Annotated in this window: 51 protein-coding genes and 1 tRNA gene (2 of these 52 only partly in view); 17 read left to right on the forward strand and 35 right to left on the reverse strand. The window is 62.4% G+C overall.

Translation table 11 applies throughout. From position 1 onward, the window contains the following. From ATY77_RS05030 to cpdR1, 5 genes are all read right to left on the reverse strand, one after another. A protein-coding gene (locus ATY77_RS05030; protein ID WP_245310099.1) for a hypothetical protein crosses the window boundary here: on the reverse strand, positions 1-25 show its 5' portion. Its footprint begins 467 nt before the window's first position; 25 of the gene's 492 nt are visible here — the first part of the coding sequence; the start codon lies at positions 23-25; its stop codon lies beyond the left edge, outside the window. A gap of 391 nt (positions 26-416) precedes the next feature. Further along, positions 417-1,460 carry a porin gene (locus tag ATY77_RS05035; RefSeq protein ID WP_088686386.1) on the reverse strand — a complete coding sequence of 348 codons (1,044 nt, stop codon included), beginning with the start codon at positions 1,458-1,460 and terminating at the stop codon, positions 417-419. 705 nt (positions 1,461-2,165) lie between these two features. Continuing rightward, complete coding sequence (locus tag ATY77_RS05040) at positions 2,166-2,447, reverse strand: hypothetical protein (RefSeq protein WP_245293745.1); 282 nt, start codon at positions 2,445-2,447, stop codon at positions 2,166-2,168. Positions 2,448-2,547: 100 nt separating this feature from the next. Next, positions 2,548-2,622 (reverse strand) — tRNA-Val (locus ATY77_RS05045). An 84-nt stretch (positions 2,623-2,706) separates the two neighbouring features. Beyond that, positions 2,707-3,069 carry a response regulator CpdR1 gene (gene cpdR1 / locus ATY77_RS05050; protein ID WP_003542883.1) on the reverse strand — a complete coding sequence of 121 codons (363 nt, stop codon included), beginning with the start codon at positions 3,067-3,069 and terminating at the stop codon, positions 2,707-2,709. 188 nt (positions 3,070-3,257) lie between these two features. Here cpdR1 and ATY77_RS05055 point away from each other — a divergent pair, with 188 nt between their 5' ends. Further along, complete coding sequence (locus ATY77_RS05055) at positions 3,258-4,139, forward strand: N-formylglutamate amidohydrolase (protein ID WP_088686387.1); 882 nt, start codon at positions 3,258-3,260, stop codon at positions 4,137-4,139. A gap of 282 nt (positions 4,140-4,421) precedes the next feature. Further along, complete coding sequence (gene hisN, locus ATY77_RS05060) at positions 4,422-5,198, forward strand: histidinol-phosphatase (protein ID WP_088686388.1); 777 nt, start codon at positions 4,422-4,424, stop codon at positions 5,196-5,198. 27 nt (positions 5,199-5,225) lie between these two features. On the opposite strand, the gene ATY77_RS05065 is transcribed toward hisN, so the two are convergent. Then, positions 5,226-6,200 carry an alpha/beta hydrolase gene (locus tag ATY77_RS05065; protein ID WP_088686389.1) on the reverse strand — a complete coding sequence of 325 codons (975 nt, stop codon included), beginning with the start codon at positions 6,198-6,200 and terminating at the stop codon, positions 5,226-5,228. Positions 6,201-6,621: 421 nt separating this feature from the next. Here ATY77_RS05065 and ATY77_RS05070 point away from each other — a divergent pair, with 421 nt between their 5' ends. After that, positions 6,622-7,092, forward strand: a complete 471-nt coding sequence (locus ATY77_RS05070) for an Hsp20 family protein (protein ID WP_088677870.1) — start codon at positions 6,622-6,624, stop codon at positions 7,090-7,092. 59 nt (positions 7,093-7,151) lie between these two features. Here the strand turns inward: ATY77_RS05070 and ATY77_RS05075 are convergent, their stop codons facing one another. Then, positions 7,152-8,198, reverse strand: a complete 1,047-nt coding sequence (locus ATY77_RS05075) for a bile acid:sodium symporter family protein (RefSeq protein WP_088686390.1) — start codon at positions 8,196-8,198, stop codon at positions 7,152-7,154. Between the two features lie 48 nt (positions 8,199-8,246). On the opposite strand from ATY77_RS05075, the gene ATY77_RS05080 reads away from it, so the two are divergent. Next, a complete protein-coding gene (locus ATY77_RS05080) occupies positions 8,247-9,101 on the forward strand; it encodes a LysR family transcriptional regulator (protein ID WP_088686391.1) in 855 nt (284 codons plus the stop codon). 18 nt (positions 9,102-9,119) lie between these two features. Here the strand turns inward: ATY77_RS05080 and ATY77_RS05085 are convergent, their stop codons facing one another. Continuing rightward, the gene (locus ATY77_RS05085) at positions 9,120-10,172 is read right to left on the reverse strand and encodes a low specificity L-threonine aldolase (RefSeq protein ID WP_088686392.1); all 1,053 of its coding nucleotides are present in this window, start codon (positions 10,170-10,172) and stop codon (positions 9,120-9,122) included. A gap of 539 nt (positions 10,173-10,711) precedes the next feature. Here ATY77_RS05085 and gltB point away from each other — a divergent pair. The 3 genes from gltB (at position 10,712) to ATY77_RS05100 (ending at position 18,039) form a co-directional block, all read left to right on the forward strand. Continuing rightward, positions 10,712-15,436, forward strand: a complete 4,725-nt coding sequence (gene gltB, locus ATY77_RS05090; RefSeq protein WP_190237582.1) for a glutamate synthase large subunit — start codon at positions 10,712-10,714, stop codon at positions 15,434-15,436. Positions 15,437-15,658: 222 nt separating this feature from the next. Beyond that, complete coding sequence (locus tag ATY77_RS05095; protein WP_088686393.1) at positions 15,659-17,113, forward strand: glutamate synthase subunit beta; 1,455 nt, start codon at positions 15,659-15,661, stop codon at positions 17,111-17,113. A 293-nt stretch (positions 17,114-17,406) separates the two neighbouring features. Further along, the gene (locus ATY77_RS05100) at positions 17,407-18,039 is read left to right on the forward strand and encodes a hypothetical protein (protein ID WP_088686394.1); all 633 of its coding nucleotides are present in this window, start codon (positions 17,407-17,409) and stop codon (positions 18,037-18,039) included. An 80-nt stretch (positions 18,040-18,119) separates the two neighbouring features. Here the strand turns inward: ATY77_RS05100 and ATY77_RS05105 are convergent, their stop codons facing one another. Together ATY77_RS05105 and ATY77_RS05110 are read right to left on the reverse strand one after the other, a co-directional pair. Further along, on the reverse strand, positions 18,120-19,358 hold the full coding sequence (locus ATY77_RS05105) for a DUF459 domain-containing protein (protein WP_190237583.1): 1,239 nt from the start codon (positions 19,356-19,358) through the stop codon (positions 18,120-18,122). A gap of 63 nt (positions 19,359-19,421) precedes the next feature. Beyond that, positions 19,422-20,645: a lytic murein transglycosylase gene (locus ATY77_RS05110; RefSeq protein WP_088686395.1), complete on the reverse strand. Its 1,224-nt coding sequence runs from the start codon at positions 20,643-20,645 to the stop codon at positions 19,422-19,424. A gap of 203 nt (positions 20,646-20,848) precedes the next feature. Between ATY77_RS05110 and galU the strand changes: the two genes are divergently transcribed. After that, positions 20,849-21,736, forward strand: coding sequence for a UTP--glucose-1-phosphate uridylyltransferase GalU (gene galU, locus ATY77_RS05115; RefSeq protein ID WP_088686396.1), 888 nt, complete (start codon positions 20,849-20,851; stop codon positions 21,734-21,736). Between the two features lie 58 nt (positions 21,737-21,794). Here galU and ATY77_RS05120 read toward each other — a convergent pair whose 3' ends face one another. Continuing rightward, entirely contained in the window at positions 21,795-23,330 is a 1,536-nt protein-coding gene (locus ATY77_RS05120) for an outer membrane beta-barrel protein (protein ID WP_088686397.1), read from the reverse strand. A gap of 143 nt (positions 23,331-23,473) precedes the next feature. Here ATY77_RS05120 and ATY77_RS05125 point away from each other — a divergent pair, with 143 nt between their 5' ends. After that, the gene (locus ATY77_RS05125; RefSeq protein ID WP_088686398.1) at positions 23,474-24,469 is read left to right on the forward strand and encodes a KpsF/GutQ family sugar-phosphate isomerase; all 996 of its coding nucleotides are present in this window, start codon (positions 23,474-23,476) and stop codon (positions 24,467-24,469) included. 14 nt (positions 24,470-24,483) lie between these two features. On the opposite strand, the gene ATY77_RS05130 is transcribed toward ATY77_RS05125, so the two are convergent. The 11 genes from ATY77_RS05130 to ATY77_RS05185 all read right to left on the reverse strand — a co-directional run bounded on the left by ATY77_RS05130 (position 24,484) and on the right by ATY77_RS05185 (position 36,306). Further along, the gene (locus ATY77_RS05130; RefSeq protein ID WP_088686399.1) at positions 24,484-24,939 is read right to left on the reverse strand and encodes an NfeD family protein; all 456 of its coding nucleotides are present in this window, start codon (positions 24,937-24,939) and stop codon (positions 24,484-24,486) included. Positions 24,940-24,942: 3 nt separating this feature from the next. Continuing rightward, positions 24,943-25,977: an SPFH domain-containing protein gene (locus ATY77_RS05135; RefSeq protein ID WP_088686400.1), complete on the reverse strand. Its 1,035-nt coding sequence runs from the start codon at positions 25,975-25,977 to the stop codon at positions 24,943-24,945. A gap of 185 nt (positions 25,978-26,162) precedes the next feature. Beyond that, positions 26,163-27,197, reverse strand: a complete 1,035-nt coding sequence (hemH, locus tag ATY77_RS05140; RefSeq protein WP_088686401.1) for a ferrochelatase — start codon at positions 27,195-27,197, stop codon at positions 26,163-26,165. 128 nt (positions 27,198-27,325) lie between these two features. Further along, positions 27,326-29,272 carry a bifunctional metallophosphatase/5'-nucleotidase gene (locus ATY77_RS05145; RefSeq protein WP_088686402.1) on the reverse strand — a complete coding sequence of 649 codons (1,947 nt, stop codon included), beginning with the start codon at positions 29,270-29,272 and terminating at the stop codon, positions 27,326-27,328. Between the two features lie 198 nt (positions 29,273-29,470). Beyond that, complete coding sequence (locus ATY77_RS05150; RefSeq protein WP_088686403.1) at positions 29,471-29,791, reverse strand: hypothetical protein; 321 nt, start codon at positions 29,789-29,791, stop codon at positions 29,471-29,473. Between the two features lie 38 nt (positions 29,792-29,829). Next, positions 29,830-30,198 carry an outer membrane lipoprotein Omp10 gene (gene omp10 / locus ATY77_RS05155; protein WP_088686404.1) on the reverse strand — a complete coding sequence of 123 codons (369 nt, stop codon included), beginning with the start codon at positions 30,196-30,198 and terminating at the stop codon, positions 29,830-29,832. A gap of 170 nt (positions 30,199-30,368) precedes the next feature. Then, positions 30,369-31,820, reverse strand: a complete 1,452-nt coding sequence (locus tag ATY77_RS05160) for a homospermidine synthase (protein ID WP_088677886.1) — start codon at positions 31,818-31,820, stop codon at positions 30,369-30,371. Between the two features lie 188 nt (positions 31,821-32,008). Then, positions 32,009-32,293 carry a YciI family protein gene (locus ATY77_RS05165; protein ID WP_088686405.1) on the reverse strand — a complete coding sequence of 95 codons (285 nt, stop codon included), beginning with the start codon at positions 32,291-32,293 and terminating at the stop codon, positions 32,009-32,011. A gap of 2 nt (positions 32,294-32,295) precedes the next feature. Continuing rightward, positions 32,296-32,925: an aminotransferase class IV family protein gene (locus tag ATY77_RS05170; protein WP_088686406.1), complete on the reverse strand. Its 630-nt coding sequence runs from the start codon at positions 32,923-32,925 to the stop codon at positions 32,296-32,298. Then, a complete protein-coding gene (locus tag ATY77_RS05175) occupies positions 32,922-34,076 on the reverse strand; it encodes an aminodeoxychorismate synthase component I (protein ID WP_088686407.1) in 1,155 nt (384 codons plus the stop codon). The genes ATY77_RS05170 and ATY77_RS05175 overlap by 4 nt, the downstream gene beginning before the upstream one ends. A 376-nt stretch (positions 34,077-34,452) precedes the next feature. After that, positions 34,453-36,306, reverse strand: coding sequence for a M3 family oligoendopeptidase (locus tag ATY77_RS05185; RefSeq protein ID WP_088686409.1), 1,854 nt, complete (start codon positions 36,304-36,306; stop codon positions 34,453-34,455). 299 nt (positions 36,307-36,605) lie between these two features. Between ATY77_RS05185 and ATY77_RS05195 the strand changes: the two genes are divergently transcribed. Together ATY77_RS05195 and ATY77_RS05200 are read left to right on the forward strand one after the other, a co-directional pair. Next, positions 36,606-38,150: a sigma-54 dependent transcriptional regulator gene (locus ATY77_RS05195; RefSeq protein ID WP_088686410.1), complete on the forward strand. Its 1,545-nt coding sequence runs from the start codon at positions 36,606-36,608 to the stop codon at positions 38,148-38,150. Between the two features lie 178 nt (positions 38,151-38,328). Then, on the forward strand, positions 38,329-40,176 hold the full coding sequence (locus ATY77_RS05200; RefSeq protein WP_088686411.1) for a DUF882 domain-containing protein: 1,848 nt from the start codon (positions 38,329-38,331) through the stop codon (positions 40,174-40,176). Positions 40,177-40,335: 159 nt separating this feature from the next. Here ATY77_RS05200 and ATY77_RS05205 read toward each other — a convergent pair whose 3' ends face one another. The 3 genes from ATY77_RS05205 to ATY77_RS05215 all read right to left on the reverse strand — a co-directional run bounded on the left by ATY77_RS05205 (position 40,336) and on the right by ATY77_RS05215 (position 41,794). Further along, complete coding sequence (locus tag ATY77_RS05205; RefSeq protein ID WP_008533181.1) at positions 40,336-40,599, reverse strand: DUF2312 domain-containing protein; 264 nt, start codon at positions 40,597-40,599, stop codon at positions 40,336-40,338. An 88-nt stretch (positions 40,600-40,687) separates the two neighbouring features. Further along, positions 40,688-40,993, reverse strand: coding sequence for a DUF1244 domain-containing protein (locus ATY77_RS05210; protein WP_088686412.1), 306 nt, complete (start codon positions 40,991-40,993; stop codon positions 40,688-40,690). A 12-nt stretch (positions 40,994-41,005) separates the two neighbouring features. Further along, positions 41,006-41,794, reverse strand: a complete 789-nt coding sequence (locus ATY77_RS05215) for an N-formylglutamate amidohydrolase (protein ID WP_088686413.1) — start codon at positions 41,792-41,794, stop codon at positions 41,006-41,008. Between the two features lie 201 nt (positions 41,795-41,995). On the opposite strand from ATY77_RS05215, the gene ATY77_RS05220 reads away from it, so the two are divergent. The 3 genes from ATY77_RS05220 to ATY77_RS05230 all read left to right on the forward strand — a co-directional run bounded on the left by ATY77_RS05220 (position 41,996) and on the right by ATY77_RS05230 (position 44,676). Then, positions 41,996-42,481, forward strand: coding sequence for a DUF1036 domain-containing protein (locus ATY77_RS05220; RefSeq protein WP_088677896.1), 486 nt, complete (start codon positions 41,996-41,998; stop codon positions 42,479-42,481). Beyond that, positions 42,481-43,920, forward strand: a complete 1,440-nt coding sequence (gene pyk, locus ATY77_RS05225) for a pyruvate kinase (RefSeq protein ID WP_088686414.1) — start codon at positions 42,481-42,483, stop codon at positions 43,918-43,920. The genes ATY77_RS05220 and pyk overlap by 1 nt, the downstream gene beginning before the upstream one ends. 123 nt (positions 43,921-44,043) lie before the next feature. Then, positions 44,044-44,676: a LysE family transporter gene (locus tag ATY77_RS05230; protein ID WP_088686415.1), complete on the forward strand. Its 633-nt coding sequence runs from the start codon at positions 44,044-44,046 to the stop codon at positions 44,674-44,676. Between the two features lie 2 nt (positions 44,677-44,678). On the opposite strand, the gene ATY77_RS05235 is transcribed toward ATY77_RS05230, so the two are convergent. Continuing rightward, entirely contained in the window at positions 44,679-45,236 is a 558-nt protein-coding gene (locus tag ATY77_RS05235) for a DUF4865 family protein (protein WP_088686416.1), read from the reverse strand. Continuing rightward, on the reverse strand, positions 45,233-45,652 hold the full coding sequence (locus tag ATY77_RS05240; protein ID WP_088686417.1) for a tautomerase family protein: 420 nt from the start codon (positions 45,650-45,652) through the stop codon (positions 45,233-45,235). The genes ATY77_RS05235 and ATY77_RS05240 overlap by 4 nt, the downstream gene beginning before the upstream one ends. 117 nt (positions 45,653-45,769) lie before the next feature. Between ATY77_RS05240 and ATY77_RS05245 the strand changes: the two genes are divergently transcribed. Continuing rightward, positions 45,770-46,663: a LysR substrate-binding domain-containing protein gene (locus ATY77_RS05245; RefSeq protein ID WP_088686484.1), complete on the forward strand. Its 894-nt coding sequence runs from the start codon at positions 45,770-45,772 to the stop codon at positions 46,661-46,663. A 218-nt stretch (positions 46,664-46,881) separates the two neighbouring features. Then, positions 46,882-47,694, forward strand: coding sequence for a phytanoyl-CoA dioxygenase family protein (locus tag ATY77_RS05250; RefSeq protein ID WP_088686418.1), 813 nt, complete (start codon positions 46,882-46,884; stop codon positions 47,692-47,694). Between the two features lie 39 nt (positions 47,695-47,733). On the opposite strand, the gene ATY77_RS05255 is transcribed toward ATY77_RS05250, so the two are convergent. Next, positions 47,734-48,678 (reverse strand): GlxA family transcriptional regulator, encoded by a 945-nt coding sequence (locus ATY77_RS05255; protein ID WP_088686419.1) that lies wholly within the window; start codon positions 48,676-48,678, stop codon positions 47,734-47,736. Between the two features lie 115 nt (positions 48,679-48,793). On the opposite strand from ATY77_RS05255, the gene ATY77_RS05260 reads away from it, so the two are divergent. Beyond that, positions 48,794-49,591, forward strand: coding sequence for an SDR family oxidoreductase (locus ATY77_RS05260; RefSeq protein ID WP_088686420.1), 798 nt, complete (start codon positions 48,794-48,796; stop codon positions 49,589-49,591). A 9-nt stretch (positions 49,592-49,600) separates the two neighbouring features. Here the strand turns inward: ATY77_RS05260 and ATY77_RS05265 are convergent, their stop codons facing one another. The 7 genes from ATY77_RS05265 to purE form a co-directional block, all read right to left on the reverse strand. Continuing rightward, on the reverse strand, positions 49,601-50,575 hold the full coding sequence (locus ATY77_RS05265) for a threonine/serine dehydratase (RefSeq protein WP_088686485.1): 975 nt from the start codon (positions 50,573-50,575) through the stop codon (positions 49,601-49,603). A 110-nt stretch (positions 50,576-50,685) separates the two neighbouring features. Continuing rightward, the gene (gene ggt / locus ATY77_RS05270; protein WP_088686421.1) at positions 50,686-52,422 is read right to left on the reverse strand and encodes a gamma-glutamyltransferase; all 1,737 of its coding nucleotides are present in this window, start codon (positions 52,420-52,422) and stop codon (positions 50,686-50,688) included. Positions 52,423-52,545: 123 nt separating this feature from the next. Next, entirely contained in the window at positions 52,546-53,601 is a 1,056-nt protein-coding gene (locus ATY77_RS05275; RefSeq protein WP_088686422.1) for an alpha/beta hydrolase, read from the reverse strand. Between the two features lie 22 nt (positions 53,602-53,623). Next, complete coding sequence (locus ATY77_RS05280) at positions 53,624-54,238, reverse strand: tetratricopeptide repeat protein (protein ID WP_088686423.1); 615 nt, start codon at positions 54,236-54,238, stop codon at positions 53,624-53,626. 111 nt (positions 54,239-54,349) lie between these two features. Beyond that, on the reverse strand, positions 54,350-54,475 hold the full coding sequence (gene ykgO / locus ATY77_RS05285) for a type B 50S ribosomal protein L36 (protein ID WP_003582204.1): 126 nt from the start codon (positions 54,473-54,475) through the stop codon (positions 54,350-54,352). 141 nt (positions 54,476-54,616) lie between these two features. Beyond that, a complete protein-coding gene (locus ATY77_RS05290) occupies positions 54,617-55,693 on the reverse strand; it encodes a 5-(carboxyamino)imidazole ribonucleotide synthase (protein ID WP_088686424.1) in 1,077 nt (358 codons plus the stop codon). Beyond that, positions 55,690-55,993 carry the 3' portion of a 5-(carboxyamino)imidazole ribonucleotide mutase gene (purE, locus tag ATY77_RS05295; protein WP_088677908.1) on the reverse strand. It continues 191 nt past the right edge of the window, so 304 of the gene's 495 nt are visible here — the last part of the coding sequence; its start codon lies beyond the right edge, outside the window; its stop codon occupies positions 55,690-55,692. The genes ATY77_RS05290 and purE overlap by 4 nt, the downstream gene beginning before the upstream one ends.

Consider the following 55,993-nt stretch of genomic DNA (forward strand, 5'->3'; position numbering starts at 1 on the left):
CGGCGGCAAGCGCGGATAATTTCATTTCGGTCTCAAACCCCATGTCCTGGCGAGGCGAATCATTGCCTCATCCTTGATTCGCCATGGCATGGTTCTGTGTCCGAATTTGGCTCCGCCATTCCCGCGGCATAAGATTCTCACCGGCTGAGAGGCGTTCGGCGATCGACGGCAGATGGGTGAGAAGCCCGTTGAGCTTGCTGGCTGGAAGGTCCAGCGATGGCGTAGACCGTCAGGTGTCGACAACAGGCCGGCGTGACACGACGGTGGCAAGGCACTCGTCGAGCGCCTGCCGTCTTGAATGCACTGTCTGACCGGGGGAATGGGTCCAGGCAGGGAAGTCCAGACCCATTCTTTCCCGATCGGAGGTCAGTCGGATCAGGAATTTGCGACTGCCGGTCTAGCCGGCAGCCTTTTTATTAGAACGCGCGCTGCAGGCGGAAGTAGCCCGAAGTTACGTCTGAAGCGTTGTCCGGATCGAGGTACTGAACCGAAACCTTGGCCGAGAAGTTGTCGACGATCTGGTAGTCGATCGTGACGCCGGCCTTCCAGGCGTTGACGTCGTCGTTGAACTCGCCAGCGGTGATGCCGTAGTTGTCGTAGTACTGAACAGCCGGGGTGATCTTCAGCTTGTCAGTCGCCTTGATGGCGTATTCGGCAGCAACAGCCCATTCAGCCTTGTTGTAGTAGGCGTTCGGGTTGGATGCGTAGACGACTGCGAGGCCGAGCGTGCCCGGACCAACGGCAACCGTACCCATAGCGCGGACGGCGCCTTCTTCGTTGTCGGTGTCGTAGCCAGCCGTGATCTGATAGCTGAAGATGCCGGCCTTGCCGCCGAGGCCGACGGCAACGCCGACGTTGTTGGCGGTTTCGCCGTTGTAGAACGGGCTGTCTTCCAGCTCGTCAACGCTGATGCCGGCGTAGAAGGCGTCGGTTTCGTACTGATAACGGATGGAGTTATGCAGCGTGACCGGAGAACCGATATCGTCGGTTTCACCCGAGAGGCCATCGTCCCACCAGCTGTAGAAGAGGCCGGCGCGGAAGCCGGCGATGTCGATGTAAGCGGAATCGAGCTGGGCCTTCTGGGCCGAGGCGTTGTCAGCATTGAACTGCATGACGATGACGCCGGTCAGCGGACCGTACTCGGTGTCGCTCTTTGCGGTGAACTGAACCTGGCCGCGCGTACGGGCGTCCCAGTCGGAGTCGTTGGGAACAGAACCGCCGCCGCCGGCGCCGATCGAGCTGGCGTTCGGAGCAACGTCAACCTGGAAACGGATGTAACCGTTGATCTTGAGGCAGGTTTCGGTGCCCGGGATGTAGAAGTAGCCGGTGCCGTAAGCGTCGCAGACGCGGACATATTCAACCGGTTCCGGCTCGGCAGCGACGATAGCGTCAGCAGCCTGAGCGCCGGATACTGCTGCGAGAGCAGCAGCGGAGCCGAGAAGAAGGCTCTTGATGTTCATGGATAACCTCCAGTTCAAGTGCAAAAGGATGAAGACCGTTGCCATCGGCAGTCCCTACGGATCTTCATCCCGTGTGATCGAAGCGGCCCCTTTTTATCGGGTGCCTGCCTCGCCGCGGAAGTTACATAAGGGATGTTGCGTCGCAATAAGCATATCGATCATGACAGCAGGCCGGCATAGCTATGTTGCTGAAATAACACGCGTTTTGTCACAAACTCGTCATCTGTTCGTCACAAACCCGGCGCCTCCTGATGCGGGACCAACGCGGGGCTGAAGCTTGAAAACGCTAATGCAAGTGACGGGCGTGTGATCATGTCCGCATGTACTGCTACGCCGTCGCCGTGATCTGCGCGATCCAGGGATGGCTCATAGGTAACAGCGATGAGCATTGATCGAAGCGCCGCAAGCGGCACTGAGGACCGCGGCGCTTTCGTTATCTGCTTTTTATCGATTTGCCGTGGTGCGGAAGCTACCGGGAGAGAGGAGTGGCGACGACCAGCTCGGCGCACTTGCGGGAAGAGTAATGACCGGGCGCGCCGGGAAGTGTCTCGGACGTGGAGGCCGGCGCAGCAAAGCCGGCAAGACGAGGACGGCGGAAACAAGGGCCGCGGGTGCCGGGAGGAAAAATCTCCTACCCTCTGTCTGCGCGGCGAACCGGCCGTGTGCTGGAAGGTCAACGGCGACCGAACACCTGTGCCCGAGAATTCACTCCAGGGTGGCTTCCTTGCGGGCAACATTGCCGCTCACATCAATGTCACTGCCCAACATCGCGCTGCCGGTCAGATCGACACCGTAGTCCAGGAGATTCTGACGCGTCAAATGAAGCATAATCCGGCCGGCCTGCTCGACCGGCCTGCCACGCATATGGGAGACGACGTACTCGGCCGTGACGGGGTAGCGTCCCTCAGGAAGGCTGACACCCTTTGCGAGGGAAATCTTGTCGTTGGAAACCACAAGAGTTTTGCGTCGTTTGATGACCTGGGCCAAGTCTAACTCCCACTGGGGGCAGGTGTATCACACCCGCAAGCCGCGATGTAAAAAGGCCTCTCGATTTCTCGAAAGGCCATTGCTTTTCAGCGAATTAGGATGGTGGGCGTGACAGGGATTGAACCTGTGACCCCTACGATGTCAACGTAGTGCTCTCCCGCTGAGCTACACGCCCATCCGATGGCGGCGCATAGATCACAAAACCTTTGGAGCCGTCAATAGGCTTTTTTCAGTTTTGTGACGCGCCGGCCGGCAAGCCTTACGCGGCAAGCATTTTGTTGACCTCGTCGACGAGATCGCGCAGGTGGAAAGGCTTGGAAAGGACCTTGGCATCCTTCGGCGCCTTCGAATCAGGGTTCAGCGCCACGGCGGCAAAGCCAGTGATGAACATCACCTTGAGGTCGGGATCGAGCTCGGTGGCGCGGCGCGCCAGTTCGATGCCGTCCATTTCGGGCATGACGATATCGGTCAGCAGCAGGGAGAACGGTTCCTCGCGCAGCCGGTCATAGGCGCTCGCGCCATTGTCGTATGAAAGGACCTTGTAGCCGGCCTTTTCGAGCGCTTTCACCAGGAAACGGCGCATATCGTTGTCGTCTTCGGCGAGAAGTATCTTCTGAGTCATCAATCCAGACCGCTGATCAATAGGTTTTGGGTGGGCTGCCAGCCGTTTACACTAGTCTTTGCCCGGTAAACAACCGGTGAATTGCCTGTGCGTGATCGTCATCCCTGCTACATAGTATGGACTTGAGGGCGGGCAACTGGCAACATGGGCGAAGCAGTCAGTTCATGACATGGTAAAGAGGGCCAGAAGTGCCGGAAATACGCGAATACGAGCTTTTTGAGGTACATGAGCCCGTGTCGCAGACCATTCCTTTCGTCTACAATTCCCCTCATAGCGGCCGCATTTATCCACCGGAATTCATCGCTCAGTCCAGGCTCGAAGGCATTGCCATCCGCCGGTCCGAGGATCATTACGTCGACGAGCTCTTCGGTTCGGCCGTGACGCTCGGTGCGCCGCTGCTCGTGGCCAACTTTCCGCGCGCCTATCTCGACGTCAACCGCGAGCCTTATGAGCTCGATCCGCGCATGTTCGACGGGCTGCTGCCGCCCTATGCCAATGTCAACTCGCTGCGCGTCGCCGGCGGGCTCGGCACCATTCCGCGCATAGTCGCCGAGAATATGGAGATCTATGCGCGGCGCCTGCCGGTGCAGGAAGGTCTCGACCGGGTCGAAGCGGTCTATAAGCCCTATCATGCAGCGCTGCGCCGGCTGATCGCGCGAACGCATGTGCAATTCGGCTTCGGCGTGCTAATCGATTGCCACTCGATGCCCGGCAATGTGCGGGTGGCCGGCTGCACCGGGCGGCCCGATTTCATCATCGGCGATCGCTACGGCACCAGCGCCTCGGCCGAACTTTCACGTGCGGCCATCGCCATCCTCGAGGAAATGGGCTTTGCGGCGATCCGCAACAAACCCTATGCCGGGGGTTTCATCACCGAACATTACGGCCGGCCTTCGCGCGGGCTGCATGCGCTGCAGATCGAGGTGAACCGGGCGATCTATGTCGACGAGGTGACGCTGGAGAAACGCGACGATTTCGCCGCGGTGGCCGGAGCGGTGACGGCCTTCATGCAGCAGATGGCGGATTACGTCGAAAAGTTCGCCGGCGACCGGGCGCTGGCCGCCGAGTAAGCGTCTTTCTCGATTTTGGCGATATTTGTGTGGCCTTCGTCTTTGCGGCCAAAAAAGAACCGCGCTCGTGAGCGCGGCTAAGTCTAGGGAGGAAACACCCAAGGAGGGTATTTACAGTCAGAAGACTGTACTGAAAAAGCTACTATTGCATTGCACAAATGTCAAGCAATATATTGCGTTGCGATATCTTTGAGCAATTAGACTGAAATTGCCTCTCGCATTTGCATTCCCGTTGCTTTTCGCTATGAAAAGCGCCATTCCCGCCAGCCAAACGGTGTCCTCATGCTTCCTGACCGCTCGTTCTTCAATCGTCTGGCGGAGGCCGCCAAGGCCGAGACACTGCCGCGTTTCCGCTCCGGCCTCGATGTCACCAACAAGCTTTCCTCCGGTTTCGACCCGGTGACGGAAGGCGACCGGGCGGCCGAACTCGCCATCCGGGCGCTGATCGAGGAAAGTTTTCCCGACCACGGCATTCTCGGCGAGGAGCACGGCAATGTCGGGCTCGACCGCGACTATGTCTGGGTGATCGACCCGATCGACGGTACGCGCGCCTTCATCTCAGGCCTGCCTGTCTGGGGCACGCTGATCGGCCTTCAGAAGCAAGGCCGGGCGGTCATGGGCATGATCGAACAGCCCTTTACCGGCGAACGTTATTTCGCCGATCAGAACGGCTCGATCTATATTGGGCCGGAAGGCGAGCGGAGGCTCACGACGCGCCAGTGCGAGGCGCTGTCGAACGCTATTCTATTCACCACCTCGCCGCATCTCTTCGCCGGCGAGGAGATGGAGAAATACCGGGAGATCGAAGGCCAGGTGCGGCTCTTCCGCTACGGCTGCGACTGTTATGCCTATGCGCTGCTTGCCGCCGGCCATATCGATCTGGTCGTCGAAAACGGTCTCAAGCCCTATGACGTCGGCGGCATCATTCCCGTTATCGAAGGCGCGGGCGGCATCATCACTACCTGGGACGGCGGGCGGCCGGAAAACGGCGGCTCGATCATCGCCGCCGGCAGCCGCGCAGTCTACGATCAGGCGATCGCCATCCTGCAGCGCAGCTGATCCACAGTCTTTGAAGCCGCATCCATCTCACGTGCCGAGGGCAGCGACATCCTGGCTTTCTTCGGCATCGCTGCCGGGAATGAAGGCATGGAAGGCGGCGAGTGCGGCGGCGCGGTAGATATCCCGTTCCTGGAAGATCTCATGGCGGGCGCCGTTGATCGGCACCAGCTGGCCAGCGCGGAAGTAACGCGAGAGCCGTTCCTGTGCCGTATAGGGCACGACGCCATCGCGCGTCGGGGCGATGACGATGGTCGGGATGGTGATCGAGAAGAGATGACTGGGCGAGGTGACCCGATCCATGGTGCGGAAGGCTTCGATCAGCCAGCGGGCCGTCGGCGGGCCGAGCGTCAGTTCCGGATGCGCCTTCATCATTGCGACATTGCGCTCGAAACGGGTTTCGTCCGAGGTCAATGGATTGTCGCGGAAATCCGGCTCCTTCAGCTTCGAGGTCAGCGGCACGGAACCGAGGCCGACAGCCGTCAGCGTTCCGGCAAGCCTGCGGATGACGCGAGGCGAGGCTGACTGGCCGGTCAGGCCGATGAAGGGGGCGGACAGGACCATGCGATCGATGCGGGTGGCGAGATAGGGAGCCGCCGACAGTGCGATCAGCCCGCCTGTCGAGTGGCCGAGCAAATAGAAGGGCAGGCGGGTATCCGGCAGCACCACCTTTTCGAGGAAGGCATCGAGATCGCGCTCGTAATCGGCAAAGCGCCTTATATGGCCGTGATTGCGGCGCTTTAGCAGCCGCGACGAACCGCCCTGGCCGCGCAGGTCGAAGGTCGCGACCCAGAGACCTTTGGCCGTGAAGTCGCGGATCGTCTCGAAATATTTTTCGATATATTCGTTGCGGCCGTGGATGATGACGACCGTGCCCTTGGCGACCTGGGCGCCGGAGCGGAAAACGGCGTAACGCAGCCGGTGACCGTCATGGGTTTCGAAGAACCCTTCCGTGCGGTTTTCCGGGGCGGGATTGTCGGGCGTCGAATAGAGAACCTGATCCATGACTTGCCAATGCGCCGCTGCTGACTGCTTCGCACTCAGGGATAGCGCATGGCACCCGGCTTGGAAAGCGGCGGTGTCCGGAAGCGCGCTCCGTGAAAAAGGGCCGGCAGGAGCGTGAGGGCGCTCGCGGCCGGCCCAAGTCAAGGCTGAAGAAGAAGGGACGATGCACTTCAGCCGCCGGGGCCAGTGTCACCCGACATCATCATTTCTAGGCAGGCCTGCCTGAACGCGTTCCGAACCGGCCGTTCATGCGCGGTTCACGGCCGATCGCGGCGATTTCGGAAAGGTCTTGAACTCCTCAAATCCCATCACCATCTCCTTCCTGCGGGTGCCAAAAGGGCCTGCGCAACCGTCCCGGAGCCGCCAAAGATGGGGTTTCAGGGGCATTTATCGCAACACGTCGCTTCCACAGGAGGACATCATGCGTCACGTAGACTTCTCTCCCCTTTATCGTTCGACGGTCGGTTTCGACCGGCTCTTCACCATGCTCGACAGCCTTGCCCAGCCGGAGCAGGCGCAGACCTATCCGCCCTACAATATCGAGCGCACCGGTGAAAACACCTATCGCATCACCATGGCAGTCGCCGGTTTCGACGAGACCGAACTTTCGATCGAAGCCCATGCCAACGTGCTGTCCGTGAAGGGTGAAAAGAACGAGGACACCGCCGAAGGCGGCGAATTCCTCTATCGCGGCATCGCCAAGCGCACCTTCGAGCGCCGCTTCCAGCTTGCCGATCATGTCGAGGTGACCGCCGCTTCGCTGAAGAACGGCCTGCTGCACATCGACCTTCTGCGCAACATTCCCGAGGCTATGAAGCCCCGCAAGATCGCGATTGCCGCAGAACCGGTCGAGGCTCCGAAGGCCATCGAGGCGCAGGTCATCAACGGCTAATCTTTGTCCCTCATGGGAAATGGACGGCGCTCCGATCGGGGCGCCGTTTTTGTTTCGGCTTATGCCGGGCTGGCGGCATCCTCGATCTGCTGTTCCGTCGCGCGGCGGGCCGCTGCGGCGGCGTATTTCTGGGCGATGACGGCACAGGCCATGAGCTGGATCTGATGGAAGAGCATCAGCGGCAGAACGATCGCACCGATCGACTGGCCGGCGAAGATGACGTTCGCCATCGGCACGCCGCTCGCTAGGCTCTTCTTCGAGCCGCAGAAGGTGATGGTGATTTCGTCGGCCTTGTTGAAACCCAGCCTGCGGCTGCCGAACATCGTCAAAAGAACGACGAGCGCCAGGAGCAGGATGTCGGCGAGGATGACGACGGCAATGTCGGCGAGCGAGAAGGTGTGCCACAGCCCCTCGACCACGGCCGTCGAGAAGGCGAGATAGACGACCATCAGGATCGAGCCTCGGTCGACGGGCATCAGGATTTTCTTCTTGGCGCGGATCCAGTCGCCGATCCAGGGCTGCAGGATCTGGCCTACGATGAAAGGGGCGAGCAGCTGCAAGAGGATCTGCTGAAGCGCGTCGAAGGAGAAGCCTCCATGGCCGCCGACGGAAAAGAGCAGGCCGACGAGCAGCGGCGTCAGGAACATGCCGAAAATGTTGGAGGCCGAGGCCGAGCAGATGGCAGCAGGCACATTGCCGCCCGCCATCGAGGTGAAGGCGATCGACGACTGTACCGTCGAGGGCAGCACGCAGAGAAAGAGAATGCCGAGATAAAGCGGCTGCGGCAGGATGCTGTCGGGAATGAAGCCGAGCCCGAGGCCGAGCAGCGGGAAAATGCCGAAGGTCGTCAGCAGGATGACGAGATGCAGGCGCCAGTGCAGCAGGCCAGCAATGACGACGTCGCGCGAGAGGCGGGCGCCATGCAGGAAGAACAGCGCCGCGATGGCAAGGTCGGTGGCGACGCCGAAATACGCCGCAAAGCTGCCGCTCGCCGGAAACAGCGAGGCGAGGATGACGGTGCAGATGAGCAGGATCGTGAACGTATCGGGCAGAAAACGGCGCATGGCGGTCTCGCGGCAATAGATAGCCATTGTTCTATCGCCCATTATGATCCAGGATGCAAGGAATAACAGTTATCGCGAAACTGGATTCCAATGCTCGACCTCTCGCAATTGCGCAGCTTCGTCGCCGTCGAACAGATGGGCAGTTTCACGCTTGCCGCGGAAAGGCTGGGCCTCGGGCAATCGACGGTCAGCCAGCATATCCAGCGGCTGGAAGCGACACTCGGGCGCAAGCTGCTCGCGCGCGATACGCATAGGGTGATGCTGACCGGTGACGGCGAGGCTCTGCTGTCGCATGCGCGCTCCATGCTCTCGATCGAGGGGCAGGTGCAGTCCCTGTTCAAGAGCAACAGCCTGCGCGGCAGCCTGCGGCTCGGCGTGTCGGAAGATTTCGTCACCAGCCAGTTGCCGGCGGTGCTGGAGGATTTCGTTCGTTCGCATCCCTCGGTCGACCTGGAACTGACGGTGGCGCTCTCGGGTGTCCTCTATGAGATGCAGGACAATGGCGAGATCGACCTGGTGCTCGCCAAGCGCCGGCTCGGCGATGCGCGCGGAAAGCTCGTTTACCGCGAGCCGCTCGTCTGGCTGGCGCGCGATCCCGAACATGTTCTCGCGTCCGGCCTCCTGCCGTTGATCGCCTTTCCGCCGCCGAGCGTGACGCGGGCGATCGCGCTGGAGGCGCTCGGGCGAAACGGCGTGGCGTGGCGGATCGTCTGCACCTGCGGCAGTCTCAGCGGATTGACGGCGGCGGCGCGGGCCGGGATGGGTGTGCTGGTGCAGCCGCGCAGCATGGCGCCGTCCGGGCTGAAGGAGATCGCGGCGGGAAGATTGCCGGTGCTGGAGGACGTCGAATTCGTTCTGGTGCCGCGCAAGGGGGCGGACCAGGCGCTGGTCGCCGCACTGTCGGAAGATATTCTGCAAAAAGTGAGACGGCCGAAGTCGGCGTGACGCCTTTCCGGAGAACGATCAGGCAGAGAGGCACTTGAGGAAACCATCCACATCCGCGTCCGTCGTCGCGAAGCTGGTGACGAGCCGGATCAGGGTTTCGCTGCCGGAAACGAGTTCGGGCGTTGCCGCAGGCACCGGCCATTCATAGAATTTCGCGCCTTTTTCCTCGGCTGTTTTCACGGCATTTTTGCTGATGACGGCAAAGACTTCGTTGGAGGCGGTCGGCCAGGCGAGGCGGGCGGCATTGCTGGCGCCGATGCCGGCGCGCAGGCGGTCGGCCATGGCGTTCGAATGGCGGGCGAGATCGAGCCAGAGGCCGTTTTCGAAATAAGCGTCTAACTGGGCGGCGATGAAACGCGACTTCGAAAAGAGCTGGGCCGCACGCTTGCGGATGAAGGGCATTTCCCTTGCCTGATCCGGGTTGAAGAAGACGATCGCTTCCGCGCACCAGCAGCCGTTCTTGGTGCCGCCGAAGGAGAGCATGTCGACGCCGCGTTTCCAGGTCATTTCGGCCGGAGTGGCGCCGAGCGCAATCAGCGCATTGGCGAAGCGGGCGCCGTCCATGTGGAGCGGCAGGTCGCGCTTTCTCGATATGGCGGCGATCTCGCCGATCTCGGGCAGGGAATAGACCGTGCCGATCTCGGTTGCCTGGGTGATGGTCACCGCGCTGGCGCGTCCGTGACGGAGGGCGTCCTCGGGAAAGTTTGCGATCCTCGCGGAAAGCTTGGCCGGATCGATCTTGCCGGCTTCGCCGTCGACGGCGACGAGGCGGGAAGAGCCGGAGAAGAATTCCGGCGCGCCGCATTCATCTTCGATCACATGCGCTTCCGAATGGCAGAAGGTGATGCCGCCGGGGCGCTGGACGCTTGCCAGCGACAGGGAGTTGGCGGCCGTGCCGGTGGCGACGAAGAAAACGGAAACCTCACGTTCGAAAATCTCGCAGAAGCGGGCCTCGATCTTTCGGTCGAGATCGCCGGCGCCATAGGCCGGGGCGAAGCCGGCCGATTCCGCCAGCAGGCGTTCGGCAATGGATCTATGGGCGCCGGCCCAATTATCGGAAGCAAAGAACATGGCAGAGACCGTGGGGAGTGGAATGGATTGGAGGTTTGCGGCGGAGATTACGCCAAAGCTTCAAGGGATCAAGGCTATTGCCCATAATCCATCACCGAAATTGAACTGCGCAATCAATAAATAAAATGAATGAGGTTTTCGTAATTTTATTTCGCCATTGCGACTGATTTGGTAATCTTCCTTCGCAAAATGACGATTTTTGTCGCGGCGCTCTTGCGGAGCCAAATGCTTTCTGGCATAGAACGGATGAATTAGGACAGTGTTGCTGTCCTATTTTGGCCTTTGCGGCCGAAGAGGCGCCGAAAGCCCTGGAACAAGCGGGCTTTCACGTTATAGTTCTTCCGAGCGCCAAGCCCCACGATGGGCGGCGCGCGGAGGCGAATGGCAGGCGCGGAACGCGACGGTTTGCTTTCCTTTGAAGCAGATGTCTGCGGCGATCTTCACAATGCAACAGCGCTGTCATGCGCCGAACCTATTTTCAGGTTGCGGCGCGGGACGAAAAGCCGCCCGCGGCACCGTGGGCTTCGACAGGAGGAAAGATGATGACGAAGACGCCATCCATGGAATTTGACCGGTTTGCTGCTGCCGAGGCGCGCGCGACGGCCAATATGTCCAAATCCGCCTCCGGCCTGCCGAAGAAACAGGGGCTTTACGATCCTTCCAACGAACATGATGCCTGCGGCGTCGGCTTCGTCGCGCATATGAAGGGTGAGAAGTCGCACCAGATCGTCAAGGACGGCCTCTTCATTCTCGAGAACCTGACGCATCGCGGCGCCGTCGGCGCCGATCCGCTGATGGGCGACGGCGCAGGCATCCTGGTGCAGATCCCGGACCAGTTCTTCCGCGAGGAAATGGCCGCGCAGGGCATCACCCTGCCGCCGGCCGGCGAATATGGCGTCGGCCATATCTTCATGCCGCGCGACGAAAAGCAGATCGAGCACTTCAAGAAGGTGATCAAGGACGTCATCGTCGAGGAGGGCCAGGTCTTCATCGGCTTCCGCGACGTGCCTGTCGACAATTCCTCGCTCTCCAAGGCGCCTGACATCGCCGCGACCGAGCCGCATCACGTGCAGGTCTTCATCGGCGCCGGTGAGGATGCCGAAAACAACGAGGAGTTCGAGCGCCGGCTGTTCACGCTGCGCAAGGTCATCTCCAACCGCATCTATGATGAGTTCGACGGCGAGGAGAGCAATTTCTATCCGGTCTCGCTGTCGTCGGCGACCGTGGTCTACAAGGGCATGTTCCTGGCCTATCAGGTCGGCGCCTATTATAAGGACTTGTCCGACCCGCGTTTCGAAAGCGCGGTGGCACTCGTGCACCAGCGCTTTTCGACCAACACCTTCCCGTCGTGGAAGCTCGCGCACCCCTATCGCATGGTCGCCCATAACGGCGAGATCAACACGCTGCGCGGCAACGTCAACTGGATGGCGGCGCGCCAGGCATCGGTTTCTTCGCCGCTGTTCGGAGAGGACATTTCCAAGCTCTGGCCGATTTCCTACGAGGGCCAGTCGGACACGGCCTGCTTCGACAATGCGCTGGAATTCCTGGTGCGCGGCGGCTATTCGCTGGCGCATGCGGTGATGATGCTGATCCCGGAAGCCTGGGCCGGCAACCAGTCGATGGCGGCCGAACGCAAGGCTTTCTACGAATATCACGCGGCATTGATGGAGCCGTGGGACGGACCGGCTGCCGTTGCCTTCACCGACGGCAAGCAGATCGGCGCGACGCTCGACCGCAACGGCCTGCGGCCGGCGCGTTACCTCGTGACCGATGACGACCGCGTCATCATGGCATCCGAGGCCGGCGTCCTGCCGGTTCCGGAAGAGAAGATCATCCAGAAGTGGCGCCTGCAGCCGGGCAAGATGCTGCTGATCGACATGGAAGAAGGCCGCATCATCTCCGATGACGAGGTCAAGTCGAAACTCGCGACGGCGCATCCCTACCGCAGCTGGCTCGACCGCACCCAGCTCATCCTCGAAGAGCTGAAGCCGGTGGAGCCCCGGGCGCTGCGTCGCGACGTGTCGCTGCTCGACCGTCAGCAGGCCTTCGGCTACACGACCGAGGATACCCGCATCCTGATGTCGCCGATGGCGACGACGGGGCAGGAAGCGATCGGCTCGATGGGCACGGATACGCCGATCTCGGCGATGTCGGAAAAGCCGAAGCTGCTCTATACCTATTTCAAGCAGAACTTCGCGCAGGTGACGAACCCGCCGATCGATCCGATCCGCGAAGAGCTCGTCATGAGCCTCGTCTCCTTCATCGGCCCGCGCCCGAACATTCTCGACCACGAGGGCATGGCAAACGCCAAGCGCCTCGAAGTGCGCCAGCCGATCCTGACCAATGGCGATCTCGAAAAGATCCGCTCGATCGGCCATACGGAAGACCGTTTCGACACCAAGACGCTCGATTTCACCTATGACATCGAGCGCGGTGCGGCCGGCATGCCCGAAATGCTGGACCGGCTCTGCGAACGCGCGGAGGCGGCCGTCAAGGGCGGCTACAACATCATCGTGCTCTCCGACCGCCAGATCGGCCCCGACAGAATCGCCATTCCGGCGCTGTTGGCGACGGCTGCCGTGCACCATCACCTGATCCGCAAGGGGCTTCGCACCTCCGTCGGTCTCGTCGTCGAGACCGGGGAGCCGCGCGAAGTGCATCATTTCTGCCTGCTCGCCGGCTACGGCGCCGAGGCGATCAACCCTTATCTCGCTTTCGACACGCTGCTCGACATGCATGCCAAGGGCGAATTCCCGAAGGAAGTCGATGCCTCGGAAATCGTCTACCGCTACATCAAGGCGGTCGGCAAAGGCATCCTCAAGGTGATGTCGAAGATGGGCATCTCGACCTACCAGTCCTATTGCGGCGCGCAGATCTTCGATGCGATCGGCCTGTCGTCTGAGCTGGTCGACAAGTATTTCTTCGGAACCGCGACGATGATCGAAGGCATCGGCCTCGAAGCGATCGCCGAGGAGACCGTTGCCCGCCACACCGCGGCCTTCGGCAAGGATCCGCTGCTGGCGACAACGCTCGATATCGGCGGCGAATATGCCTACCGCATGCGCGGCGAAAGCCATGCCTGGACCCCGGATGCGGTTGCCGCCCTTCAGCATGCCGTGCGCGGCAATGCCGAGGATCGCTACCGCGAATTCTCGGAAATGGTGAACAATTCGGCGCTGCGGATGAACACGATCCGCGGGCTCTTCAACATCAAGAGCGCCGAGGCGCTCGGACGCAAGCCGGTATCGATCGACGAGGTCGAGCCGGCCGCCGATATCGTCAAGCGTTTCTCGACCGGGGCGATGTCCTTCGGCTCGATCTCCAGGGAGGCGCATACGACGCTGGCGATCGCCATGAACCGGATCGGCGGCAAGTCGAACACAGGCGAAGGCGGCGAGGAATCCGACCGCTACATGCCGCTCTCGGATGGTTCGATGAACCCGGAACGTTCGGCGATCAAGCAGATCGCTTCGGGCCGCTTCGGCGTCACGACCGAATATCTGGTCAATGCCGACGTGCTGCAGATCAAGGTCGCGCAGGGCGCCAAGCCCGGCGAAGGCGGCCAGTTGCCGGGTCACAAGGTCGACGCCACCGTTGCCAAGACCCGCCACTCGACCCCGGGCGTCGGCCTGATCTCGCCGCCGCCGCACCACGACATCTATTCGATCGAGGATCTGGCGCAGCTGATCTACGATCTGAAGAACGTCAACCCGACTTCCGACGTTTCGGTCAAGCTCGTCTCCGAAGTCGGCGTCGGCACCGTCGCCGCCGGTGTCGCCAAGGCGCGCGCCGACCATATCACGGTCGCGGGCTTCGATGGCGGGACGGGCGCGTCTCCGCTGACCTCGCTCAAGCATGCCGGCAGCCCTTGGGAGATCGGCCTTGCCGAGACCCAGCAAACGCTGGTGCTGAACGGCTTGCGTTCGCGCATCGCGCTGCAGGTGGACGGCGGCCTGAAGACCGGCCGCGATGTCATCATCGGAGCGCTGCTCGGCGCAGACGAGTTCGGCTTCGCCACCGCGCCGCTGATTGCGGCTGGCTGCATCATGATGCGCAAGTGCCATCTCAACACCTGTCCGGTCGGCGTGGCGACGCAGGATCCGGTGCTGCGCAAGCGCTTCAAGGGCACGCCGGAGCACGTCATCAACTACTTCTTCTTCGTTGCCAACGAAGTGCGCGAAATCCTCGCCTCGCTCGGCTTCACCCGGCTCGATGACATCATCGGCGCTTCGGAGTTGCTGGAGAAGGACGAGATGCTGGCGCACTGGAAGGCGAAGGGTCTCGACTTCAGCCGTATCTTCCACAAGATCGACGCTCCCAAGGAGGAGACCTTCTGGACGAGCCGGCAACAGCATCCGATCGACGATATTCTCGACCGGGCGCTGATCGAACAGGCGCAGCCGGCGCTGACGGACAAGACGCCCGTCGCCTTCGAGGTCGGCATCAAGAACGTCGACCGGTCGGCGGGCGCGATGCTGTCCGGCGAAGTCGCCAAGCGCTTCCGCCATCGCGGGCTGAAGGAAGACACGATAAATGTGACGCTTCGCGGCACGGCGGGACAGAGCTTCGGCGCCTTCCTGGCGCGCGGCGTCACCTTCAACCTGATCGGCGACGGCAACGACTATGTCGGCAAGGGGCTTTCGGGCGGCAAGATCATCATCCGGCCGCCGGAGAATTCCCGGATCGTCGCCGAGAACTCGATCATCGTCGGCAACACCGTGCTTTACGGCGCGACCGAGGGCGAATGCTATTTCCGCGGTGTGGCGGGCGAACGTTTCGCCGTCCGCAACTCGGGTGCGATCGCTATTGTGGAAGGCGTCGGCGATCATGGCTGCGAATATATGACCGGCGGTGTCGTCGTCGTGCTCGGCGCCACGGGCCGCAACTTCGCGGCCGGCATGTCCGGCGGTGTCGCTTACGTGCTCGATGAAACCGGCGATTTCGCCAGCCGCTGCAACATGGCGATGGTCGAGCTGGAGCCGGTGCCGGAAGAGGACGACATGCTGGAGAAGCTGCACCATCATGGCGGCGATCTCATGCACAAGGGACGCGTCGACGTCTCGGGTGACATGACACGCCACGACGAGGAGCGCCTTTATCAGCTGATCTCCAACCATCTGCACTATACGGGCTCATCCCGCGCCCAGCAGATCCTCGACAACTGGGCCGACTACCGTCCGAAGTTCCGCAAGGTGATGCCGGTCGAATATCGTCGGGCGCTCGAGGAAATGGAACGCAGCCGGATGGGCATCGCCGCAGAGTGATTTGCGCCGGATATCGGCCGCCTGCCGAACGCAGATGGCCGATGTCGGAAACGTCTCGATGACCCGTGACGATCATGCCGGCGAAAGGCCGTCCAGATCGCGCGGATGTTTCAGGGGATATGTTCCAATGACGGTCAAGAGAAGCAACCCGCCCGGGATACCGGGACTGACGACAGACAACTGGCCCCGAGTGAGGCGGTCATGAGGGTAAGGGACGAAGAAATGGGTAAGGTAACAGGATTTCTGGAAATCGACCGGCAGGTGGCGAAGTACCAGCCGGCGTCGGATCGCATCCGTCATTTCCGCGAGTTCACGATCCCGATGTCGGACCCGGAAGTGCAGAAACAGGCGGCGCGCTGCATGGACTGTGGCATCCCCTATTGTCACGGCCCGACCGGCTGCCCGGTGCATAACCAGATTCCTGACTGGAACGACCTCGTTTACAACAACAATTGGGAAGCGGCGATCCAGAACCTGCATTCGACCAACAACTTCCCGGAGTTCACCGGCCGTGTCTGCCCCGCGCCTTGCGAGGAAGCCTGTACGCTGAATCTCGAGGATGCGCCGGTCGCGATCAAGACCGTCGAACAGGCGATTGCCGACAAGGCGTATGAGCTCGGTTTCATCCGGCCGCAGCCGGCCACCGTCCATACCGGCAAGAAGGTCGCGGTGATCGGCTCCGGCCCGGCCGGCATGGCGGCTGCCCAGCAGCTCGGCCGCGCCGGCCACGAGGTGCATGTCTACGAGCGCGAGACGAAGCCCGGCGGCCTGCTGCGTTACGGCATTCCCGATTTCAAGATGGAGAAGAACTTCATCGACCGCCGCGTCGAGCAGATGAAGGGCGAGGGCGTCACCTTCCATTGCGGCGTCAATGTCGGCGTCGACGTCAAGGTCGAGCAGTTGCTCGCCGACCATGACGCCGTTCTCTACTGCGGCGGCTCCGAGACGCCGCGCGAGGCGGGCATTCCGGGCATTGACCTTGCCGGCGTGCATGATGCGATGCCCTATCTCGTGCAGCAGAACCGCCGCGTCGGGCGTGAAAACATCGACAGCGTCGGCTGGCCGTCGGATCCGATCCTTGCCGGCGCCAAGCATGTCGTCGTCGTCGGTGGCGGCGACACGGCTTCGGACTGCGTCGGCACGGCGTTCCGCCAGGGCGCCGTCAAGGTCACCCAGCTCGACATTCGGCCGCAGCCGCCGGAGAAGGAAGACAAGCTTGCCGTCTGGCCCTTCTGGGCGACGAAGATGCGTACCTCCTCCTCGCAGGCCGAGGGCGCCGTGCGCGAATTCCAGGTGGCGACGCTTGAATTCGTCGGCGAAGACGGCGTGCTGACCGGCGTCAAATGCTGCGAGGTCGACGAGCGGCGCCGCCCGGTCGCGGGCACGGAATTCGTCATTCGTGCCGATCTCGCTTTCATCGCCATCGGTTTCCGCGGCCCGTTTACGACAAGCGTGCTGAAGGAGCTCGAAGGCAAGCTGACGCTCAACACCGACAGGCGCGGCTCGACCAACGTCGTCGCCAACGATCGCGACTACAAGACCTCGGTCGACAAGTTCTGGACGGCGGGCGACGTGCGCCGCGGCCAGTCGCTGGTGGTCTGGGCGATCCGCGAAGGCCGTCAGGCCGCTCGCGCCATCGACGAGGCCTTGATGGGCTCGACCGTGCTGCCGCACTGACAGCCGGCTCACACGGGCTTAGGACGACACGACTCCGCCTTCACCGGCGGAGTTTTTTTATGGAGTGTTGCATCCGACCCAGGTCTTTATTGCCGGTGCGACCGCTTGACGCGCCGGTCTTCCGCGCAAGCCTCGAGCAATGCCGGGGCGTGAAGTTTGCGCCGGACGCGGGCTCCGGAAGAGCCAGCGGCGACCGGAGCGGAGGTGCCCCGCCGTTTCGGCCAAGGCATTTCACCATCGGCCGCGGCTCTGGGGATATTGACCGCCGTGAACGATCGACAAGGATTTTTCAAATGGTTTCCGCAGTTGACAGCACACGGCTGGTTTCGGCCCAATATGCCCTGAAGAACCTCCGCAATTCCGACGACGGCGAGCAGGATGCGCAAAGTTCGTCGGCGGCCAGTATCCTGAGCAGCTACGGGCTCGATTCGAGCTCCGCATCGCTTCTTTCCAACCAGGCCCTGTCAGGGCTGCTCGACACGCTTTCATCCCAGAGCGACACGACCGAAGAGACCGGTGCGACGGGTGAGAGCGCCGATATCACCAGCGCCTCCTTCATGTCGATGCTGAAGCAGCAGCTGCAGGATGCGGCTGCGGCCGAAGGCGAGAGCGGCAAGGCTCACGATATGCTGGCGGCGCTGGAGGCCGGCACGCTCGCCATCTCCGATCCGACGCAGGGCGTGTCGGTCGCCGCCTGGGACGTCGACGATCCCGAGGAGGCGGATACCGAAAGCAAGGCCGGCGAGGCGATCGACGTCAGTGGCTGGAGCGACTTCCTCAATGCACATCTGGAGCGTGGCTCAGACGGCGCCTTCGTTAAGGAAAACGGCAGCTATGTCGACCAGACGAATGGCGGCAATGCCTTCTTCGGCCTGATCGGTTCGAACTACTATTATCTGAACTGGCCGCAGGCGGCTGCGAAGTGAAGGGAATGAAGGCTATCATCAGAGCATGATGTCGTCCGAAAACCGCAGACGCTTTTCGGCATCATGCTCGCACCGCTTTCTCATTTTACCGAGACTTCGGCCGGCGTCTTGGCCGCCGGCATCCGGTAATCATCGACACGTCCGACGGGCGCCGGCGTCATCTCGCCCTGCTCGACGAGAAGATCGCGCGGCGATTTCGTCAGCGTCACGGGCGGCGGCCTTGCCCCGAGAAGCTCGGTGCCGCCGTCGAGATTGGGGTCGGAGAGGCTGATCGGCACGGTGTGCTCGACCGGATTGGTGGGAAGGCCGAGACCCGGCATGGCGCTTTCGTCCAGCCGCACCAGATCCGGGCTTGCCTGGGTGCCGAGAATGCGGCGGGCAGGCTTTTCCACATAGAAAGCAATCTTGCGGCGGCCGGCCTGCGTGAGGTTGATGCCGTCGGAGGTGCGCAGGCGCACCTGCTGGCCGTTCACATCCGAACCGGTGACGATGAAGTTGCCGTTTTCGTCGACGAAGCCATCCCAGATATCGACGAATTCGCCGCCGATGCTCTCCACCTGGTTGCGGTAGAGCTGGTTCATCTGGACGGCATCGGCCGTCATCTGATCGGATTCGAAGGCGGGAAGCCCGACCCAAAGCAAGGGGATCTTGCGTTCGGTGACTTCCTTGCCGAAGGAAAGGACGCGGCGGCGATATTCGGTGAACCAGCCGTCGGTGCGGAATTTTTCCTTGGCGGTGTCGGTCACCATCTGCTGACGATCGTTGGCGCCGATCATGACGACGACCATTGCCGGCTTCAGCTCGTCGATCATCTTCGGCAGCTGTTCCGGCCAGTCGTAATAATCGTCGCGGACGAGACCGGAGGAGACGTTGCCGCGGGCTTCGACGATGACGCCGGGCGAGGTCTCGAAGGCAGCGGTGAGACCGTCACCAAGGCCGCTGGCAAGGAAATCGCCGACGATCAAGATCTTCTTGGCGTCGCCGAGCTTCTGAACGACAGGTTCCTCCTGCACTGGCGGCCGCACAGGCGGCGCGGTGCGGGTATTAACCACGGCTTTCTGCGCCGGCGGGCGCTTGCGCTGCTGGCGTTTCGGCTGCGGGACATCGGGAGCCTGCGGACCTTCGTCGAGATAGCGTCGGCCGAGGAAGAAATCAAGGATCGACCGGCGCTGGTAGCGCTGCTCCTGAGCTTCTGCGACATGCACCGGCGCAAACGCACCGAGGCAGAGCGACGCCGCCGTCAGGGCGAGCGTGAGCCAGCGGATTTTACGGGTCCGGTCGGTTTTCTTCATCATGGGCAGTTCCGCATCTGCCGGCATCTTGCACGCAGGGCAGGCCAGCGTCCACTCCCGCTATTTATTTAGGTCACGGTTCCGCCGCTTCTAGCGGCGGAGTGCGTTCAGAAGAGGCAGCGAGGGCTCGCCGTCCGGCTGCATGCCGATCCGCTCCTGCACCGCTGATATCGCCGCTTTCGAACCAGAGCCGAAATTGCCGTCGACTTCGCCATTGTAATAGCCGAGCGTCTTCAGGCGGGTCTGCAGCTCGAATTTTTCGGTGATGTCGAGGGCGCCATCCGGGCGCGGCCAGCGCTGCTGCATGCCGCCGTATCCGGCGATCTGATCGGCCAGCAGGCCAACGGCGAGCGCGTAGCTGTCCGACGCATTGTAATTCTTGATGGTGAAGAAATTGGCCGTCATCAGGAAGCCCGGGCCACCCGGCCCGGCCGGCATCTTCAGCACGGCCTTGGTGCCGCCTTCGCGGAAGGCCTTGCCGTTCGGACGCTTCAGGCCGAGCTCCGCCCATTGGGCGAGCGTATGGGTTTTGCCGGACTGCTTGGCTGCGGCTGCGGGAACGACGACCTCGTAGCCCCAGGTCTTGCCGGTATCCCAGCCGTTCTTCATCAAGAGGTTGGCCGAGGTCGCCAGCGCGTCGGGCACCGAATTCCAGATGTCGCGATGACCGTTGCCGTCGGCATCGACGGCATAAAGCAGGTAGCTCGTCGGGATGAACTGGGTGTGGCCCATGGCGCCCGCCCAGGAGCCGGTCATCTCACGCGCCGGCACATCGCCGCTCTGCAGGATCTTCAGCGCGGCGACCAGCTGCTTCTTGGCGAATTTGGCGCGGCGCGGATCGGCATAGGCGAGCGTTGCCAGGGCGCGCGGCACGTAATGCAGCCGGTCGTCCTTGTCGAGGATCGCGCCGTAGTTCGATTCCATCGACCAGATGGCGAGCAGAATGCTCTTGTCGACGCCGAAGCGCTGCTGGATCGCATTGAGGGTGCGCGCATGCTTGGCGGCCATCTCGCGGCCGATCTTGACGGTATAGGGATTGACGCGGGAATCGACGTAGTCCCAGATCTTCGAAGTGAATTCCGGCTGATAGGCAGCCTTTTCGAGCACGGTGGGATCGGGCTCGGTGACCCCAGAAAAGGCCTTTTGATAGGTTGCCTTACTGATGCCACTCTGAGCGGCTGTTTGGTAAAAATCCGCGATCCATTTCTGGAACCGGGAATCAGCTTTCGCGTTGTCGGGGACCAGCCCAACCTGGGCGGCGACAATAAGAGCGAGAGCAAGACCACGAAGGGAGTTTTTGTGATTCTGGGTCATCGACAGTCGTATCCCACATCTTCAGTTTCAGGCGCAGCAGGGCGTCATGTCCGCCCAGACCCGAGACTACAGGAACGGAGTCAACAAAATCTTTACCATGACCGTCCGCTGAGGTCACCAGTTGCAAAACAGTTGCAATTCTATACTAGTCAGACGTGAACGGCTTTATTTACAAGGCGATTTAGTCAAAGCAGGAGGCCTGTGTGGCGCATCAGAATAAAGTTCGTAAAGCAGTTTTTCCGGTAGCAGGCTTGGGGACGCGGTTCCTGCCGGCAACGAAGGCTGTTCCGAAGGAAATGTTGACCGTCGTCGACAAGCCGATCATTCAATATGTCGTCGATGAGGCGATCGAGGCCGGCATCGAGCATCTGGTTTTCGTCACCGGGCGCAACAAGCACGTCATCGAAGATTATTTCGACATTCATTTCGAGCTCGAGCAGACGCTCAAGGAGCGCGCTAAGAAGGCGGAAATCACCCTCCTGCAGCAACAGCTTCCCAAGGCAGGCACGGTGAGCTTTACCCGTCAGCAGGAGCCGCTCGGCCTCGGCCACGCCGTATGGTGCGCGCGCGAAATCGTCGGCGACGAGCCCTTCGCGCTGCTGTTGCCCGATATGATCATGAAGGGCGAAAAGGGCTGCATGAAGGGCATGATCGACCTTTACGGCCAGAGCGGCGGCAATATCATCGCCGTCGAGGAATGCGCACCCGATCAGGCACATAAATACGGCATCGTCGGCGTCGGCGAAGCGATCGGCGACGGCTTCCGCATCACCGGCATGGTGGAGAAGCCTGCCAAGGGAACGGCGCCTTCCAACTTCTTTATCAACGGCCGCTACATCCTGCAGCCGGAGATCTTCAAGATCCTCGAAACCCAGGAGCGCGGCGCCGGCAACGAGATCCAGCTCACCGACGGCATGCTGAAGCTCTTGAAGGAACAGGACTTCGCCGGTTACCACTTCCGCGGCACGACCTATGACTGCGGCGCCAAGGATGGCTTCATCCTGGCAAACGTCGCCTACGCCCTCGAACGCGCCGATATCCGCCCGACCGTCGAAGGCGGCTTCAAGGCATTGCTGGCCGGCCTGAAGTAAGCTTTCCGCCAAATTATTCAGTGACAGAGCGCCGCGCATCCTACCAGATGTGCGGCGCTTAGCGTTTTAGCTTGAGGCCGACGCCGGCCCGCCATTGCTGGGAATCGTCGCCTTCCTTGCGGGTGGTCAGCTCGTAGCCCAGCGTGCTGGTGAGATCGAGGTAGCGGTTGATGTTCCAGGTCAGGCCGGTCGCCGCGGTGTAGACGAGTTCGTCGTTGATGCTGCTGTCGGTGGGATAGTCGCGCCATATGACGCCGCCGATCATCGTGCCGACCAGATTGTCGCGCAGCTGATGGGTGACAGTCGTCGTTAGCGCGTGCGAGACGTAGCCGCTCTCGCCCGGCGTGGTCGTCGGCTGGATGCTCGTCTGCAGGTCGAGATTGACATCGGTGCCGCGGATCGGCGACCAGAGCAGGCTCGCATCGAGCGTAGCGGTGTCGATCGAAGACAGCCGGCTGTCTTCGAAGTCCGCTCTCTCGTAGCCGATGCCGACCTCACCCTTCAGCTTTTCGCCGAGATCGACCTCGATGCCGGCCTTGGCGCCGTAGCTATGGCCCGAACGCTCGTAACCGGCGGAATCGCGCGTTTCGTCATAGAGAGTCCGGCCGATCGTGGCCTCGATGAAGGGAATGAGCGCAGGCGACAACTCATAACCGACGCGGCCGCGCAAGGTGCCCGTGGTCTGGTTGCGGTCGCTCAAGGTCACGGTCGTGCCGTTTGCCAGCGTGGCGTCGGAATAGATCGAGCGGGTGAGCGCCAGCGCCGTCGTGCCGCGCAGGATGCCGAAATCGCGCTGGACGGAGGCGCCGGCAGTGAACTCCTGCACGTCCGACTGCTGCGTGGCATCGGCGATGGCGTCGGGATCGTCGGTATCTTCCCGGTAGAAATTGTAACCCGCGGTGAGGTGCGCGACCGTATCGTCGGGAAGATCCAGCCGGAGGTCGCCGTTGACCTTGAAGGAGGGCTGTTCCTCGCCTTCGCCGCTGATATTCTGCTGCCAGGCGCCTTCCGAGGTGACGGTCAGCTGATGCCGGCCCCAGTCGGAGGTGAGCGTCGCGGCCGCATCGGTTTCGAGGAAAGCGCGCTGTTGGCGGGTGTTGCCGTCCTTGGTGGTCTCGGTGTTGATGCTCTGTGTCACGGTCGGGCGGAGCACGAAAGTGCCGATCGGGATGCCCGGCGTTTCCGCAGTCGAGGCGCTTTCGGCGGCCTTGCGGCGCGGCAGCGTTTCGTCGATCCCTGGTTCGCGGGTGTTCAGCCGGCGTATGTCATCATCGAGGATGGAGCCGGTGATATCGTCGCCGGATTGCGCATCCGATATGGCGGGCCTTTGCTGGGCTTCATCCGCATTTCCAGCCGCCCCGGCTGCCGCTGGAGCAGCGGAAACGTCGGTTTCGTCATCGAAACCGACGGCGGCATTCGTGGTGCTGCCCTGGGCGGCGGAGCGGCTGTCTGCGGTGTTTGCCTGAACTTGCGTAGCCGACTGCGCGAAGGCCGCCGTCTGGCCGAGAAGCAGGCTGCCGAACGCAGTCAAGCAGACGACACGGCTCATGGCGCGGAGCGGCGTCACACTGCTCGTCTGTTTTGGCTGGCCCATGCAATTCGCGCCTGACATGCTTTCGGTTCTTACCCAAAGGTAAAGCCTTGTGGTTAATCATTCGTTGCCGGGGCCAAGCGTTGTTCACAATTCGGAAATATCCCAGGGTGGACTCGGAAAGTGAAAAGGTCTAACGCATCTGCATGAACAGAAGAGCGGTCAAACTCGTCGAAAACAGCGTGCTCGAATCGGCAAAACGCACGATAGAGACCGAAAAACGCGGTCTTGAAGCACTCGAGCAGGCTTTCGACAACGGATTGGCCGGCCCCTTTACGCGGGCCATCGAAGTCATCGGGGACATCTCCGGACGCGTGATCGTCACCGGCGTCGGCAAAAGCGGGCATATCGGCGCGAAGATGGCGGCGACATTTGCTTCGACCGGGACACCCGCCTTCTTCGTGCATGCGGCCGAAGCCAATCACGGCGACCTCGGCATGATCGCGCGCGACGACGTCGTGCTGGCGATTTCCAAGGGCGGCGAGAGCGCCGAGCTCAAGAGCATCATCTCCTTCACGCGGCGCTTCTCCATTCCGCTGATCGCGCTCACCTGCGGCGAGCGCTCTTCGCTTGCGACGGCTGCCGACATCGTGCTTCTGGTGCCGAACGAACAGGAAGCCTGCCCGAACGGTCTGGCGCCGACGACTTCGACGCTGATGCAGCTCGCGCTCGGCGATGCGCTCGCGGTGGCGCTCCTGGAGGCACGCGGCTTTACCGCCACCGATTTCCACGTCTTCCATCCGGGCGGCAAACTCGGCGCGAGCCTCACCCATGTCGCCGATATCATGCATACCGGCGAGCGGCTGCCGCTTGTCGCCAAGGGCACGCCGATGCCGGAGGCGATCACGGTGCTGTCGCGCAAGCATTTCGGCTGCGTCGGCGTGCTCGACGAGGATGGCCGGCTCTGCGGCATCGTCACCGACGGCGACATGTCGCGCAATCTGACCCGCAATCTTGCCGAACTCGCCGTCGACGACGTCATGACGAAGACGCCGAAGACGGTGAAGCCGACGATGCTGGCGACCGCGGCGCTCGCGCTGCTCAACCAGCATCATATCGGCGCGCTGATCGTCATCGATGACGACGGCCGACCGATCGGGCTGGTGCATTTCCACGACCTGCTGCGGATCGGCGTCGCCTGATCAGAATTGTTGGGTCAGATCGGCTCGACCCTGAGGTCGCGGCCGTTGCTCGAGACCACCTTGACCTGCGTTCCCACGGGAAGGTCGGGTCCCATCACCTGCCATAGCGTATCGTCGAGACGGATGCGGCCGCGGCCCTCGCGGATCGGTTCCTGCAATGTCGCCGTCCGGCCGACGAGGCTCGCGCCGCGCTGATTGAGGAAGGGCTCGTCGGTGGCGGCATGGCGCAGCACCAGCCGCCGGCCGGCAAAGGTCGTGGCGACGGCCAGCAGCGCAAAAAGGATTGCCTGCAGCTCCCAGACCCAGAAGGCGCTGTCCCAGAAAAGCAGCGACAGCGCGCCGACGATCAGGGCGGCAAGGCCGATCCAGACCAGGAAGAAGCCGGGCACCATCATCTCGGCGGCAAGCAGCACGAGGCCTGCCACCCACCAGCTCCAGGGCCCGAGTTCGGCGACGATCTTCGCCAGCATGGCTTAGCGCTCCGGATCCGGGTTGAAGGGATTGGGGCTCGGCGGATTGATCGGCGGCGTCGAGCGGACCGGTGCGGGGCGCGGACGCGGCGGCAGCGGCGTTGCCGGGTTGTTGCCGGCATCACCAAAGACTTCACGGGCAATGGCGCCGATGCCGCCGAGCGAACTCAGGATGGAAGAGGCTTCCATCGGCATCAGCACGATCTTGGAATTGGGTGCCGAACCGATCGAGGTGAGCGCCTCGGTGTATTTCTGCGCGACGAAATAGTTGATCGCCTGGACGTCGCCGGCGGCAATCGCTTCGGAGACCATTCTCGTCGCCTTGGCTTCTGCCTCGGCCAGGCGCTCGCGGGCTTCGGCATTGCGGAAGGCGGCTTCGCGCTGGCCTTCGGCCTGCAGGATGGCGGATTGCTTGGCGCCCTCGGCCCTGAGGATCTGCGCATTGCGCGAACCTTCGGCTTCCAGCACCTGGGCGCGCTTCTCGCGCTCGGCCTTCATCTGCCGGGCCATGGCGTCGACGAGGTCGCGCGGCGGCTGAATGTCCTTGATTTCGACGCGGGTGACCTTGATGCCCCAGGGCTGCACCGCCTCGTCGACGACGCGCAACAAGCGGTCGTTGATCGCATCACGGTTTGAAAGCAGCTCGTCGAGATCCATGGAGCCCATAACCGAACGAATGTTGGTCATGGTGAGGTTGAGGATGGCGTTTTCGAGGTTGGAGACCTGATAGGCGGACTGGGCGGCGTTCAGCACCTGATAGAAGGCGACGGCATCGGCCGAAACCGAGGCATTGTCCTTGGTGATCACTTCCTGGGTGGGCACGTTCAGCACCTGCTCCATCACGTTCAACCGGGCGCCGACGCGCTCGATGAAGGGGGTGATGAGGTTGAGGCCAGGCTCCAGCGTGCGGGTATAACGCCCGAAGCGTTCGATCGTATAGCGATAGCCCTGCGGCACGGTCTTGATCCCGGCAAAGAGCACCAGGATGACGAAGATGACCAGAACGATCACGACGATGTCGAAGCCGCCGAACAGCATGAAAAATCCTCCCATCGGCGCATGCGCCCGCGCCCCACAACTAATGTGGTGAGTTAGCATGTTCTTTGCGAGGATGAAATCACGGCACGACGAGGCCGGCTTCCAACGGAAAAGGAGGTCTGTTCGGCAGGTCCTTCGGGCGATCGCCGGTTAGGTATCCGACGCTGTTTTTCGAAGAGGAATTCTCAGATCCAGCCCTGCAATTCGCGGCGCACGACCTTTTCCAGCACCTTCATGCCGTCATCGCCGTCGTTGAGGCAGGGGATATGCGTGAACTTGTCGCCGCCGTTCTCATGGAAGGAATGGGCGGCCTGTTCGGCGATCTCCTCAAGCGTTTCCAGACAGTCGGAGACGAAGCCGGGATTGATGACGGCGATGCGCTTGACGCCGTTTTGGGCGAGCTTCTCCACGGTCTTATCGGTGTAGGGCTGCAGCCATTCCTCCGGCCCGAAACGGGACTGGAAGGTGACCATGAAATTTCCCTTGGTCAGCCCGAGCCGCTCGCGCAGCAGCCGGCCGGTCTTCTGGCACTGACAGTAGTAAGGGTCGCCCTGCTTGAAATAGGACATCGGAATGCCGTGGAAGGAGGCGAGCAGCATCTCCGGCTTCCAGTCGAGCGTCGAAAGATGCCTTTCGACGGATTGGGCAAGCGCCTCGATATAGGTGTCGTCGTCGTGATAGTCGGGCACGGTGCGCAGCGCCGGCTGCCAGCGCATGGAAAGCAGCTTGTGGAAGGCCTTGTCGTTGACGGTTGCGGTCGTTGCCGCCGCATATTGCGGATAGAGCGGGAAGAGCACGATGCGGTCGCAGCCTTCTTGCTTCAGCGCCTCGATGCGCGAGGCGATCGACGGCGTGCCGTAGCGCATCGCCCAGTCGATCTTGACGTTAGCAAGATCCTTCAGCCGCCCGGCCATCAGTTCCGACTGATTGCGCGTATAGGTGCGCAGATAGCTTTCGTTCTTTTCCTTGTTCCAGATCAGCTCATAAGCCTTGCCGACCTTCTGCGGGCGGGTATTGAGCACGATGCCGAACAGGATCGGGTACCATTTCCAGCGAGACCATTCGATGACGCGGCGATCGGTCAGGAATTCCCTGAGATAGCGGCGCATCGAGCTATAATCGGTCCCGTCGGGCGTGCCGAGATTGACCAGCAGGACACCGACCTTGCCTGATTTGACGGCCGGATGGTCCGCCGGGCGGTGTGAAATATCTGCTGTCATTTTGGCCCCAACGCTCTCTTTTCTGTCTCGTCGGCTCATACGCAGCCGGGAGATCATGGTTCACCCTATAGAAAGAAAAACCGGCCCGGGAAACCCCGGACCGGCCGTTGCAATCGGGACAAATTGTCTTATTTCGCCGGAACTTCGATCTCCTTGCCGACCGTCAGGTGGCGCGGGTTCGGACTGCCGTTCGCCTCCGAGAGCTTCCGCCACAGCGTGCCGTCGCCATAGAAGGTGACGGCAAGATCCCAGAAGGTGTCGCCTGCGGCGATGACGTGGGTGGACGGCGTCGTTGCAGCGGGTGCAGAGGCTGCCGGCGCTGGTTCGGGGGCGGGCGCGGGTGCTGCCGGGGTGGCCGGGGCCGCAGGGGCAGGCTCGGTCGCCGGTGCGGGCGTCGCAGGGGCAGGAGCGGGCTCGGTTGCCGGGGCTGCCGGAGCAGCCGGTTCGGCGGCGGGCGCCTGGGCTACGGTCGCGCCGATTTCGGTGACGCGGCCGTCGGTATAGGGTTTGTAAGGTGAGTGCGCGGCCAGATATCCGGCGGTCACGTCGGCGAGATCCGGGCCGAAATCATAGGCGTTCTTGCCTTCCTTGAAGATCGAATAGCCATCGCCGCCGGCCCGCATGAAATTGTTGGTGGCGATTTTGTAGGTCTTGGCCTGGTCGATCGGAGCGAAGTTGTCGCCCTCCTTCACCTGGACATCGCTGACGCGGCTGCCGACAGGCTTAGACTGGTCGAAGGAGAATTTCAGACCGGCGACCTGCGGGAAGCGCCCGGCGCCCTGGTCGATCTGGCTGACACCATTTTCGAGCGCCTTGACGACATCGGCGCCGGTCGTCTCGAAGGTGGCGAGTGTGTTCTGGAACGGCAGGACGGTGATGACCTCGCCCTGGGTGACGTCGCCGCCGTCGATCGAAGCGCGCAGGCCGCCACCGTTCTGGAAGGCAATGGTGATGCCCTGGTTCCTGGTGCGGTCAAGCATGGCGTCGGCCACCAGATTGCCCATCGAGCATTCTTTGACTCTGCAGACCTTGCGGTCGCCCTCGATCGGGCCTTCGGAGGAGCCGATGATTTTCTTGCGCAGTTCCTCGATCGGCTTTGCCAGTTCGGCGACGCGGGTGACGACGGCCGGATCGGGCGTGAAGGAGGAATCGATCAGGATCGGGTCGCCCTTGGCATCCTTGACGACGCCGTTATCGTCGAAATTGACCACGAGATCGCCGAGATATTTGCTGTAGGAGGCGGCCTGGACGACCGGCACCTTGTAGCCGCCGGGATTGTCGACCATCGTCGGATAGGGGCCTTCGGCCTTCGCGTCGGTGTTCGAGAGCAGGCTGTGCGAATGGCCGCCGACGACGACATCGACGTCGGGAATCTTGGCGATCACGGCGAGATCGCGGGGGTAGCCGACATGGGTCAGCGCGATGATCTTGTTGACGCCCTGACCTTTCAGATCCTGGACGGCTGATGTGATAGTCTGAACGTCATCTTCGATGGTGACGTTCGGGCCGGGCGAGGACAGTTCCGGCGTATCGTTGGTGACGGCGCCGACGATGCCGATCTTTTGGCCGCCGACATCGAGCACCAGCGACGGCTTGATGCGGTCGCCGAGCTTGGAAGCGGCGGCCGCCTTGACGTTTGCCGTCACGACAGGGAATTGCACCTTGTCGAGAAAGGTCGCGAGCCCGTCCTCGCTGTCGTCGAATTCATGGTTGCCGACGGTCATCGCGTCGAACTTCATCATGTTCAGGAATTCGGCTTCGGCCGCGCCCTTATAGGTCGTGTAGAAGAGCGAACCCTGGAAGTTGTCGCCGGCATTCAGGAGAAGGACATTCTTGCCCGACAGTGCCTGACGGCGCTGGTCGATCGCGGTCTTCAGGCGGGCAGCGCCGCCGAAGCATTCCTTCTTGCCTTCCTCCTCGGCCGAGCAGGTGGAGTCGAACTTGTTGATCGATTCGATGCGTGAATGGAAATCGTTGATGTGAAGAATATTGAGTTCGTAATCCGCAAAGGCGGCACCCGCGCTCAGCGTCAGCATGGACGCGGTCAAAAGACCGAAGCTGAAAGACTTCGTCATCCCTGTTCTCCTGATTGAGGCGGGAGATCCCCCGATCCCCGCCGATCCCTTCCATGGTCCGCCGAGGCAATTCCCGGCACGCGGATGTTCTACCAGACGGTGCACGACCGCAAGGAAAAGCTGGGCCTGACGGGACGCTTTCCAAGGGGGAAGGAACAAAAAAGCCGGATTGGCTCATCCCGGGAAAGCCGGATCGGCTTATCCCAGGCATTCGCCGTCAGCGGCGTTCCGGTAGAGCTCGCGTGCCGCTTCGGCGATGTTGGGAAGAGTGGCGAGCGCAACGATCAGCCAGAACACGGCGACGACCCGGTGAAAGCGCCGGCCGGCCCGATAAGCAAGGAATGCGCCTGCGCCATAGATCAGAACGGCCGGCACGGCCAACATCAGAACCTGCAGCGGTCCGTCGCAATCGGGAGCCGCGATGCCTTGGGCACGATAGACGTTGGCCGGCAGAACAACCGCAATTGCCGCAAGCGGCATTGCAAGCAGCAGGATGAGGTAGCCGGCGAAGGCCCGCATGGTTCTATCCCCGCAAGCCCCGTCGCCATATGCCCTTATCAGCCGCGGCGGGAAAGCGTGAACTGGGCGCCGGAATCAGAGGTGCAATTGAGCTGGCTCGGATTGACGAGGGCGCAATTGACCTTGGACTGGGTGTTGCGCACCAGCGAGGTCATATTGATCTCGACCAGCGTCGGCGAGGTGTTGACATAGGTGCCGGAGGCGAGAAGCTGGTTGCTGTCGGTGGTGCGGGTGGTGAACGTGCCCCCCTGGAAAGTGGAGACGATGCCGTTCGGATCGCTCCAGCTGCCTTCGACGCCGGTGGGTGCGGGCGTGTTTGCAACCGGCAGGGGGCGCGGTCCCGATGAAACGCAGGCGGCAAGCGCGGCTGCTGCACCGACAAGAACGAGACCAGTTTTGATTTTCATAAGGCTTCTCCCGGCGATTCGGCGCGGGCGGAACCCGCTGCAGTTCGGGCAAAACATGGCGTGCACCGGTGAGGATGGCAAGTCTTGCAAGGTGGCGGGCAGCATTTATACAGCCGGCGTTACAAAAATGCCCGCCTTGCGGCGGGCATCTTCAAGTTGCACTGACGGTCTCAGCGAACGAGGATGTTCCTGAACTGCCAGGGATCCTTGGTGTCGATATCCTCGGGGAAGAGACCCGGACGGCCGTCGAGCGGGGTCCAGTCGGTATAGTGGCCTTCGACCGGGCCGAGATAGGGCATCTGCACTTCGAGGCAGCGCTTGTAGTCGATCTCATCGGCTTCGACGATGCCGGCCTTCGGGTTTTCCAGCGCCCAGACCATGCCGGCGAGAACCGCTGAGGTTACCTGCAGGCCGGTGGCGTTCTGGTAGGGGGCGATGCGGCGGGTTTCTTCCAGCGACAGGCGCGAGCCATACCAGTAGGCATTCTTCTCGTGGCCGTAGAGCAGGACGCCGAGTTCGTCGATGCCGTCCTCCAGCTCGTCCTCGTCGAGAACGTGATGGACCGGCTGCGGCGTGCCGCCATTGCCGAACATTTCATGCAGCGAGAGCACGGCGTCATTGGCCGGATGATAGGCATAGTGGCAGGTCGGGCGGAAGGTCACTTCACCGTCCTTGTCGCGGACCGTGAAATAATCGGCGATCGAGATCGACTCGTTATGGGTGACGAGGAAGCCGTATTGCGGGCCGGGGGTTGGGCACCAGGTGCGCACGCGGGTGTTGGCGCCCGGCTGCTCCAGGTAGATCGCCGCCTTGTTGCCCTTCTTGTGCTTCTTGGCGTTCTTCGGCATCCATTGTTCATGCGTGCCCCAGCCGAGTTCGGCCGGCTGCATGCCTTCGGAGATGAAGCCTTCGACCGACCATGTATTCCAGAAGACGTTCAGCGGCTTCGGATGCTTGGTGCGCTGGGTATCGCGCTCGGCGATGTGGACGCCCTTGACGCCGAGCTTCTTCATCAGCTTGGCCCAGCCTTCACGATCGTGCTGGTCCGGTTCGTCGAACTTCAGGCCCGTGTCGTTGGCGAGGTTGACGAGCGCCTGCTTGACGAACCAGGAGACCATGCCCGGATTGGCGCCGCAGGTGGAAACGGCCGTGGCGCCGCCCGGATTCTTCGCCTTTTCCTTGCGCACGGTTTCGCGCAGCGCATAGTTGGTGCGGTCGGCATTGCTCATGCCCTTGTCGAAATAGAAGCCGAGCCAGGGCTCGACGACCGTGTCGACGTAGAGCACGTCATGCTTGCGGCAGAGCTTGATAAGGTCGAGCGAGGAGGTGTCGACCGAGAGGTTGACGCAGAAACCCTGGCCTTCGCCTTCGGTCAGGAGCGGCTTCAGCAGCTCCTTGTAATTGTCCTTGGTGACATATTCCTTGATATGGCGGACGCCGTGCTTCTTCAGGATCTCCATGTCGGAGGGTTCTTCGCGCGGGTCGATGACGACCATCCGGCTCTTGTCGAATTTGAAGTGGCGCTCGATCAGCGGCAGCGTGCCGCGGCCGATGGAGCCAAAGCCGATCATCACGATCGGACCGGTAATTTCGGCATATACCGGATGGTTCTTGTCCGTCATTCTTTTCTCCTGTGGAAGGGGACGAAGGCGTTCAGCCTGAAGAATTCTTTTTGAAATAGCCGCAGAAATGCGAAGTGACCGGCTCTAACCATAAAACGGCGTCACAATAAAGAGCGTTGAGGGGGAAAGCTCAAATATCGGGCGGGCGAGCTGGCAAGGAGCGAGATCATCCGACCTCTCCCGCAAAATCAGCGTTTCAGGATTTCCAATCCTTCGGCCGTCGTCGTCACGGCAAGCTCGGTGATGTCGTATTCGGCGACGCCGTGGGTGGTGAAGGGGTCGGCGGCGACATAGGCCTCGATTTCGGCGCGGTCGCCGATCGCGAGGATCGCGCCGCCGGTGCGCGGCACCTTGCGGCCGGAGGCGAGGAACCAGCCCTTGGCATAGCCCTCCTTCACCCACGCCATATGCGGCTCCATGTGCCGGTCGGCTTCCTCGTTGGATTTGCGGTAGGTCAGGGAAAGAATGAACATAGTCAGCTCCTGATGAGGTTGGCGCGGATCAGGCCGCGCAGCGAGTTGCCGAGGTAAAGCGTGCCGGTATCGAGATCGGCAAGCGCAAGACGGCCGACACAGGCCTTGCGCTGGCAGATGAGCTCGGTGCGCAGCACGCCCGCCAGCAAGCCAGAGGAAATCGGCGGGGTCCGCAGGATGCCGCTTCCGTCGTCGAGAAAGATGGAGGTGATGGTGCCTTCGCAGACTTCGCCGCGTTCGTTCAACAGGATGACCTCATCGGCTTCATCAGGAGCATATTCAGCACGTGCGGCCTCGTAGACGGCGCGGCGTGTGGTCTTGACGCGCAGCAGCCTGTCGGCTGAGTGAAGGCGGGTCTTGGCGACGCGGACTGTCCAGACGGTCTGCGGCGCCTGCGGAACGAAGGGAGCGCTCGTCACCTCGATTCGGCCTTGTGCGTCGAAGGTCAGGCGGACGCGCAATGGGGCCGTCGCACCCGCAACCACTTCATCGAGCTTTGCCGCCGCGCCGGCCGGTTGCGGGAAGCCGAGGCGGCGGGCCGAGCGGGAAAGCCGGGCGAGATGCAGGCGCAGCCGGACGAAGCCTTCTCCGGGTTGCCAGCGCAGCGTCTCGATCAGCGAAAAATTGGTCATCGCGCGATCCGTTGGTCGCCGACGGCGAAGCGGGCCTTGAGCAGGCATTCTTCATATTCGGCCTCGGCTGTGGAGTCGAAAACGATGCCGCCGCCGACGTTGAAGACGGCTCTGCCGCCGTCAAAAAGCGTGATGGTGCGGATGGCGACGGAAAAACGCATGGCGCCTGACGGAGAGATCATGCCGATCGCGCCGCAATAGGCGTCGCGGGGTCCATCCTCGAGCGTGTGAAGGATCTCCATCGCCCGCATCTTCGGCGCGCCGGTAATCGACCCGCAGGGAAAAAGCGCGGCGAAGATGTCGCGGATGGAGAGGCCGGGAACGAGCCTTGCCTGCACATGGCTCACCATCTGGTGGACGGTCGGATAGGTCTCGACGTCGAAGAGCTTCGGCACATCGAGCGTGCCGACTTCGGTGATGCGGGAGATGTCGTTGCGCAGCAGGTCGACGATCATGCGGTTTTCCGCCTGCGTCTTGATATCGGCCCGCATGGCCGCGATGATTTCGGCATCCTCGGCGGGGCTGGCGCCGCGTTTCGCCGTGCCTTTCATCGGATGGGTCTCGATCCAGCCCTCTTCATCGGTGCGGAAGAAGAGCTCGGGCGAACGCGACAGGATGACCGGGCCGCCGAGATCGACCAGCGCACCGTATTTGACCGGTTGGCGTTCGATCAGCGACCAGAAGGCGGCACGGGGATCGCCGGTCCAGCGGGCTTCGACCGGCATGGTGAGGTTCGCCTGATAGGCGTCGCCGAGCCGCAGGTGCTCGTGAAGGCGGTCGAAACGCTCTTTATATATAGGGAAATCCCAGCCGGCTTTCGGATGAGTGAGAAATTCCTCATTTTCGAGGCGCTGTTTCGGTTGTGCAAGCGGATGCGTGTCCGGCTGCGGAGTGTCGAAGACGCCGAAACAGAGAAGCGGCGTCTCGCGGTTTTCGTCAGCGAAGGAGGCGAGTTTTTCCTCGAAGAGATATCCGGCCTCATAGGCCATGTAGCCCGCAAGCCATTTGCCTTCGGCCTTGGCCTCTTCCATCCTGACAAGGCCGGCGAAGAATTCGGCGCGCCTCCTCGCTATAATGATCTCGGCCGGCTCGGCGAAAAGCATCACCTGGCTGGTCGTGTCGTCGCGGAAGAGAATATAGGGATCAGACATGATTGCGCCGCATCTTGCTTGGCTATCCGATGCTTGCGATGTTTTTGCTCTCTGCTGCGCTGGGCGATGCGAAGCTCGTGGTTTCGCTGCGGTAGGTCGAGACCGGAGTAACCCCCACCTCCCTCATTCCTGTGTCCTCAGGGCTTTGGCCGAGGGATGTCACAGGAATCCAGCCACGGCGCGTCTGCGCCGTAAATGAGTCATTTCCTGCAGATAAAGAGTCTTCCGCGCCCAAGGACTTGGGCGCGCTGGATTCCTGTGACGAGCACAGGAATGAGGGAGATGGGGCTGCCGTCATGGTTCCTCGTGGACGTTGCAGAATGCGCTTGGCGGATCAATAGCCCACCATGGCCTCGCTCTAAAGTCTGGCCGCGCCTCACGCCCTATCCAAAGCTTCCAATTCGTCGATCAGCCCTTCGATCATCGACAGGCCCTGGCTCCAGAACGACGGATCGGTGGCGTCGAGGCCGAAAGGCTTCAGCAGCTCGGAGTGATGCTTGGTGCCGCCGGCCTTCAGCAGCTCGAAATACTTCTCCTGGAAGCCCTTCTCGGCCTTCTGGTAGACGGCATAGAGCGAATTCACCAGGCAGTCACCGAAGGCGTAGGCGTAGACATAGAAGGGCGAGTGGATGAAGTGGGGGATATAGGCCCAATAGGTCTCGTAGCCCTCGGAAATGTTGATCGCCGGCCCGAGGCTTTCCGACTGGACGGAGAGCCAGAGTTCGCCAATGTCGTCGGCCGTGAGTTCACCTGCTTTGCGGGCGGTGTGCAGCTTGCGCTCGAATTCGTAGAAGGCGATCTGGCGCACGACGGTATTGATCATGTCCTCGACCTTCTGGGCAAGCATCGCCTTGCGCTCGCGCTTGTCGGTGGTCTTTTCCAGAAGCGCGCGGAAGGTCAGCATCTCGCCGAAGACGGAGGCGGTTTCGGCAAGCGTCAGCGGCGTCTGGCACATCAGCGCGCCCTGCGCGCCGGCGAGAACCTGGTGCACGCCGTGGCCGAGTTCATGGGCAAGCGTCATCACGTCGCGCGGCTTGCCCATGTAATTGACGAGTACGTACGGGTGGGCCGATGGCACCGTCGGATGGGCGAAGGCGCCGGGCGCCTTGCCGGGGCGGACCGGAGCGTCGATCCACTGCTCGTCGAAGAAGCGCCTGGCGATATCGGCCATCTCAGGGGCGAAATTGCCATAGGCCGATAGCACCGTGTCCTTCGCGTCGGACCAGGAGATGACGGCGCCGGAGGTTTCCGGCAGGGGCGCGTTGCGGTCCCAGAAATTCATCTGCTCCATGCCGAGCCATTTCGCCTTCATTCTATAATAGCGGTGCGACAGGCGGGGATAGGCTTCCCGGACGGCGGCGGCGAGCGCATCGACGACCTCGCGCTCGACGCGGTTGGCGAGATGCCTGGAGTCGGCGATGTCCTCGAAGCCGCGCCAGCGGTCGGAGATATCCTTGTCCTTGGCAAGCGTATTGGTGATCAGCGTGAAGATGCGGATATTGGCCTTGAAGGTCTCGGCAAGCGCCATGGCGGCCTTGCGCCGCGCCTCGGGATCCTTTTCCTGCAGCATGTTCAGCGCCACTTCGAGCGGCACTTTTTCGCCGTCGATCTCATAGCGAAGTTCCGCCATGGTTTCGTCGAACAGGCGGTTGAAGGCGGCCGCCGACGTCATCGACTTTTCGAGAAAGAGCTGCTCCAGCCTATCGTCCAGCTGATAGGGCTTGTCTTTCCTGAGATCGACCAGCCAGGGGCGGTAGTGGCCGGCATCGGGGTCGTTCGCCATCGAGGCGTCGATCACGGCGTCGTCGATGCGGTTCAGTTCCAGCGCGAAGAACAGCAGATGGCCCGAGAATTCGGTGATCTTGGTCTGCACGTCGCCATAGAGCTTGCCGTTGGCGGGGTTGGTGGTGTCGGAGAAATAGGTGAGGCCGGCAAAGGAGCCGAGGCGGCCCATGAGATCGTCAAGCGCCTCATATTCCTTCAGCGCCGCGCCGATGCCCTCGTCGCCGGTATTCAACGCCGCGTCAGCGAGTTTGCCCTTCCACTTCTCTTCGAAGGCGATCGCGGCCTTGCCGGCTTTTTCCATGTCGGCGACGAAAGCGGTGGAGGTGGCGGAGGGATAGAGATCCTGCAGCTTCCAGACCGGCAGATCGCCGAGCGCGGGATCGGCGGGCCTAGCCGGCGCTGCTGGCGACAAGAGAAGGCCGGCGTGCGGGAGCTTGATTTTCATGGGCGCAATTCCTCTCCACTTTATAACAGTTTTGCTTGTCTAGCGCATCGGCCTGAAAATCGGAATCGATTTTCGGAAAGCGCGACGGGTAGGCTCAAAGTGTTACAGCGGCCGAAGGGCCTCGCGGCGCTGCAAGCGCGGCGAGGCCCGGTATCAACGGCTTTTCGGCGCGCAAAAGGCGTCGCTTCGGCACGAAAACCGGTCGCCGCAATCGTTAAAATGCAATTGTTTCTCAAAACTGGATGTTCAAGCCTTTCTGCCAGAGTGCGCTTCATGGTTTCGCATGAAGTGAGGCGACAATGACCGGTTACAATGAGCTCAAGGGAGCAGGGCAAATTCTCGTGGTCGAAGACGACCCGGTGCAGCGCCGCCTGCTCAAAAACGCAATCGAGCGTCACGGCCATGTCGTGCACCAGGCGGAAAACGGCCGGATCGGCCTTGAAATGGTCAAGCGCGACAGCGGCCTTTTCAATGTCATCGTGCTCGACCTGATGATGCCCGAAATGACCGGCCTCGAATTCCTCGACGCGCTTCATGAATTCGGCACGCAGATCCCCGTTATTGTTCAGACAGGGCAGGGCGGCATCGAAACCGTGGTGCAGGCGATGCGGGCCGGGGCCTTCGATTTCGTCGTCAAGCCGGTCTCGCCCGAACGCATCGCTACCTCGATCTCGAATGCGATGAAGCTCGACCAGCGCGAGGTGAAGGCGCGGGCCGGACGCCGGTCTCGCTCCGGCTCCGTCGGTTTCGACGACATCGTCTCGGCAAGCCCGGCGATGATCCGCGTCATCGATCTCGCCCAGCGGGCGGCGCAATCCAATATTCCCGTCGTGCTCGAAGGCGAATCAGGCGTCGGCAAGGAACTGGTGGCGCGCGCCATCCAGTCCGGCGGCGAGCGCTCGAACAAGCCGTTCGTCACCGTCAATTGCGGTGCGATCCCGCACAATCTCGTCGAGAGCATCCTCTTCGGCCATGAGAAGGGCGCCTTTACGGGTGCAACCGAACGTCACATCGGCAAATTCATGGAAGCCGACGGCGGCACCATCTTCCTCGACGAAATCGGCGACCTGCCGCTTGAAGTCCAAGTGAAGCTGCTGCGGGCCGTGCAGCAGGGCGAGATCGAGACCGTCGGCGCGCGCACCGCGCACAAGGTCAATGTCCGGCTGATTTCGGCGACCAACAAGGATCTGATCGAGGAGGTCAAGAACGGCCACTTCCGCGAGGACCTCTATTATCGCCTCAACGTCTTCCCGATCACCATTCCGGCACTGCGCAAGCGCAAGGAAGACATTCCGCACCTGGTACGCGTCTTTGCCGACCGCTTCTCCAGCGAGCAGAAGAACGGCCGCCGCATGACGGTGAACTCGGGCGCGCTGGCGCTTTTGACCGCCTATGACTGGCCGGGCAATATCCGTCAGCTCGAAAACGCGATCTTCCGTGCGGTCGTTCTGGCCGAGGGGCCGGAGCTGACAGAGTCGGACTTCCCGCAGATCGCCGCACAGCTTCCGGAATATGAAGTGGTGGATCACCTGGCGCTCGTGGCCGACAATACCGGCCTCGACCCTGATGAAGCCTACAGCGAGGATTACCGGACGCCGACGCCGGGAGAGCTGCATCACCGGCTGCCGGAGATCTCCGACAACGCAATCGCCAGCGTCAATCCGTCAGGCGATGTGCGCAAGCTCGCCGATGTCGAGGAGGAGCTCATCCGATTCGCGCTCAAATTCTATCGCGGGCAGATGAGTCAAGTGGCGCGCAAACTTGGCATCGGGCGGTCCACACTTTATCGCAAGCTCAAAGATTACGGCATAGATCCCGATAATCCCCAGAAAGATGCGGCTTAAGCCCTATTTATTAAGACTCAGGCAACCACGATTTGTTACTGATCATAAACCACTTGTTAGTGGCTCGTTCACTATGTAAAGAAAAGGTTGATCATGTGTGGCATTTTTGCCATCGTGTGACCGCATTTGACAGTCATCTGAGACAGTACGGGACATTGTCTGTCTGACGGGGATCGAGTTGCCGAATCTGAATGGGAATTCCAAGCCTTCGCGCTTGAGCTGGCGTTCTTTGTGCGCCGACATCTGCGGAAAGGCAGTGAGGACGGCAGCGGCCGCCCTTCTTGCGCTTGCGGTTTCCTCACCGGTATTCGTCAGTACGCCGTCTCAGGCCGCGGGCGATACCCGCAGTCTTAAGCTCTATTTCATCCATACTGGTGAAAAGGCCGTCATCACCTATAAGCGCAACGGCAAGTTCGACCCCAAGGGCCTGGAGCAGCTGAACCGCTTCCTGCGCGACTGGCGCAAGAACCAGCCGACGAAGATGGATCCGCGCCTGTTCGACCTGATCTGGGAAGTCTATCGCCAGAGCGGCTCGCGGGACTATATCAACGTCGTCTGTGGATTCCGCTCGCCGGCAACCAATGAAATGCTGCGCGGCCGCTCGCGCAAATCCGGCGTCGCCGAAAAGAGCCAGCATATGCTCGGAAAGGCGATGGATTTCTTCATTCCCGACGTCAAGCTCGCGACGCTTCGCGGCATCGGCATGAAGATGCAGGTCGGCGGTGTCGGCTTCTACCCGAAATCGGGTTCGCCCTTCGTGCACATGGATGTCGGCGGTGTTCGCGCCTGGCCGCGCATGAGCCGCGACGAGCTCGTCCGGCTTTTCCCCAATGGCAATACCATCCATATTCCGGCCGATGGCAAGCCGCTGCCGGGCTACCAGCAGGCGATGGCCGACTACAAGCGCCGCGCCAGCGGCACGCAGATCGAAATCGCCAGCGCTTCGGAATCGGCGCCGAAGCACAAGACGCTGTTTGCCGCTCTCTTCGGCGGCGGAGCGGACGAGCAGGAAGACGATTCGGATGATTCCGCTCCTGTCGCGATCGCCAAGGCGACGCCGCCGAAGGCTGCACCGGCTCCTGCTCCTGCCGCTGTTGAGCCGCAGCAGACCGAAGTCGCCGACCTGAATGCCCCGGTGCCGCAGGTTCGCCCGGCATTCAGCAACCAGCCGGCCGAAATGGCGAGCGCGCTGGTGGCGCCGTCTTCGGGTAATGCCGCACAACAGGCCCTAGCCGCAGCGCTTCCGGCCGATCAGGCCCAGCCGCAGCAGTTTGCCGATCTCAGCGCCTACAGCATTCCGGTTCCCTCGCTTCTCGGCCAGCGCCGCGCGCCTGGCGACGCCGAGGTTGCCTCGGTCGATCCGAACATACAGAACGGCCTCCCGGTTCCGACTCCGGTCGAACGGCCTGCCGTTGCCGAGAACCTGCTTGCCGCAGCCACTGCCGATCCGGAAGCAGAGGCCGACGAGGCCGATCAGGGTACGCTCTCGCCTGACGTTGCAGCGGCACTCGAGCAGCAGAACGACAAGGCGGCCGAAAGCGACGTTGCCTCGCAGCAGCCTCAGATGAGCGTTGAGCAGGCGATCGCCGCCGCGATGCAGCAACAGGCGCCTGCCGAAAAACCGACGCTGCAGCTTGCTGCATTGGCGCCGGCAACAAAATCTGCAAGCTTTGGCGACGGTTTCGACGTGCCGGCCGCCGAAGATGCCGTAGCGCCCGGCCTTCCGACCAAGGGCGGCCGCCCGACGCAGAAGCAAGCTGCCGCAGCCGATGCCAGCCGTGCGACCGTCCGGACCGAGCCGAAGCTGACGCAGAAGATGATTTCGCAGTGGGCGCTGACCAACGCCCGGCTTGAAATGGCTTCCAAACAGGTCAAGGCGCCGCGCTTCGTCAGCCAGACGATGCGCGCTCAGCCGACGTCCGTCTATGCGGAGGGCTTCAACGTCAAGACCGCTTCGGTCGATCCGGCCCGCTTCAGCGGCACGGCCGTCAACTTCATGGAAGTGCGCAAGTTCAATACCAACTGAGCCTGCCGATCGTTTGAATATCAAAAAACCGCTGGAGCGATCCGGCGGTTTTTCTTTTGGCCGTTCCATCCCGGCCAGGCAATCCTTGACTTACAGCCCAACAAAAAGAAAAGCCGCCGGGAGGCCGGCGGCTTGTAGACATCAGCGATGCCGGGCGTATCAGCCTTCCGGCGGCGCCTCGATCATGCCGAGGGCGTGCAGGTAGGTGTCGAGGATTGCTTCCTCTTCCATGCGTTCCTGCTCGTCCTTCTTGCGCAGCGCCACGACCTTCTTCAGGATCTTGGTATCGAAGCCCATGCCCTTGGCTTCGCCATAGACGTCCTTGATGTCGTCGGCGATGGTCTTCTTTTCTTCTTCCAGCCGTTCAATGCGCTCGATGAAAGCGCGAAGCTGATCGCGGGCGACGCCATGAGCATCAGACATCGTGTTCTCCTGATTGGTGATCGATTTTGGATGCCAGTGACTGCCGCGAAAGCGGCGTCACGGTCAAGCCTGTTCGGGCTTGGGTGAGCTATTTGTGCGGGTTGTTCAGCTCAAAAGCGGCCTTTTGCACAGGCGAGGCCTCATTCTGATGGAGTTTCTTCCATTCCTCATAGGGCATGCCGTAGACCATCTCGCGTGATTCGTCCCTGGTGACGGCGACACCTTCGGCCTCGGCGGCTTCGCGGTACCAGTTCGACAGGCAGTTGCGGCAGAAGCCGGCCAGGTTCATCAGGTCGATGTTCTGGACATCGCTGCGCTCGCGCAGATGGGCGAGGAGGCGGCGGAAGGCGGCGGCTTCGAATTCGGTCTGCTGTTCTTTGCTGAGCGCGGTCATCTCGCTCTCCTTTCAATAGGGGCCCGTGCGCGAGACGTGGACGTCGTATTCGTGCAAGGCGGGATCGGCATTCATGGCGGCAAAGATCGGCGCGAGGCGCTCGGCCCATGCCGATATGCCGGCCTCGTCTGCGATCAAATCCTGGCGCACTTCGAGCAGCGCGTGCGGGATGCCCGTCACCATGCAGTGGCGGTACATGGTATCGCCCTTCAGGGCGCCGTCATAGGGTTCGTTGTCGCCGACGACGAGATCGGGATCGGCGCGCAGCAGATCGAGCAGCGGGCCGACGGCGCGCCGGTCGCTGTCCCAGAGGACGGCGGCGTGCCAGGGGCGGGGGACGCTCTTCCAGGCGGGCGTGTAGGAATGCAGCGACAGCACCAGCGGCGCCTTGGCGGTGGCGTTCGCCACCGCGTCGATCATCTCTGCCACGGCGCCGTGATAAGGACGATGGTAGGTTTCGATGCGGGCATTCCATTCCTGCGGCGTGATCGGATGATTGCCCGGTATGACGGCACCATCGGAAATCTTCATGATCAGCGTCGGATCGTCCTCGCCGCGGTTCGGGTCGATCAGCAGGCGCGAGAAGCCGCCGAGCACCGCCGGCACGCCGAGCTTTGCCGAAAGCTGCCGCGTCAGGCCTTCGATGCCGATGTCATAGGCGATATGGCGGGCAAAGGCAGACTCGGGCAGGCCGAGCTTCTGATACCGGGCGGGAAGACGGTTCATCGCGTGATCGGCGAGGATCACCATGCCTTTGTCATGTTTTCCGGGTAGGATTTCGAAGGATTGGAAGTCGTCCATGAAGGAATTGCCGTTCGTCATTGCGCAGTCGGGCTCAGTGATCGCACGTGCCTGCGGCAGGTTCAAGCGCGGCAGGCGGCGGGACGCCGATATGAACCGGAACGAACAGGTTATGAAAGGAAATATAATCGATTAGCATTGCGTTGACTTTCGCATGACGGCGGCGCAAGAAGACACGGATACGAATAACCGTGGAGCTATTTGGGAGCCGTGTTGATCCAAGCCGCGCCAAGTTTCCTCACGCGGTCCGGGCCGCTGGCCCGTCTCGCTCTGTTCGCTCTTGCAGCCGCCATGCCGTTCTTCATCGCAGATGCCGCGCGCGCGGATTTCCGCGTCTGCAACGGAACGCAGAATCTGGTCGGCGTCGCCATCGGATACCGGGCCAAGGACGGCTGGATCACCGAAGGCTGGTGGCAGGTGCCGGCAACGACCTGCGCCACGCTGATCGAGGGAGAATTGCAGTCGCGCTATTATTACCTCTACGCAGAAGACGCCGCCCGGGGAGGACGATGGACGGGCGACGTGCAGATGTGCGTGGCGGAAAACGAATTCAAGATCACGGGTGTGCAGGATTGTTATGCCCGGGGTTATCAGAAGATGGGATTCAAGGAATACGATACGGGCCGCCAGGGCAGCTGGATGGTTCAACTCTCCGACACCCCAGGGACGCAAGAAAGTCAGAATTGATGAAGCGTAATCGCAAAATTAAAATCCTCGCCACCCTCGGGCCTGCCTCCTCCGAGGAATCGATGATCGAGAAGCTGCACCAGGCCGGTGCCGACGTCTTCCGCATCAATATGAGCCATGCGAGCCACGACCTGATGCGCACGCTCATCCAGCGTATCCGCTCGGTCGAGGCGCGTTCCGGCCGGCCGATCGGCATTCTCGCCGATCTGCAGGGACCGAAACTGCGTGTCGGCAAATTCGTCGACAGCAAGATCGACCTGAAGCCCGGCCAGACCTTCACGCTCGACAACAACGAAGCGCTCGGTGATCAGAACCGCGTCTACCTGCCGCATCCCGAAATCCTGGAATCGGTGCAGCCCGGCCACCGGCTGCTGATCGACGACGGCAAGCTCGCACTCCGCGCCGAAAAATGCGACGGCAAGAGCATCGTCACGACGGTCATATCGGGCACGCGCATTTCCGACCGCAAGGGCGTGAGCCTTCCCGACACGCTGCTCGGCGTCGGCGCGCTGACGGATAAGGACCGTGCCGACCTCGAAGCCGTGCTCGCCACCGACGATGTCGACTGGGTGGCGCTTTCCTTCGTCCAGCGTCCCGACGACCTTGCCGAAGTGCGCAAGATTGCCCGCGGCCGCGTCGGCCTGATGTCGAAGATCGAAAAGCCGCAGGCGCTCGAGCGCATCGAAGAGATTATCGAGCTTTCCGACGCATTGATGGTCGCCCGCGGCGATCTCGGCGTCGAAATGCCGCTCGAATCAGTTCCGGGTATCCAGAAGCAGCTGATTCGTGCCTGCCGCCGCTCGGGCAAGCCTGTCGTCGTCGCCACGCAGATGCTGGAATCGATGATTTCGGCGCCGGTGCCGACGCGCGCCGAAGTCTCCGACGTCGCGACCGCCGTCTTCGAAGGTGCCGACGCCGTCATGCTCTCGGCCGAATCGGCCTCGGGCGACTATCCCGTCGAAGCCGTCTCGACCATGGCGTCGATTGCCAGCGCCATCGAGCGCGAGCCGCATTATCCCGGCATCATCTATGCCCAGCGGGCCCAGCCGGAAGCGACCGGCGCCGATGCGATTTCGCTCGCCGCCCGCCAGATCGCCGAGACGCTGAAGCTGTCGGCGATCGTGTGCTACACCTCGTCGGGCACGACAGGCCTTCGCGCTTCGCGCGAGCGTCCGCAGGTGCCGATCCTGGCGCTGTCGCCGATCATCAAGACGGCGCGCCGCCTTGCCATCGTCTGGGGCCTGCATTGCGTCGTCACCCATGACGCGACCGATCTCGACGACATGGTCAACCGCGCCTGCCGCATCGTCGCCGACGAAGGCTTCGGCAAGCCGGGCGACCGCATCATCATCTCGGCCGGTGTGCCGCTCGGCACGCCTGGCGCCACCAACATGATCCGCATCGCCTATATCGGCTCCGACGGCCAGAGCGGCGTCTGACCGATCCAAACCCTTGAGAAAACCCGCTGCCGGAAGAGGCGGCGGGCTTTTTCGTTCATGGTGCGGCATTGCCAAGGGCTGCGGCGCATGCAAGTTTCGATCCCTGGATTGGGAGGGATCGTCATGGATATCTTTACGCTTCTGGCTTTCGCTGCTGTTTCCTTCGTCGGCATCGCGACGCCGGGACCGACGGTGCTCCTGGCGCTGACCAATGGTTCGCGGCATGGCCTGCGCCGGGCGATGGCCGGCATGGTCGGCGCGGTGCTTTCCGATTTCGTGCTGATCGGCGCCGTGGCGATCGGGCTCGGCGCGCTGCTTGCGGCGTCGGAATTCTGGTTCTCCATGCTGAAATGGGTAGGTGCCGCCTATCTCGCCTTTCTCGGCATCATGCTTCTGCGCTCGAAGGGCGCGATCGATGCGGCATTGCAATCAGGTGCGCCCGCCGGGCAGTCAACTTTCGCGATCGGGCTGAAAAGCTTCATGGTCGCGGCGACGAACCCGAAGGGCTACCTGTTCTTCTCCGCTTTCCTGCCGCAGTTCATCGATCCCACCCAGCCGCAGGCGGCGCAGTATGCGCTGCTCGCCCTCATCTTTGCCGCGCTCGATTTCATCATCATGTTCGGCTACGCCTTCTTCGGCTCGCAGGCGGTCCGTTTCCTGAAAACGTCAGGCGCTCTGTGGCTGGAACGGGCCTGCGGCGGCGCGCTGCTGGCGCTCGCCGGTTCGCTTGCCTTCTATCGCCGCGCCACCGCCTGAACTCAGGATCGAGGCAAGGATAGATGGCCGACGCGATAGGCATGCGTGTGCTCGCCGATCCCAGGCATATCTCGCCACAGCCTGAAGCGGATGCGCGTCCATGTCGTCGGTTCGAAACCCGAGATGGAGGCGAGCGCGCCGCCCGCTGCCAGATCGGCTTCGGCCTCGGCGCTTTCGGCCTGGCGTATATCGGCTAGAGGGGCATAAGGCTGCGTCTGCAGGATGTCGCGGGTCGCAAATCTGGCAGCGGCGATATCGGGCGAGACTTTGGCCTGCCAGACGATCCATGTCTTCACTTGCGGCCAGCTGAAGGCGCCGGTGAGCGCTTGGAATGCCGGACTGCAAAGGAAGTCGCTCGCTCCGTCTGGCTTCTGCCAGAGATAGAAGGGTGCGTAGAGGTTTTCGCGGCTGGCGAATTCGCCTCTGCGGGCGCTGAGATAGGCCTTGAAGCCGAGATTGGGGAAGCCGTCAAGCAGCGGCCCCTTGTCTCGGATGCGGCGATCGATGACCGACATGTCGTAGTCGGCGGGCAGGGTGAAGCTGTATTGCATCGCGATCATGATTGCGGCTCCACTGCCCGCTGCCGCCAGTCCGGGTCTGTCATCTGGGCGATGCCGTTGCCGAAGGACCAGTCCTCTGGCGCGCTGGTGCTGATGACGACCATCACGTCTTCGGCCCTCAGTCCTGGCGATTGCGCCAGGAGATCGGCGAGCCGGCGGTAAAGCGCCGCCTTCATTTCCGCTGTTCGCGGCCGGCCGATCGTGATCGAGATATAGACGAAGTCCCCGGAGCGCGGCCCGGCGAGATAGGTGCGGTCGAAGATCAGCTCGTTTTCGTCGTGCTGGTGAATGGCCTGGAAGCGATCGTTTTCAGGCACGTCGAAAGTCTCGACCAACGCGCGCTGGATGCCGTCGGCGAGTGCCGTGAGATAGTCCGGCGACTTGCCTTTGCGGAGAGAGATGCGAACGAAGGGCATTGGGATCTCCATGGGTTTGGGCCGCTTGCGGCCTTGACAACAGCACTATCGCAGCACAGGATGATGCCGAAAATCAGAATTTTATGGATAAATAGTCCTAAAAATCGGGATTAAATGATGCGACGGACGATCTTCGATCTCGACGTGCTTCGAACCTTTTCAACCGGCATGGAGCTCGGCAATTTTGCCAAGGCGGCCGAAAAGCTCAGCCGTTCAACCTCGGCCGTCAGCGCGCAGCTGAAGAAACTGGAGGAGCAGGCGGGCACGCCCATCTTTCGCAAGGTAGGGCGCGGTCTGGCGCTGACCGATGCCGGCGAGACGATGCTCGGCTATGCCAGGCGGCTGCTGGAGCTAAACGACGAGGCGGCTGCGGCCGTGCACAGTGTCGAGCTGGAGGGCTGGGTGCGGCTCGGCCTGCAGGAGGATTTCGGCGAGAATCTGCTGCCTGACGTGCTTGGCCGCTTCGCACGCGCCCATCCGAAGGTGCGCATCGAGGCGAGGGTGGTGCGCAATAGCGAACTGCTCGATCGTATCACCTCCGGCAAGCTCGATCTGGCGCTCGCCTGGAGCGACGGCTCGCTGACGGCGCATTGCGAACGGATCGGCGAGGTGCCGATGCGCTGGATCGGTCCTGCGGAGGGGGCGCCCGGCTGGCACGCCTCAACCGGCGAGCCGATGCCGCTCGCCTCGCTGGAGGCGCCGTGCCTCATGCGCAGTGCCGCGACCCGGGCCTTGGACGAGGCCGGCATTTCCTGGCGGCTTGCTTTCGTCAGCCCCAGTCTCGGCGGTCTCTGGGCAGCGACGGCGGCGGGCCTCGGCCTCACCATCCGCACACCGGTCGGCCTGCCGGCGAAGGTCCGGGCACTTGCGCCCGGGGCGGTCGGCCTGCCCGAGCTGCCGAAGCTCGGTCTCGTCCTGCATCGGGCGGAGGCCGAACTGCAACCGGCTGCGGCGCGGCTGGGCGAACTGGTGGTGCAATCCGTGCATGGGGCGCTCATCTCTGCGCATTGACCCCTCCGACGCATGGCTGTAGCCTCGGCCATTATGAAGATGCTCACTGTCAATATCGCTTCGGTCTTCTTCCTGAGCCGCTGACGGCGCTGCCGCCAGGGCCGCCCTGGGCAATGGAAGACGCGACCGCAGACCGGCCTTCGGCCGGCGGCTGGTCGTGGAGCGAAACAACCCTTCATCCGGCAATTTCGGAAAGGGTTTCACGACAGAGAGATTTCATGACTGACGAACATTATCCGCCGGCGCTGACCGCAGCCGAGATCGAGGGGTTCATCCGCGACGGGTTCCTCCGGATCGATAGGGCTTTTCCACGCGAACTGGCTGAAGAAGCATGCGCCATCATGTGGCGCGACCTGCCATGTGATCCCGGCGACCCCACGACATGGACGCGGCCGGTGATCCGGCTTCCGGGCTATGGCGGAGGGCCGTTCGCGGCAGCCGCCAATACTCCGGTTCTGCATGCGGCCTTCGACCAGCTCGTCGGCGCCGGGCGTTGGGTGCCGCGTGACGGGCTCGGGAGCTTTCCGGTGCGGTTTCCGCATCCAGACGATCCTGGAGATGCCGGCTGGCATGTCGATCTGAGCTTTCCCGGCGATGATTGCGACCCGAACGAACAGCGGGATTTTTCGGCCTGGCGGGTGAACATCACGTCGCGCGGGCGGGCGCTGCTGATGCTGTTCCTGTTTTCCGATGTCGGCGAGGACGACGCGCCGACACGCATCCGGGTGGGTTCGCACATGGACATGGCGCGCTATCTCGCGCCGGCGGGCGAAGCCGGCCGGTCGCATATGCATCTCGAAACTATGGGCGCCGAGCGCCCTCTTGCCTTGGCGACAGGGGAGGCAGGCACCGTCTATCTCTGCCATCCCTTTCTCGTGCATGCGGCGCAGAGACATCTCGGAATGACGCCGCGTTTCATGGCGCAGCCGCCGCTCGGGCTTGCGCAGCCCTACAGGCTGGAAAGGGAAGACGGGAACTATTCGCCGGTCGAAACGGCGATCCGGCGCGCGCTTCATGATCCTTCCAGCTGAGGGTTGATCATGGCATCCGGCTTCAAACGGCCGGATGCCTCAAGTCTGATATTGCTGCTGGGCATTGCGGCGGATCGCCTGGGGCGGCTGGCCGAAGGCGCGCAGGAAGGCGCGCCGCATGCGCTCGCGATCGGCAAAGCCGGTCTCGTCGGCGACCACGTCGATCGGATGACGGCTTTGCTCCATCATCAGCCGCGCTGCTTCGAGCCTTAGATTTTCGACGGCTTTCGCCGGCGACTGACCGGTTTCGGCGCGAAAGGCGCGGCTGAACTGGCGGGGGCTGAGATGAGCGGCTTCCGCCAGCTCTTCGACTGACAGCTGGGATTTCAGATTGCTTCGCGCGAAATCCAATGCCCGCTGGATTCGGTCGGATTTCGGCTCCAGCTCAAGCAAAGCGGAGAACTGCGATTGGCCGCCGGCGCGGCGGTGATAGACGACGAGCATACGGGCGACTGCGCGGGCGACCTCGATACCGTGGTCCTTTTCGACCATGGCCAGCGCCAGATCGATGCCGGCGGTCATTCCGGCGGATGTCCAGACCGAGCCGTCGATGATGAAGATGCGGTCCTCTTCCAGCCTGATCTTGGGATAACGCGCCTTCATCTCGCGAGCGAGACACCAGTGCGTCGTCGCGCGGCGGCCGTCGAGAATGTCCGCTTCGGCCAGGAAGACGGCGCCGGTGCAGATCGAAGCGACGCGGCGGGAGGCGCCAAGGGCGGCGCGGATGAAGGCGCTTTCGCCCGGCTTCGGCAAGACGAATGACGGTGCGCCCGCGACGATCAGCGTATCGAACGTCGGATCGCCGAAAGGCTCGGTCTCGATCGTCATGCCGAGCGAGGTGGGAAGCGGGCCGCCGGCTTCGGAGATGTAGCTGATGTCATAGGCCTTCCGAGCGAGTTCGCGATTGGTGAACTCGAAGACCGAGACGGCGGCTAGGCTCATGATCTGGAAGCCGGGATAGAGCAGGAATGCGATGTGCTGCATGGCTCAACTCCAATGTCCTAAAAGGTGGTATATTTGACATTCAGGACGCATGCAATCCGGCGTATGTTTCTCTTCACGCGCAGGGCAGAGGCCGGCGCAACGAAGGAGACGGAGCATGGCACAGGAATATAAGGGCACGGCGCTGATCACCGGCGCATCGTCGGGCATCGGCGCAATTTACGCCCACAGGCTGGCGCAGCAGGGCTACGACCTGATCATCGTTGCCCGCAACGAGGAGCGGCTGAAGGCGCTGGCGAGCCGGCTGACGGCGGAGACCGGCAGGACGGTGGAGACTGTCGCAGCCGATCTCGGCAGCAAGGCGGGCCTTTCCCGGGTCGAGAGCGTGCTGAAGGAAGACCGGAGCATTACCCTTCTCGTCAACAATGCCGGCTTTGGTGGAACCGCCCCGTTGCTGGCCGCCGATGTCGACAAGATGCAGGAGATGATCGAACTCAACGTCACGGCGCTGATGCGGCTGACCTATGCCGCCGTTCCCGGTTTCGTCGGGCGGGGCGGCGGGACGATCATCAACATCGCCTCCATCGTCGCCATTGCGCCGGAGCTTTTGAACGGTGTCTATGGCGGCACGAAGGCCTTTGTGCTCGCCTTCAGCCAGTCGCTGAAACACGAGTTGGCGGAGAAAAACATCCGCATCCAGGCGGTCTTGCCAGGCGCCACGGCGACCGAATTTTGGGACATTGCCGGCACGCCTGTCGAGCATCTGCCGAATGAGATCGTGATGTCGGCGGAAGATATGGTCGATGCCTCGCTCGCAGGTCTCGACCAAGGTGAATTCGCGACGATCCCGGCGCTTGAAGATCAAGGCCTGTTCGCTGCCTACGAGCAGGCGCGCCAGGCACTGATGCCGAATCTCTCCCGCAGTGTGCCGGCGCCCCGTTACAAGGCGGCCTGACCGGCGATTTCAGCCGAAGCGTTCGAGCGCCATGGCGAAGATGTGGGCATCGACATTGCCGCCGGAGGTGACGGCGACGATGTTGTCGCCGTCGAGCGCATCGCCGTGGAAGAGTGCGGCGGCCAGCGCCACCGCGCCGCCCGGTTCGACGACGATCTTCAGCCTGACGAAAGCGAGCGCCATGGCGCGCAGAACCTCTTCCTCGGTGACGACGATGCCGGCACCGGCGAGGCGCTTCAGGATCGGGAAGGTGATGTTGCCGGGCTGCGGCGTGATGATCGCATCGCAGATCGAGCCCGCCATCGAGGCGTTGCGTTCGATCCGGCCGGAGGCAAGCGAGCGGGCGGTGTCGTCGAAATCCTGAGGCTCGCAGGGACGGACGCGAAAGCCGGGGGCGCTGGCTTCCAGGGCAAGCGCGATGCCCGAAGTCAGGCCGCCGCCGCCGCAGGGAACGAGGACTTCGGCCTCCCTTATGCCTTCCTCCTCGGCCTGTTCGGAGATTTCGAGGCCGGTCGTGCCCTGTCCGGCGATCACCAGCGGCTCGTCGAAAGGTTTGATCAGCGTCAGGCCGCGCTCGGCCGAGAGCCTGGCGCCGATCTCGTCGCGATCCTCATTGGCTCGGTCGTAAAGCACCACGTCTGCGCCGAAGGCGCGGGTATTGCCGATCTTCAGCTTCGGCGCATCGCTCGGCATGATGATGACGGAGGGCACACCATGCAGCTTGGCGGCCAGCGCCACGCCCTGGGCATGATTGCCCGAGGAGAAGGCGATAACGCCGCGCGCCCGCACGACGGGATCGAGGCCGGAGACGGCAGACCAGCCGCCGCGGAACTTGAACGAACCGGAATGCTGCAGACATTCCGCCTTCACAAGGAGACGCCGGCCGGCGATCTCGTTCAGGAAGGGAGACGAGAGGAGCGGCGTACGGCGTGCATGGCCGCGCAGGCGGGCGCGGGCGGCGACAATCATTTCAATGCTGGCCATTCGGGAATCGTCCTGCTTGCGGCGTTCGATCATGCATAGGGCGGGGCAAGCGGTTTGTGAACGGCGACTTTGTCACCGTGACACGAATGGGCACTGCGCTTTATCGATCTTCAATAGCCGTTCGCCGAACCTTCCACCGCGCGGGCGTCCATGGCGCCATTGTAGCGGGCGCCGCCACCCTTTTCGATGGCGGCGAGACTCTTGCCGCCGACGAGAATGCCGGCGGCCTGGCCCCAGACCGGGCCGTTATTGCCACCGTCGAAGCTGTAGCCCATGGCGGCGAGCGTCTTTTCCGTATCCGGCGACAGCGCATAGGGCTCGAGATAGATCTTGTCGGGCTGCCATTGGTGGTGGAACCGCGGGGCATTGACCGCCTGGCTGATATCCATGCCGAAATCGACGACATTGAGGATCGCTTCCAGCGTGATGGTGATGATCCGCGAGCCGCCGGGGCTGCCGATCACCATGAAGGGCTTGCCGTCGCGGGTGACGATCGTCGGGCTCATCGAGGAGAGCGGCGTCTTCTTCGGGGCGATGGCGTTCGCTTCGCCCTGCACCAGGCCGTAGAGATTGGGCACGCCGGGCTTGGAGGTGAAATCGTCCATCTCGTTGTTGAGCAGCACGCCGGTGCCGGGCGCCACGACGGCGGCGCCGAAGGAGCCGTTCAGCGTGTAGGTGACGGCGACCGCGTTGCCCTCGTGGTCGATGATCGAATAATGCGTTGTCTCGGTGCTTTCCTTGCCGCCGAGCGGTTTCAGGGTTGCCGAGGTGCCGGCCTTGTAGGGATCGATCTTCGCTGCGATTTCCTTGGCATAGCTCTTGTCGAGCAGTTTTTCGACCGGGTTTTCGACGAAATCGGGATCGCCGAGCGCGGCGTTGCGGTCGACATAGGCATAGCGCATCGCTTCGACCATGATGTGGACCGTTTCGGCCGAGTTATAGCCGAGATAGGAGAGCGGGTATCCCTCGAGAACGTTGAGGATCTCGCAAATTATAACGCCTCCGGAGGAGGGCGGGGGCGAGGAGATGATGTCGTAGCCGCGGTAATTGCACTCGATCGGCTTCAATTCTCGCACGGCATATTGCTCGAAATCCTGCTTGGCCAGGATGCCGCCCTTTTCCTGGCTCGCCTTGACGATCGCCTCGGCGGGTGCCGCCTTGTAGAAGGCATCGGGGCCTTTTTCGGAAATGGACGCGAGAACGGCGGCGAGATCCGGCTGCTGCAGTTTTTCGCCCGATGCATAGGGCTGGCCGTCCGGTTTCAGGAAAATCTTCGCCGCCGTTTCATCCTTGGCAAGGCGCTTGGCGCTCGCGGCGAGAATGGCGGCGTCGCCCTGTTCCAGCGTGAAGCCTTCCCTGGCGAAGCGGAGCGCCGGTGCGATCAGGTCCTGACGAGGCCGGGTGCCATATTTCTCGCGTGCGGTTTCCAGGCCCATGACGGAGCCGGGGACGCCGACGGCGAGATAACCGTCGAGGCTGGCGCGCGGCACGATATCGCCCTTCTCATCGAGATACATGGTCTTCGTCGCGGCAAGCGGCGCGCGTTCACGGAAATCCAGGAAGGTCTTCGTGCCGTCCTTCAGCCGGATGGTCATGAAGCCGCCGCCGCCGAGATTGCCGGCCGAGGGATAAACGACGGCCAGCGCATAACCGACGGCGACCGCCGCATCGACGGCGTTTCCGCCGCTTTTCAGCACCTCGACGCCGACATCCGTCGCCAGATGCTGGGCCGTGACCACCATGCCATGCTCGGCTTCCACAGGCGCCGGCGACGCGGCGAAAGCCGTGGTCAAGGTTAGCGACAATGCCGTGATGACGGAGATCGTCCCGATATGCAGGCGGCCCATGATTTCCCCTCCTATGGACAATGACGGAAAAACATATGGGGCTGCCGCGGCGCGCGGCAATGCAGGCGATAACCTTTATGCGAGCAGGTCGGCAAATTTACCTGGAATGGCGGAGGCGCGGCGTCAGGCGCCGCTCAATGCGCCCGGCATCAGCGACGGCACCGGTCCGGGCGTCTGTTCGCGTGACGCGGCGGCGAGCCTTTCCTCGGCCTTTCGGGCGGCCGCCTGCAGGTCGCGCGGCTCGCCGGCGATCTTTTCCATGGCGGCGATGGCGACATCGGTGGCGAGGTAATCCGGCTTGTGGCCGACGCCGCGGACGATGACGAGTTCGGAGCCCGCGATATCGCGGGCAAGGCCCCGCGAATGCAGATGCTCCCAGACGATTTCATCCTTGTCGCCCGTTATGATGACGGTCGGCGCGGCGATGCGTGAATAGAGCGGCGACTGCTCCTTGACGTAGGCGAGCAGCCTTTTGAAATCGGTGGCATTGTGGTGGAAAGTGCGCGGCCGCAGAACCAGCGAGGGGCCGGTTTTCTCAATGTAATCGGCCGGGCGCACATTGGGGCGGAAGACATTCAACGTGCCGCGCTCCAGCCGGCTCAGCCCAAGCGGCACGACGATCGCATGATTGAAGAGCCAACCGACGACCGGCGCCGCCGCAACGTGATAATACCAGTCGATACCGCCCGGCCAGGGGTGGGTGGCGGGCGCCAGAAAGAGCAGCCCGGCCGTCTTATCCGGATGGCGCACGCCGAAGGCGGCGGCAATCGCGCCGCCGAAGGAATGGCCGACGATGATCGCCTTCTCGATGCCGCGCTTCTCCATCAGCCGGGCGATCGCATCGGCCTGGCCGGAGGGGATGGCGTTGTCAGGACCGCCGCGTTCGGAATAACCGTGGCCGGGACGATCGACGAAAAGCATTTCCGCCCGGCCTTCGAGCGCTGCGCGAAAAGCGACCATCTGGTCGAGCAGATTGCCGCTTGCCCCGTGAACGAAGACGAGCGCGGGCAGATCCGCATGTTCGGGACGCGGGACGTGCACCGCATTCATGCGGTAGCCGCCGATATCCGTCAGTTCGCCGATATTGGGATAGGCCTGTTCGAATTGCCGCGCCTTATAGGAGGAATAACCGATGGCGGCGGCGAGAGGGGCAAGAAGAGCGGAAACTTCTGCAAACATGATTTTAACGGGTGATCTGGAATCAGGTGCGGTTGCCGGCAAGCTTTTCCGACAGCGTGTTGACCTGTTCCTGCGCCGTGCGATCGGCGGGATAGACATTGAGGAACTGCTGCCAGGCCTTCAGCGCCAGCTGGTCGTTGCCCGCATTGCTGAGGATCGCGGCGAGGCCGGAGAGGGCTCCGAAATGGCGAGGCTCCAGATCCAGCACCCGCTCGATGTCGGACATCGACTTGCGGTAATTACCCATCACGAAATTCAGCGTGGCGCGGCGATTCCAGCTCTCGGCATAATCGGGCTTCAGCGCAATCGCCTCGTCGAGAAAGTCGAGGGCAGCCGGATTTCGCTTTTCCTCGATCGCCTTGTCCGCCCACTGCATCAGCAGATTGATGGTGGCGCTGCCGGAATCATTCCATTCCAGACGGATTTCGTTGGCGATGCTGCTGGCCTTTTCAGGGTCGCGCTCGCGTTTGAGCTGGCTGAAGAGCTGGTCGAGGCGCTGTTTCGGCGTGCTGTTGACATTCGTCTGCTCGACGATGACCTCCTTTTCCGCGGCTGCGGCCGGAACGGCTGACGTAAGCAGAATGAAGGCGAGCGGCAGCGCCGCTGATGTCAAAGCAAAAAAGCGCATGGCGGACATATTAGCCCGCCAACGCCGAAGATCAAACAAATTTGACGTGATCACCGTAGCGATCCACCGGATGGAATTGCAAGCGCGATTTGCGCGGCAAGGCGATCCGGACGCGTGAAATCAGCCCTGGCGAGCCTTGTAACGCGGGTTCAGCTTGTTGATGATGTAGATGCGGCCCTTGCGGCGAACCAGACGGTTGTCACGGTGACGCGCCTTGAGCGACTTGAGCGAATTCTTGATCTTCATTTTTGTGATCCGCGATGTTGATCTTTAACAATGAAAAGCGCGCCGTCAGGGCGCGCTCTTTAGGTGGGGGAGCAGATACCCCGTCACCTCCACCATGTCAACCGCGTGACGGTGTTTTTCCCGGGCTTCGAGGGCGTTTTCTCAGCCGGAAACCGGCGATTTCCGCTGCAATGTCGTGACATGGCCCATCTTGCGGCCGGCGCGCCACTCCGTCTTGCCGTAGAGATGAACCAGCGTGTCGGGGCGCCGCAGCCAGTCGGGAACGGCAAGGATATCGTCGCCGATCAGGTTCTGCATGACGCAGTCGGAATGGCGGTCGGCATTGCCGAGCGGCAGGCCGGCGACGGCGCGGATATGCTGCTCGAACTGGCTCACGACGCAGGCGGCCTCCGTCCAGTGGCCGGAATTGTGGACGCGCGGGGCCATCTCGTTGGCGATCACGGTGCCGTCGGCGAGCACGAAGAATTCGATGCCGATGACGCCGATATAGCTCAATGCGGCCAGGATCTTTTCCGCCGCCTGGCGGGCTGCGTCCGCCGTCGATGGCAAGATCGCGGCCGGCACCGTCGACGTATGGAGGATGCCGTGGCGGTGCACGTTCTCGGCGGGATCGAAACAGACGACCGATCCATCCGCAGCGCGCGCGGCGATGATCGAGACCTCGCGCTCGAAGGCGACGAAGCTTTCGAGGATAAGGGGCACGGCGCCGAGTGCGGCATAGGCGCCGTCAGGATTGTCGGCCGCCGAACGGAAAACCTTCTGGCCCTTGCCGTCATAACCGAGGCGGCGGGTCTTCAGCACGCCCTGGCCACCGAAATCCTTCAGTGCGGCTTCGAGATCGGCCTGGCTCTCGACCGCATGGAAGCGGGCGGTCGATATGCCGCAGGCGTTGAGGAAGCGTTTTTCGACGAGGCGGTCCTGGGCTGCTTCCAGCGCCTTTGCGGGTGGATAGACGGGAATGTTCGCCGAGAGCGCCTCGGCAGCCGCGACGGGCACGTTCTCGAATTCGTAGGTGACGACATCGCAGGCGGCCGCGAGCTCGGCGAGGGCCGCCGGATCGTCATAGGCGGCGACGATCTGCCGGTTGGCGAGCTGGGCGGCGGGGCAGTCGGCCTGCGGCTCGAGGATGATCGTGCGGAAATTCAGCCTGGCGGCGGCGATAGCCAGCATGCGGCCGAGCTGGCCGCCGCCGATGATGCCGATAGTGCTTACAGTCATTGGTCGTCCATCGGGTATTCGGCGACCGCCGCGCTCTGGCGTTCGCGCCATTCGTCGAGCCGCTCGGCGATTTCCTCGTCGGAGAGAGCAAGCACGGCGGCGGCGAGAAGAGCGGCGTTGACCGCGCCCGCCCTGCCGATGGCGAGCGTTCCGACGGGAATGCCGGCCGGCATCTGCACGATGGAAAGAAGGCTGTCCTGCCCGGACATGGTTTTCGACTGGACCGGCACGCCGAAGACCGGCAGCGGCGTCATCGATGCGGCCATGCCCGGCAAATGGGCTGCGCCGCCGGCGCCGGCG

The sequence above is a fragment of the Rhizobium sp. R634 genome, assembly GCF_002211305.1.
Taxonomy (GTDB): domain Bacteria; phylum Pseudomonadota; class Alphaproteobacteria; order Rhizobiales; family Rhizobiaceae; genus Rhizobium.

Bases quoted from the DNA above. Each gene is read 5' to 3' on its own strand.
- ATY77_RS05230 (WP_088686415.1), top strand. From the start codon at position 44,044: ATGGATATCTTTACGCTTCTGGCTTTCGCTGCTGTTTCCTTCGTCGGC.
- ggt (WP_088686421.1), bottom strand. From the start codon at position 52,422: ATGGGCCGCCTGCATATCGGGACGATCTCCGTCATCACGGCATTGTCG.
- ATY77_RS05210 (WP_088686412.1), bottom strand. From the start codon at position 40,993: ATGACCGCGCTCAGCAAAGAACAGCAGACCGAATTCGAAGCCGCCGCC.
- ATY77_RS05145 (WP_088686402.1), bottom strand. From the start codon at position 29,272: ATGACGAAGTCTTTCAGCTTCGGTCTTTTGACCGCGTCCATGCTGACG.
- ATY77_RS05165 (WP_088686405.1), bottom strand. From the start codon at position 32,293: ATGTTCATTCTTTCCCTGACCTACCGCAAATCCAACGAGGAAGCCGAC.
- ATY77_RS05275 (WP_088686422.1), bottom strand. From the start codon at position 53,601: ATGTTTGCAGAAGTTTCCGCTCTTCTTGCCCCTCTCGCCGCCGCCATC.
- ATY77_RS05255 (WP_088686419.1), bottom strand. From the start codon at position 48,678: ATGCAGCACATCGCATTCCTGCTCTATCCCGGCTTCCAGATCATGAGC.
- ATY77_RS05120 (WP_088686397.1), bottom strand. From the start codon at position 23,330: ATGGGCCAGCCAAAACAGACGAGCAGTGTGACGCCGCTCCGCGCCATG.
- ATY77_RS05075 (WP_088686390.1), bottom strand. From the start codon at position 8,198: ATGGGCGATAGAACAATGGCTATCTATTGCCGCGAGACCGCCATGCGC.
- ATY77_RS05100 (WP_088686394.1), top strand. From the start codon at position 17,407: ATGGTTTCCGCAGTTGACAGCACACGGCTGGTTTCGGCCCAATATGCC.
- ATY77_RS05135 (WP_088686400.1), bottom strand. From the start codon at position 25,977: ATGCTGTTCGGCGGCTTCGACATCGTCGTGATCGTTCTGGTCATCTTC.
- ATY77_RS05280 (WP_088686423.1), bottom strand. From the start codon at position 54,238: ATGTCCGCCATGCGCTTTTTTGCTTTGACATCAGCGGCGCTGCCGCTC.
- pyk (WP_088686414.1), top strand. From the start codon at position 42,481: ATGAAGCGTAATCGCAAAATTAAAATCCTCGCCACCCTCGGGCCTGCC.
- ATY77_RS05245 (WP_088686484.1), top strand. From the start codon at position 45,770: ATGCGACGGACGATCTTCGATCTCGACGTGCTTCGAACCTTTTCAACC.
- ATY77_RS05080 (WP_088686391.1), top strand. From the start codon at position 8,247: ATGCTCGACCTCTCGCAATTGCGCAGCTTCGTCGCCGTCGAACAGATG.
- ATY77_RS05035 (WP_088686386.1), bottom strand. From the start codon at position 1,460: ATGAACATCAAGAGCCTTCTTCTCGGCTCCGCTGCTGCTCTCGCAGCA.
- ATY77_RS05085 (WP_088686392.1), bottom strand. From the start codon at position 10,172: ATGTTCTTTGCTTCCGATAATTGGGCCGGCGCCCATAGATCCATTGCC.
- ATY77_RS05160 (WP_088677886.1), bottom strand. From the start codon at position 31,820: ATGACGGACAAGAACCATCCGGTATATGCCGAAATTACCGGTCCGATC.
- ATY77_RS05175 (WP_088686407.1), bottom strand. From the start codon at position 34,076: ATGTCTGATCCCTATATTCTCTTCCGCGACGACACGACCAGCCAGGTG.
- ATY77_RS05260 (WP_088686420.1), top strand. From the start codon at position 48,794: ATGGCACAGGAATATAAGGGCACGGCGCTGATCACCGGCGCATCGTCG.
- ATY77_RS05240 (WP_088686417.1), bottom strand. From the start codon at position 45,652: ATGCCCTTCGTTCGCATCTCTCTCCGCAAAGGCAAGTCGCCGGACTAT.
- ATY77_RS05110 (WP_088686395.1), bottom strand. From the start codon at position 20,645: ATGACCCAGAATCACAAAAACTCCCTTCGTGGTCTTGCTCTCGCTCTT.
- ATY77_RS05065 (WP_088686389.1), bottom strand. From the start codon at position 6,200: ATGGATCAGGTTCTCTATTCGACGCCCGACAATCCCGCCCCGGAAAAC.
- ATY77_RS05265 (WP_088686485.1), bottom strand. From the start codon at position 50,575: ATGGCCAGCATTGAAATGATTGTCGCCGCCCGCGCCCGCCTGCGCGGC.
- ATY77_RS05215 (WP_088686413.1), bottom strand. From the start codon at position 41,794: ATGGACGACTTCCAATCCTTCGAAATCCTACCCGGAAAACATGACAAA.
- ATY77_RS05195 (WP_088686410.1), top strand. From the start codon at position 36,606: ATGACCGGTTACAATGAGCTCAAGGGAGCAGGGCAAATTCTCGTGGTC.
- ATY77_RS05170 (WP_088686406.1), bottom strand. From the start codon at position 32,925: ATGACCAATTTTTCGCTGATCGAGACGCTGCGCTGGCAACCCGGAGAA.
- hisN (WP_088686388.1), top strand. From the start codon at position 4,422: ATGCTTCCTGACCGCTCGTTCTTCAATCGTCTGGCGGAGGCCGCCAAG.
- ATY77_RS05250 (WP_088686418.1), top strand. From the start codon at position 46,882: ATGACTGACGAACATTATCCGCCGGCGCTGACCGCAGCCGAGATCGAG.
- ATY77_RS05290 (WP_088686424.1), bottom strand. From the start codon at position 55,693: ATGACTGTAAGCACTATCGGCATCATCGGCGGCGGCCAGCTCGGCCGC.
- ATY77_RS05150 (WP_088686403.1), bottom strand. From the start codon at position 29,791: ATGCGGGCCTTCGCCGGCTACCTCATCCTGCTGCTTGCAATGCCGCTT.
- ATY77_RS05205 (WP_008533181.1), bottom strand. From the start codon at position 40,599: ATGTCTGATGCTCATGGCGTCGCCCGCGATCAGCTTCGCGCTTTCATC.
- ATY77_RS05185 (WP_088686409.1), bottom strand. From the start codon at position 36,306: ATGAAAATCAAGCTCCCGCACGCCGGCCTTCTCTTGTCGCCAGCAGCG.
- ATY77_RS05105 (WP_190237583.1), bottom strand. From the start codon at position 19,358: ATGCCGGCAGATGCGGAACTGCCCATGATGAAGAAAACCGACCGGACC.
- gltB (WP_190237582.1), top strand. From the start codon at position 10,712: ATGATGACGAAGACGCCATCCATGGAATTTGACCGGTTTGCTGCTGCC.
- ATY77_RS05070 (WP_088677870.1), top strand. From the start codon at position 6,622: ATGCGTCACGTAGACTTCTCTCCCCTTTATCGTTCGACGGTCGGTTTC.
- ATY77_RS05235 (WP_088686416.1), bottom strand. From the start codon at position 45,236: ATGATCGCGATGCAATACAGCTTCACCCTGCCCGCCGACTACGACATG.
- hemH (WP_088686401.1), bottom strand. From the start codon at position 27,197: ATGACAGCAGATATTTCACACCGCCCGGCGGACCATCCGGCCGTCAAA.
- ATY77_RS05130 (WP_088686399.1), bottom strand. From the start codon at position 24,939: ATGCTGGCGAAGATCGTCGCCGAACTCGGGCCCTGGAGCTGGTGGGTG.
- omp10 (WP_088686404.1), bottom strand. From the start codon at position 30,198: ATGAAAATCAAAACTGGTCTCGTTCTTGTCGGTGCAGCAGCCGCGCTT.
- ATY77_RS05095 (WP_088686393.1), top strand. From the start codon at position 15,659: ATGGGTAAGGTAACAGGATTTCTGGAAATCGACCGGCAGGTGGCGAAG.
- cpdR1 (WP_003542883.1), bottom strand. From the start codon at position 3,069: ATGACTCAGAAGATACTTCTCGCCGAAGACGACAACGATATGCGCCGT.
- ykgO (WP_003582204.1), bottom strand. From the start codon at position 54,475: ATGAAGATCAAGAATTCGCTCAAGTCGCTCAAGGCGCGTCACCGTGAC.
- ATY77_RS05125 (WP_088686398.1), top strand. From the start codon at position 23,474: ATGAACAGAAGAGCGGTCAAACTCGTCGAAAACAGCGTGCTCGAATCG.